Genomic DNA, 54,566 nt, shown 5'->3' on the forward strand with positions numbered 1-54,566 from the left:
GGGACGGCGGCTTCGTGTCACTCAACGGCGTGACGCTGGAAGTCGACGGGATCACCGATACCCGTGACGGCAGCACCGACAAGAACCGCGTGTATGGCGCGGACCTGAACTGGAAGCAGAGCTTCGGGGCGATCGATATCCTGCTGTCGGGCTATTACACCAAAGGCATCGGTTCGGTGGCCTATCTGTTCGACAGTTTCGATGGGGCCGGCAACTCGCGCGACTCCTACGGTGGACTGGCACAGGTGACCTATACGGCCGGCAAGAACAAGTTCGGCGTGAACTACGGTGAATCGCGTCTGGACGACACCGGTTTCGATCAGGACTTCTACCCGAACGCGGTAGCCGACAATGGCGATCCGGTCTGCGTGACCGGCGGCAACTGCCTGTTCAAGGTCAATCGCAAGGTCACGGCCGGCTATTACTACAGCCTGACGCCCAACCTCACGCTGACCACCGAGTACTCGCATGCGATCTCCGAGGACCATGCCAACAACAATATCGATTCCGACAACGTGAACGTCGGCGCGTTCTTCACCTTCTAGTCGCACTATCCCCTGCGACGGCCGGACAGCATCGCTGTCCGGTTTTTTTTTGCCGAGTGCTAGCGGTAAGTGATCGGCCGGCATACGCTAGACATTGATTACGCTGGAAGATTCGGGTGCTCAATGAGGAGGAGCCATGAAAAATAAGAACGTGCTGTTGGGGTTGACCATCGCAGGGCTTTTGACAGGTTGCAGCGCGATGGGGCACGCGCCCGGCGGTGCCGGCGACCCGCCGGCCTATGTGAATATCGCGCGCACGTCGGAGATGAGCGTGCAGCTCGTACCACAGATCGATACGGCCGCAGCGCCGAACGAGCATCCAGCAGCGTTCCAGCCCGCCCAGCTTGAAGCCCTGCTGAAGTCCCTGCGCGTGGTCGACGAGCAGGGCAACGAGGTCACGCTGGCCTCACCGTCGCGATTGGCGCAGCTGGCTTCCGACATGTCGAAGGGTTTCGTGCGGGCCGGGTCCCGGCAGGATGTGGCTTTCGCGGTGTTTCGGCGTTCCGGCGGATCGGTGTTCACTGCGTCGCGAAAAGTCACATCGGGGCGGGCCTTCTATCGGGATGAAACGCTCAACCTGATCTTCGGAGAGTTCGACGCCGAGTTCAGCGAATTTCGCGATCTGAATATTTCGCCGTTGAAGAACGGCAGTCGGCTGGGAACCGACGGAGTCGATACCAGCCGACTGGTGGCCTCCGCCAGCTGGCATCGGCATGGTGATCGTGCGGACTGGATCGAGCTGCCGGCCACGCCAGCCGCTATCGAAGCGGCCGCGGCCGCGGCGCCAACCGCGATCGAGTCCAGTTCCAGCGGCGCGGCACAACCGCTGCAGTACGGACCGGCCGCTTCGAGCCGACGTGCTGTGCCTCCGCCGGCCGAGCCCCAGGGCGCGGTGTCCGGCGCAAGCGCAAGCCCGAGCCCCGCGGCCGATGGGCCGAGCCGCCCCGCCGCGGCACCGCCGGCTGTCACTCCGCCGCCGCGATTGGGGACATCGTCGTCGGCGGCCGGCGGTGACGATTGGAGCCGGATCGAGGAGCGTCTGACGCAGCTCAAGCGCCTGCGGGACAAGAATCTGATCAGCGCCGAGGACTATCAAAGCAAGAAGGATGCACTTCTCGAACAGTTGCCATGACCATTCAATGAAGCGTTTGGGACAATGTGTCCTGCGACTGGGACATTTTCCCGTCCTGCCCCGGCCCGCGAAACGCGGAAGTTCGTTTCGCGGGCCGCGCGACGATGCGGAATATGCTTCCGCTTCTATGAACAATAATAATATCAAGGGCTTGACCTTTTCCTGATCGGAGCGCAATGCGCCGTGATCGGCCCTTCAATCGCTGGCATCGATCTTGCGATGGTGCTCTCAGCCCACAGAAGAGGCTGGGGGCGAAGGCCTTTCAAGAATCAGGAGGAGACAATGAAGACCAATTCCGTACGCGGATGGCGTCGGGGTCTGTTGGGGCTCGGCGTGCTTGCTCTGGCCGGAGCCGGCACGGCATCGGCCGCCGGCGTGAGCTGGGACCAGATCAACTCGGACCAGCAATCCACCGACAACGTGCTCACCGTCGGCATGGGCACACAGATGCAGCGGTTTTCGCCGCTCAAGCAACTCAATACCGACAACGTCAAGAATCTGTATCCGGCCTGGTCGTTCTCGTTCGGCGGCGAGAAGCAACGCGGTCAGGAAAGCCAGCCGTTGGTCTATGACGGCAAGATGTTCGTGACCGGCTCGTATTCGCGGGCCTGGGCGATCGACGTCAAGACCGGCGAGGAAATCTGGCAGTACGAGCAGCGACTGCCCGAGGGCATCATGCCGTGCTGTGACGTGGTCAACCGCGGCGGCGCGCTGTACGACAACCTGTTCATATTCGGCACGCTCGACGCCAAACTGGTCGCGCTCGATCAGGAAACCGGCGACGTTGTCTGGAGCGAAGAGATCGCCGATTACAAGGACGGGTACTCCTATACGGCGGCGCCGTTGATCGTCGACGACATGGTGGTCACCGGCGTCTCCGGTGGCGAGTTCGGCGTGATGGGGCGTGTCGAGGCGCGTGACGCCAAGACCGGCAAGATGGTCTGGAGTCGTCCCACCGTCGAAGGCAACATGGGCTATCTCTGGAAAGACGGCAAGAAGACCGAGAACGGCATCAGCGGCACCCGCAACGCCAGTTGGCCTGGCGACATGTACAAGCACGGCGGCGCGGCGACCTGGCTTGGCGGCACCTACGATCCGGAGACGAACCTGATCTATATCGGCGCGGGCAACCCGTCGCCCTGGAACGCGCACATGCGTCCAGGCGACAACCTGTTCTCGTCGTCGATCGTCGCGATCCATCCCGATACCGGCAAGATCGCCTGGCACTATCAGAAAACACCGCATGATGCCTGGGACTATGACGGTACCAACATGTGCGTGCCGTTCGACGCCGAGGGCAAGAAATTCTGTGCCTCGGCCGACCGCAACGGCTTCTTCTACGTGCTCGATCGAACCAACGGCAAACTCAAGAGCGCCGAGAAGTTCGTCAGCAAGGTCAACTGGGCCGACAAGATCGACCTGAAGACCGGCCGGCCGGTCGAAACGGGCAACCGCCCGGGCGATCCGTCGAAATCAGAGGGCAAGAAGGGCGAATCCGTGTTCGTCGCGCCGTCGTTCCTGGGGGCCAAGAACTGGATGCCGATGTCCTACAACCCCGGCACCGGGCTGTTCTATATCCCGACCAACGAATGGGGCATGGATATCTGGAACGAACCCATTACCTACAAGGCCGGTGCCGCCTATCTGGGAGCGGGTTTCAATATTCAGCCGCTCTACGAGGACTATATCGGCGCGGTCCGTGCAATGGACCCGATGACCGGCAAGATCAAGTGGGAAGCCAAGAACAACGCGCCGCTGTGGAGTGGCACGATGACCACCGCCGGCAACCTCGTGTTCTACGGTACGCCCGAGGGTTATCTGAAGGCGCTGGATGCCAACACCGGCGAAGAGCTGTGGAAGTTCCAGACCGGCTCCGGCGTGGTCGGCCAGCCGATCACCTGGGAGCAGGACGGCGTGCAGTATGTCGCCGTGACCTCCGGTTGGGGGGGTGCGGTGCCTTTGTGGGGCGGTGAAGTCGCCAAGCGCGTCAAGCTGCTCAACCAGGGCGGCAGCGTCTGGGTTTTCCGGATTCCGGAAGGCCTGGCGAGCAAGTAACGGCCGCTCGACGGCACCCACGCGGGCCGGCCATCGGGTCGGCCCGCTTTCACTGACACCAACCGAAGCCCGTGAATGAATACAACCCATAATGTTCGGGCATCTGCCCGCGTATTGTTCGGTGTGCTGAGCCTGGCCGGATCCGGCCTTGTCTTCGCGCACGGCAACGTCACGCCGCAGCCGGTGGCCACCGATGGCCTCAAGCCGATCCCCGAGGGCCAATGGCTGACCGTCAACCCCTATCGCGGCGACCGGCATGCGATCGAGATCGGTGCCTCGGCCTTCAACGAAAACTGTGCCCGCTGTCACGGCCTGGAAGCCATCTCCGGTGGCATCGCGCCGGACCTGCGCGAGCTCGGTCCCGAGTACGACGAATACTTCATCGAGCATGTGCGCAACGGCGTGCAACGCAATGGCATGACCTACATGCCCAGGTTCGAGGGGGTGCTCAGCCAGGAGGCGATGTGGGCCATCCGTTCGTATATCGATAAGCGCTACTACGAATACAACGACAAGAATCTCGACGATCTGTACGAGCAGGCCAACGCGTCGGGCTCGTAACGGACATGCAGCCCGCGCGAGCGGGACGAACAGGAGGAGTGACATGACCCAGTTTCTGAATGCCGCCGCCGTGGCAATGGTGGCCGGTCTGTTCTGGCTGTCCGGGCCGGCGCTGGCTCAGCACGGGGGTGGGGAAGGCGACGTCGATCACAGCGCGCTGCCGGACATCCCCGACGGACAGTGGCTGGACAGCAACCCGTACCGCGGTTCCAAGAAAGCCATGGAGATCGGCAAAGCCGCCTACGATGGCAATTGCGCCCGCTGTCACGGTATCGACATGATCTCGGGCGGGATCGCCCCGGATCTGCGCGAACTCGGACCCGAATACGATGAGTACTTTCTGGGACATATCCGCAACGGCGTGCAGCGCAACGGCATGACCTATATGCCTGCGTTCGAGGGTGTCCTCGACCAGAAGACAATGTGGGCCATCCGTTCGTATATCGACCAGCGCCATTACGAGTACAAGGACAAGGATCTCGACGCGCTCTACAAGCAGTGGGACGACAAGCACGGCGACGATTCGTCTGCTGACCAGGCGCCCGACGATCACAGCGCAAAGGCCTCCGAGGCCGGTCCGTCCACGGCGTCCGCCACAGCGCGTTCGGTGCGCGTGGCCCGCTCCGGCGACGACATGCCCGATCGTCTTCAGGCGATCCAGCGCAACGGCTCGATCGAGATCGCGGTGTACCGAGCCTTCCCTCCATGGTCATACCAGCCGGACAGCGGTGCTTTCACGGGCATCGATGTCGATATCGGTCAGGCGCTGGCCGAGCAGCTCGGCGTCAAGCTCAACGTCCGTGCCTTCACTCCCGACGAGACCATGGGCGACGATATCCGTAACCAGGTGTGGAAAGGCCATTATCTCGGCGGCGGAACCGCCGATGCCATGCTGCATGTCGGCATGGCCCCGGCGTTCCAGGCCGACAACGATCAGGCGACCTTTCTGGCGCCGTACTACGACGAGACCATGGGCTTTGCCTACGACGCAGAGCGCCTGGGCGAAGACGTCGACAGTCCGCTGGCATTGGCCGGCAAGAAGGTCGGCGTACAGCTGGACTCGCTCGGCGACTATTTTCTGACCTCGGCCTATCAGGGCCGGCTGCGTGACGATGTGGAGCATTTCGACTCCGTGCCCGATGCCATGCGGGCGCTCAACAGTGGCGAGGTCGCCGCAGTGATGGCGCCGGTGGGTGAGCTCTCCGGCGCGGCACGGATGCTCGATGAACAACGCGTCAAGATCCGCACCACGCCGCTGTCGGGCATGTACCAGACCAGCTGGGATGTGGGCGTGGCGATCAAGGCCGGCAATCCGGAGCTGGCGGGGGCGATCCGCCAGGCCATGCAGACACTGCGCGACCAGGGCAAGATCGAGGCGATCTTCAAGCAATATGGCGTGCCCTATCGCGCGCCGACCGCCGAGTCGTCGGCCACCACGGGCGCGTAGCCGGTCGTGTCTCGGTATGGGTGGACGATTGCCCTGGGGGCACTGCTGGCCGCACTGGCCATACCGGCCCTGGCGGCTCGTTCCCTGGTGGTCTCGTTGATACCGGCCCAGGGCCCTGAAGTGGCCGTGGCCGACCTGCGTCTGGAAGATAGCGGCGCGTATCGACTGATCTATCGCAGTGCTCCGTTCACGCCGCATTTTCTATCCATGCGGCCGTTCGAGTGCTTGAACGCGGCGCCCAGACTGCAATGCCACCTGCCGTATCCGTATGCCAAGGGGCATCGGGTGTCCGCGGATGACCTCGCCGACCTGAGCTACGACCTGCTGTTTCTAGTCAAACAGGCGGGCGAGTACGGCGTGGACTTCTGGAATGGCCGCTACTACCGTCTGTCGTGGGAGGGCGATACCATCGTAGGTCAGGCGATGGCGGCTGACATGAATATTCTTGCCTCACGACCGCCGGCCGGGAACGACCGACCGCTCAAGCCAGTGGATCTGATCGATATCGCGGCTTCGGACACGCCGTACCCGAGGCTTCGGATCGCGCCGCTACCGAAGGAGTTGCCATGAAGCGGGCTTTCGTCATCTGGATCGTGCTGACGCTGTGTGCGCCGACGATCGCGGTCGCCGCCGATGTGCCTGCCGATCCGCTGGATTCGTCGCAATGGGTCTATATGGCCCGCAAGTTCTTCAAGGACCAGCCCGTGGTGTTCGACGAGCGCGTGCGCGTCGCGGCACCGGCCTATGCCGAGGACTCGCTGCATACGCCGGTCCAGATCAGCGCGCCGGGTCTCGAGGGGGTCGAACACGTGCTGGTTTTTGCCGACATGAGTCCGATTACCCGCGTCCTGGACTACTATCCGCTCCAGGCGGATCCGTCGATCGGGTTTTCGTTCAAGATCCAGCAGGCCACCCCGATCCGTGCGGCCATGCGTACCCGCGATGGTATCTGGCATGTCGGTGGTGTCTGGATCGATGCCCAGGGCGGGGGCTGTACCGCACCCAGTGTGGCCAGTGCCAATCCGATCTGGGAAACACGGCTGGGCGAGACCACTGCTCGCCTGTGGCCGGTCCGTGACGGTAGCCGGCGGCTGAAGTTCCGGATCGTTCACCCGATGGATACCGGTCTGGCCGCAGGTATCCCGGAATTCTTCATTTCGCAGATCGAACTCCTGGGTGCGGACGGTCAGCCCCTGGCTCGGCTCAAGCCCTACGAGCCGGTATCCGAAAACCCGGTGTTCACGCTCGATCTGGACGCCGCGGGGCCGGTCACGCTCGTCGGCCGTGACAACAACGGCAACCGCTTCCAGGCCCGCGTGGCCGAACCGTCCTCATGATCGCGCTCGCGAAACGTCTGCGATGGCGTGTCCTGGTCGGACTGGGCATGGTCTTGTGCCATAGCGCCGCCGCATTCGCCGCCGACTACTACGATCTGCACCCGCAGCAGATCGCCGCGGACACCTACGTGTTCTACGGTGCGCAGGAGAATTTCAGCTTCGACAATCACGGCGCAATCGCCAATACGGGCTTCATCGTCACCGATGCGGGTGTGATTGTCATCGATACCGGGCCGTCGCGCCTCTACGGCCGGGCGATGCGCGCTGCGATCGCCAGAGTTACCGATCGGCCGATCGCACAGGTCTATATCACCCACGCGCATCCGGATCACTTTCTCGGCAACAACGCCTTCGAGGACGTGCCGATCGCCACGCTGGCCGGCACCATCGATCAGATCAAGCGTATCGGCCCGGATCTGGCCAGTAATCTGTACAACCTCGTCGGGCCGGCGATGCGGGGCACGACCGCGCGCGCGCCGGATCAGGTCGTGGCCGATGGCGATACGGTGGTGTTCGGCCGGCATCGATTGTCGTTGATCGGCATGCGTGGCCATACCGGTGCGGATCTGATGGTCCTGGATCGCACGACCGGCGTGTTGTTCGCGGGCGATATCGCCTTCTACCAGCGCGCCGCGACGACGCCGAATGCCGATATCGCACGCTGGGAGCAGAGCTTGGCTGCGGCCGAGCAGCTCGACTTCAGGTATCTCGTGCCCGGCCATGGGCCGGTCACCGAAGATGGCGCGCCGCTGTTGCAGACCGCGGCCTACCTGAATTGGCTGGTTTCGCATTTCGAAGCCGCTGCCGCGGTCGGCCGTAGCGAGGCCGAAGTGCTATACGATCGGCTGCCGCCGCGATGGGCCCGACTGGCGGTCGAGCCCAGTGAATACCAGCGCTCGGTATCGCATCTCTATCCAGCGATCGAGCAACGGTCGCTGTCGGCGCCGCGTGCCGAGGGCGGCGCCGCGGCCGGTAGCTGAATCAGCATCACGCCACCGGCCCCGCAGGCGGCGGTTTCAAATCGCGTCGGCGACCCAGCGCTCGGGTGCGGAGCCGGTTGTGCTGCGGTGGGACGGCCGCATGGCCGGGCCCACGCGCCATCACCTCGGCCCGTGCAGTAGTTTCATGCTCAGATGACCACCGGTGATGACCCGAGCCGAGTTGGTAACTTTTTCGTCGCGCTCGAGCCGTACGAGACCGGTGCCCGGGCAGTACCATTCGCGCTGGACGATGGGCACGTCCGAAGGCAGAAACCCTACGCCCGCGCCAAGATGGAACGACGTCTGGCCGACCACGGCGATACAGCCGGTGAAATGCCCGGCCGGCACATCGACGTCGACGTCGGTGGCGTCCACCCGATAATCCAGGGTGATCGTGTTGCCGGGCGCATGCTCCGTGATGAACGTGCGAGCCCGGCCAAGCATGAAGGTATGCGCGGGTTCGGTCCAGGTGGCGCCGCCCACGGCGGGCAGGGCGAGGATCTTGACCGGCGGCTGGTCCATGATGGGGTAGTGCGTGGTCACCGATTTCCGCGCGACCCGATAATAGCCATCGTCGCGGCGGGTGACATAGAACCGTTCGCCGCTGTCGTTGCGACGAATGACGATGTCCGGTTCGCCGGCGAAGTCGCCGACGCTGACATTGCTCATCACCCGGGTGCTGGTCTGCATGGGCTCGCCCATGGGCTTGAGTTCCACGCGGTAGGTCCATTCCAGGCCGGGCGCGAGCGGGTAAAGTGCTTTGGGGTCCACATCGGCGCCGCAGGCCGTCAACCCGGCCGCCGCCGTCACTGCCAGTGCCAGAGTGCGTAGGCCGGTCATGCTCATTTCTCCGGAAGGCTGGGTTCGGGCACGTCGTGCAGGTTGATCTGCTGATGGTCGGGCGCGAACGCCGACGGATTGCTCGTGCGCAGCGTGCCGTCGGTGGAGGTGACATCGCCCATCTGCAGCTGGCCGTTGCGCATCGCGTCCCGGGCGCGCTCGACCCGGGTATGCAGATCGCGGTTGTAGGGCAGCGCAAAGGCCCGCGGAATACCCAGGGGCTCGTCGTCGACGATGGGCGTCACCCACAGATAGATCTGGCCGGGCCGCCCCAGATTCTCGTCGGGCTCGAGCACGGAGGAGGCGTTGAGCAGAAAATGCGGCGGCAGGGCGCCGCGGGTTGGCCAGCCGCGCAGATCCTGCAGAGACTGCCAGGTGACGAAATACAGCGCGCTGACCAGCACGATACACGCCAGGCGGATCCACAGCGGCCAACCGCTGCGGATATTGAGCGCGAGCACGAGCACGCCGAGTGCGACATAGGCGCCGCCCAGCAGCCACAGGGTCTGATTCATTGCCGATCCTCGTTCATTGTTGTCTCGGTGGCATTGCGATCGTCATTCGACGATGGACGTCTGAAGTGTGTTCACGTTGGAGACCGAGCCATCGCCGTTGACGGTGAATCGCACCGCGGTCTTTTCCTGATTGGGATAGTCGAGCGTGGTCGTGCCCTTGTAGACGACTTCCAGTCGCGGGTTGACTCGGGTGACCGCGACATCGACCTCCACCGGCTGTCCGGTCTCGGAGGCGTAGTACTGCAGGTTGACGATGTATTCGCCCGGCGCGCGGCCGCGTACGGTCACCACCTCCTGGTTCAGCTCGTTGGTAATGCGGTTTCCATCGACGATCATCTCGTCGTTGATCAGGCCGCGATCGTCGCGATCGAGGTTCATCAGGCCGGCTTCCGGATGCAGGTACCAGACCTTGTCGCCGCTCGGACCTTTCACCCACAGATCGATATCGTCCGGCCGACCGGGCTCCCAGGTGGCGGTGACGATATATTCGGCCTTGGCCGGAATATCGCCCTGCTTGGTCGGCGGGTTGAGAAAGAACACCGCGATCAGAAACATGAACGTGAAGCCGAGCAGGGCGTTGAACAGCAGATCCGTGAACGGATCCGTGTCGCTGTGGCGGCGCGTGCGGCGAAAAGCCATGGCCGGTCAGTGGCCGCGCGTGCCGAACGGGTGTTGCTGGGCGAAGATCACGATGCGTGTCTGCAGCCGGTCGGCAGCCCGGTCGAGCAGCAGATAGTGCAGGCTCAACACCATGCTCGTGGCCAGACCGACAAGGGTGGTGTAGAGCGCAACACGCATGCCCTGGCTCATGCCGACCAGCAGCTGCTGGATGGCGGCCACGTCGAAAGACTGCGTACTGTCGACGGTGGCGAGCATCACGATGAAGCCGATCACCGTGCCCAGAAGACCGAGCTTGATCAACAGGCCACAGATGAACCAGCCCATTTCATGACTGCCGGCTAGGCGCTCGCCGAGCACGTCGACCAGCGTATCCGGCGGTTCGCCGCCGCGATGGGCATGTACGTGCAGCAGCGACGCGAGATAGGCCCCGGCCGCGCTGTCGGGCTGTGCATGATCGCCGATTCGCACACGGTCGTCGCCGTCCAGGCGCAGGCTATCGCCGCCTCGAGTGGCGATGACGATCGCATCGAACCGCGCGGCCTCGCGTGACAACCAGGCGCTGCGTATGCCGCAGTAGGCCCAGGTGACCACGAAAATGAGCGCGATCAGCAGGCTCACGCGCGTACTGTCACCGGCGATCAGTGCGCTGACCACATGGTACTGCTGGGCAACCCATAGCCCGAACAACAGCACGCCGGTGATAATCAGCCACTGCTGGAATACATGATAGGACGCCGTGCCCGGCGCACGCGCCTTGAAGCGGGTCAGCGAGACCGCCATGACTTGCTCCTCCGGTAGGCCGTCGCCGGCGTACCTGTTCGTGTATCGCGCCGGCCTTCTGGGCGGGCCGGTTCGCTGTTGTTGTCTTACGTGCCCGGCGGCAGTCGGATCCGCCACCGAGCGTCCGCGTGTTCAGCCGAAGCTGTCGTGCACCATGTTCTGATACCAGGACCGCGCGTATTCGGATTCGGCCTGCCGGGTTGCGGCATCGGCCGCCAGAGCCGAAATGCCCCCGGCCTGCTGGATCGCTGCGATGCTATCGCCGTTCAAGGCATAGACCTCGGTCACGCTGATGCCGTAGTCGGGCGCGACCAGGCTGTAGCAGGCGTTGATCATCTGTGTATCGGCGGGCGTCTCGCCGGCCAGTTCGGCCGCCAGTGCGAACGCACAGATCTTGGCCTGCATGTTTGCCGCATAGGCGGACTTGGGCATGGGTTCGGCATGGGTCGCGTCGCCGATCACATGAATTCCGTCGTGGCCGGGCACCGAAAAGTCGTGTGCCGCTACCGGCACCCAGCCGGCTGTATCGGTCAGTCCGGCATCGGCGGCCAATCGGCCGGCGCGCTGCGGCGGAATGATATTGAGTACGTCGGCGGCCACTTCGTCTCCGCCGGCGGTCGTCACCCGGCGTGCGTCGACGTCCACGGCCACGACACGGGCGCCGTCGCGTCGGCCGCGCCATTCGACGCGGTCCGGATAGCGCGCATCCCAGCCGATCCGGAACAGCGGCTCCTTGGAGAAATGATCCTTTGCATCGAGCAGCAGGACGCGTGCGTTCGGCTTGTGCCGGGAGGCAAACCAGGCGATCAGGCTGGCTCGCTCGTAGGGCCCCGGCGGACAGCGATACGGATTGTCGGGCACGGTGATGACCACCTGGCCGTCGTCCGGCATGCGGCGCAGCTGATCGTGCAGCAGACCGATCTGGTATGCGCCGCCGGGCCAGGCATGTGGTACACGGTCGACCGCCTCGGGGCCATAGCCCTCGATCACCTGCCAGTCGAAGCCGATCCCCGGCGCGATCACCAGCCGGTCGCCGCCGATACGCCGACCGTCGGCCAGGCGAGCTTCCCGCCGTGTCGTATCCACGCCGTCGATCTCGGCATGCACGACTTGTACGCCGGCCGCCGTCAGCGCGGCGTGGGTCTGGGTGATGCGCTCGACCGGGTTGAGGCCGCACACCACGGTGTTGCAGAACGGCCCGGTGACAAAACGCTGCTGGCGATCGATGAGCGTGATGTCGATCGAGGGCGCCAAACGTCGCAATGCCAGCGCGCAGCTGGCCCCGGCGAAACCGCCGCCGGCGATGACGACCTGCGGCCGCGGTGCACTCCGTACGATCGGTGCCACGCCGGTCGCGGCCAGCGCCGTAGCGCCGGTCAGGCCACGCAGCAGCGCGCGTCGACGTTCATCGACCCGGCGTATCACGGGCTTCGTCATGGCTTGTCTCGCGGCCTGTCTGCTGCGCGAAATAGGCGGCCAGAGCGGCCGTACGGGCATCGTCGTAGCCGGGGGCGATACGATTCATGATCGTGCCCCGGCCTTGCTTGAATGCCTGCATGCGCTGGATGAACACGTGGGTATCCATGCCCGCCAGCGAGGGGATGGCGCCTGTGCTGCGGCCGTCGGTTCCGTGACAGGCTGTACAGGCCGCGGCGGTCTGGGCGATCGGCGCGTCCGCGCTCATTGCCGCCCACGGGGTCGCCGCAATTCCTAGTGCAACAAACTGTAGTAGGCAACGGTTCATCATCCGTCAAGCTACCCCGGCTACCGGCGCGCGGCAAGCGTCGGTTCAACCCCGGCACAGCGCGCCTGCGGCGCAGTTGCCGGGTGCTGCAATGCAGCGAGGGTGCGACAGGGCATGTCCGCGATCCGCCGGACTTGCGCAAGACCACGATTGGCGTGCAATTTATTCACTTGCGCGGTGTCCGAGACAATGGACTGGCCCGTTCGGGAGATCATCCCGTGTGCGCCGAGTCACCGCGCAGGATAATTACAAATGGCCGCGCGCTGGATCGCCGGCCCGACGCGACCTGGACGTTCGCCGCGACAAGCGCGTTCCGGGCAGGAGAGAGCATGACCCGACCGAGCCGATCCGGTATCCGGCTGCTGTATGCGCTGGCGCTGGCCTGTGTGCTGCTGCTGAGTGCGTGTTCGGGCGACGACGAAACGTCCGGCACGCGGCTGCGGGTGGGCGTGCTCGAATACGGCACGGTCAACTGGGAAATGGACGTCATCCAGCGCCGTCAGCTGGCTGCCAAGCACGGCATCGAGCTGGAAATCGTGCCGCTGGCCTCCGAGAACGCGCTGGCCGTGGCACTGCAGGGTGACCGGGTCGATCTGATCGTCTCGGACTGGCTGTGGGTGGCCCACCAGCGAACCCAGAATCGCGATTATCAGTTCGTGCCGTATTCGCTTGCAGTGGGCGCGGTGATGGTCAATCCGGGCTCGGGCGTGCAGACGCTCGCCGATCTGAACGGTCGCAAGCTGGGCGTGGCCGGCGGCCCGGTCGACAAGACCTGGCTGCTGCTCCAGGCGTACGCGCGCAAGACTGCGAACGAGGATCTGGCCGAAGCCGTCGAGCCGACGTATGCCGCGCCGCCGATGATCAACCGTCTGCTGCTCGACGGCGAGCTGCCGGCCGCCATCAATTTCTGGCATTACAACGCGCGGCTGTCCGCGCTCGGTATGAAGCCGCTGCTCACCGTCAAGCAGATGCTCGCCGGGCTTGGGGTGGACACGGTGCCGCCACTGCTGGGCTGGGTGTTTTCCGAATCCTGGGCAGCCGACCATCGCGACGCGCTGCAGGGATTTTTCGCGGCCAGCATGGAAGCCAAACAGGTGCTGGTCGATTCGGACGAGGCCTGGGCGCCGTTGCGCGACAAGATCAAGCCGGAAAGTGATGCGGTGTTCGCCGCCATTCGCGACGGCTACCGGGCGGGTGTGCTGCATCATTACGGCGCCGCCGAGATAGCGGCCGCCGGTCAGCTGTTCGATATCCTCGCTCAGCAGAGTGGACGCGAGGTCACCGGTCAGGCTGACTCGCTGTCGCCGGATGTGTTCTGGGATGGCTTTCGCCTGCCATGAATCGTCGCTGGCTGGTAAGAGCCGGCTCCCTGGTCGGGCTGGTCGTGCTCTGGCAGATCGTGGCATGGATCGCCGCCAGCGATGTGCTCCCGACGCCGTGGGCAGTGCTGTTGAGTCTGGTATCACACACCCTTTCCGGGGATCTGCCCTATCATCTGTCGATCACGCTGGCCCGCGTGGCCGTCGCCTTCGTGCTGGCCATGGCCATCGGTACGGCGATCGGCGTGGTCATGGGGCGCTATCGTCAGCTCGATCTGATGTTCGACGGCGCGCTGGTGCTCGGTCTGAACATTCCCGCGCTGGTGACGATCATCCTCTGTTATCTGTGGTTCGGTCTGAACGATGTGGCGGCGGTGGTCGCGGTCGCAATCAACAAGATTCCGGTGGTTGTAGTCATGGTGCGCGAAGGCGCCCGCGCGGTCGATCCGAAACTGCTGGCGGTGGCCCAGGCCTATCGCGTGCCGCGGAGGGTGACGCTGCGGCGGGTGTTTCTGCCCCAGCTGTATCCGTATCTGATGGCGGCCGCGCGCAGCGGCCTATCGCTGATCTGGAAGATCGTGCTCGTGGTAGAACTGCTCGGGCGCAGCAATGGGGTCGGTTTCCAGCTGCATCTGTTCTATCAATTCTTCGATATCACCAGCATTCTGGCCTACACGCTGGCCTTTGCCGGGGTCGTGCTGCTCATCGAAGCGCTGCTGATGCGGCCGCTGGAAGAACGACTCACGCGGTGGCGATCATGAGCGTTGAATCACCTAACGGCGTGTCGCCTGTCACCGACGGGTTGCATATCGTCATCCGGGAGAAGCGTTTCGGCCGGACGCCGGTGATCGGGCCGGTCGATTTTCAGGCCGCGGCCGGCGAGTTCGTGGCCGTGGTGGGGCCATCGGGCGCCGGCAAGAGCACGTTGCTGAGCCTGGTCGCCGGCCTGGACGACGACTACGACGGCGAGATCACCTGGAACGGCGAGCCGCTGTCCACGCCGGGTCGTTCGCCGGCGCGGCTGGGCATGATGTTTCAAGAGCCCAGGCTCATGCCCTGGCTCAGCGCGCTGGACAATGTCCGGTTGGTGGAGTCCGGCCGCCGTGCCGGCGAACCGGGCTTTATCTCCCGAGCTGTGGAACTGCTCGAAGAAGTGGGTCTCGGCCAGGCGCTGGACGTCTGGCCGAATCATCTGTCCGGGGGCATGCAGCGACGGGTTGCGCTGGCTCGTGCGTTCACGGTCGAACCGCGTCTGCTGCTCATGGACGAGCCGTTCGTATCCCTGGACATGCCCACCGGCAACCGCCTTCGCCAATCGCTGCTGGGACTGTGCGAGCGCCACCGGCCGCTGGTGCTGTTCGTCACCCATGATTTGCGCGAAGCGCTGGCGCTGGCCGATCGCATTCTGTTCATGGGCGACACGCCGGCGCGTGTCATGCTCGACTATCGGGTCGACATACCGCGCAATCGCAACCTCGAAAGCGCCGAGGTTGCACAGGCCCAGCAGGCGCTTTTGGGACGTTATCCCGACCTGCTGTCAGGCATACTTCAGGACAGGCCCGACGAGGCGGCCTGCGATTATAACGAGGACAACCGATGAGCGACGCGCAATCCCCGGCGGTGGCGCTGTCGGTCGACCGGGTCAGCAAATCCTATGGCAGCCTGAAGGCACTGGACGAGCTGTCGTTGACCGTGCCCAGGGGCGAGTTCGTGGCACTGCTGGGCCCCAACGGCGCCGGCAAGAGCACTCTGTTTCAGCTGCTGACCGGGTTGTTCGTGCCCGATACCGGCGAAATCGAGGTGGCTGGCCACGACATGCGCCGCGATGCCCGCGCAGCCCTGGCCAAGCTGGGCGTGGTCTTCCAACAGCCCACGCTCGACCTGGACCTTTCGGTCATCGCCAACCTGCGTTTTCATGCTCGACTGCACGGCATGGGCCGAAGCGCGCGTACGCGTATCGACGATGAGCTTGCGCGTATCGGTCAGGCCGAGCGGGCACGGGATCCGGCGCGTGCGCTGTCCGGCGGCAACCGGCGCAAGATCGAGCTTGCGCGGGCGCTGCTGCACGAGCCGTCGCTGCTGCTCATGGATGAGCCCACGGTAGGGCTCGATCCGGGCTCGCGCGAACTGCTGCTGGATTATGTTCACCAACTGTGTCGCGAACGCGGCATGGGCGTGCTCTGGGCGACCCATCTGGTCGATGAAGCCGAACGCGCCCACCGGGTGATCGTGCTTCACAAGGGCCGGCGCATCGCGGTGGATACGCCGCGCGCGCTATGCGAACAGACCGATACGACATCGCTGGGCGAGGCCTTTCTGGCTCTGACCGGCGAAGCACCACGAAAAAAAGAGGAGACCGTCTGATGCGAGTCCGTACATTGCTGCCCGGCCTGGCGGTGGCCGCCGGGCTTTTGACCAGTCCGGCCCTTTGGGCGGCCGGCACGGGCCATGTGTTCGTCTCCAGCGAGGACGACGATATCGTGACCGTGTTCGACGGCAAGACCATGGAGCCGGTCGGCCGGATCAAGACCGAGGAAAGGCCGCGCTGGCTGGCGTTTTCGCCCGATCATACGAAACTCTATGTCGCGGCCGGCGACGGCGATGCCATCGACATCATCGACGTTGCGCAGATGAAGGTCACCGGCCGCATACCCGATATCGATGACCCGGAGATCTTCGCCATCGGTGCCTCGGGCGAGCGTCTGTATATCTCCAACGAGGACGACGCCCAGTTCACCATCTACGATCTGGGCTCGAAAAAGGTGATCGCGCGTATCGATGTCGGTCAGGAGCCGGAGGGCGTGCTCGCGACCCCGGATGGCAAGACCGCCTATGTCACCTCGGAAGTGGCCAACATGGTCCATCGGGTCGATCTGGCCTCCCACGAGATCGTGGCCAACATCGTGGTCGGCAACCGGCCGCGCCGTTTTGCTCTGACCGAGGACGGCAAGCATCTGTGGGTGACCAACGAGCTGTCGGGCTCGGTGAGCATCATCGACACCGATACCAATAAGGTTGTCGACACGATCAAGTTCGAGCCAAAGGGTTTCCGCGCCGAGGACGTCACACCCGTAGGCATCGCGCTGTCCAAGGATGGCAAGCAGGCGTTTGTGACGCTCGGCCGGGCCAACCATGTCGCGTTCGTCGACACCGCAAGCCACGAGGTCGAAGACTATGTCCTGGTCGGTGCGCGCGCGTGGGGCGTGGCGCAATCCAACGATGGCAAGCAGCTGTACGTGACCAACGGCTTGTCCGATGATCTGTCGATCGTCGATATCGCGGACAAGAAACAGCTGCGCTCGATTCCGGCCGGCCGGCGCCCGCATAGTGTGGTCGTGGACACCGAGGCTGGCGGCTCATGAGCGGCCGGCGCGCACGCAACGACCTCGTCGCGCGCCTGTGTCGGCCGGTCTGGTGGTTGTTGATAGCGGGCATGGCGACGCTCCCGGTCCATGCGCAGGACAGTTTGCCCGAGGCCGGGTCGGCTGCGCCCTCGGCGGCTGCCCAGGCGACGCCGGAGTCGGCCGGGCCCAGACCTTTTGCGTTCGGCTATATCGGTTGGGACGATGATCCGCGCTATTCGGAGGCACGGACCGACCAGCGCTTCCAGGGCGAGCCCTGGGGGCGCCCATTGGCCGGCGCCGAGGTCGCGCTCGACGAGTCGAAGTTCCCCGGCATCGCCGCGGGGGTGAAATTCTCGCTGGACGATCAGCTGGTGGCCAACACCAGCGCCGCGATCGCCGCAATCAAGCGGATGCAGACCCAGGGCACGCATTTCGTGTTGCTCGACCTGCCGGCCGGAACGGTCGCGCGAATCGCCGACGAGTTCGACGATCAGGATCTGACGTTTTTCAACGTCGCCGCCAGCGACGACCGCCTGCGAGGCGCGCATTGCCGGGCCGATCTGCTGCACACCATTCCCAGCGATGCCATGCGTAACGATGCGCTGGCCCAGTATCTGGTCTCGCGGCAGTGGAGCCGCGTGCTGGTGCTGCGCGGCCCCGAACCGGCCGACGCGGTGGTCGCACGTTCGTTTGCCCGCTCGGCCAAGCGCTTCGGGCTCGATATCGTGGCCACGCGCGACTTCATTCTGGGTAACAACCCGCGCGAACGCGAACAGAACAATCCGAAGTTGATCACTTCGGGTGTGGATTACGACGTGGTCTATATCGCCGACACGCAGGGCGAGTTCTCGCGCTCGGCCAATTTCGCAGTCCAGCATCCTCGCCCGGTCGTCGGCGCTGCCGGACTGGTCGCCGAAGCCTGGCACTGGTCGTGGAACAAGCACGGTGCCCGCCAGCTCAACAACCGCCTCGAGCGCAAGGCCGACCGGCCGATGACCGGCTACGACTGGGCGGCCTGGGCGGCGGTCAAGGCGATCGTCGCCGGCGTGCAGCGTACCGGCTCGACCGATTACGCCGCGCTGCGGCGATACATTCTCAGCGATCAGATCGATCTCGACGGCTTCAAGGGCTTTCGCATGGCCTTTCGCGATTTCAACGGCCAGCTCGGCCAGCCGATGCTGCTGTCCACGGGCAACTGGGTGGTGGCGGTTGCGCCACTGGAGGGTTTTCTCGACCCGAAGAACTACCTGAACACCCTGGGCATGGATGCGCGCGAGAGCGCTTGCCGTGCGGCTTTCGGGCACGACTCATGAGCAAGGAGCGCTGTCATGGCACGCGCTAGTCATATCGGTCAAGCACTGCTGGCGGTCTCCTCGCGCGAGACGGTGAAGTTCCTGCATCAGCGGGGCCGACTGGCATCGGCCGTGGTTCGTCCGAGCCTGTGGCTGTTGATCTTTGCCGCCGGCTTCAAGAACGTTTTCGGTATCTCGGTGCTACCGCCCTACGACAGCTATATCGAATACCAGGTCTACGTCGTGCCGGGGCTGCTGGGCATGGTGCTTCTATTCAACGGCATGCAATCGTCGCTGGCCATGGTCTACGATCGCGAAATGGGTCTGATGCGGCTGCTGCTGACCGCACCGCTGCCGCGTTCGGTGCTGCTGGCTTGCAAGCTGGCCGCCGGTACGTTCCTGTCGGTGTTGCAGGCCTATGCGTTCCTGATCGTTTGTGCGTTGTTCGGCGTCGATCTGCCGTGGTGGCCCGGTCTGTTGACCGTTCTGCCGGCCTTGATGCTGACCGGGCTGATGCTGGGCGCACTCGGATTGTTGCTGTCGGTCTATATCAAGCAGCTCGAGAATTTCGCCGGCACCATGAATTTCGTGATCTTTCCGATGTTCTTTCTCTCTCCGGCGCTCTACCCGCTGTGGAAGCTCAAGGAGTCCGGGGCTCAGGTCATCTACCAGCTCTCCAGGATCAATCCATTCACCCATGGGGTGGAACTGGTGAGATTCGCCTTCTATGGTCAGATCAACTGGGTCGCGGCGGCCGTGGTCTCCGGCTCGCTGGTGGTGTTCTTTGCCATTGCGGTCTGGGGTTACGACCCGCAGCGGGGTCTGGTGCGGCGCAAGCGCCAGGGCGGTTGAATCGGGACGCCCGTGCGTCCGCTGTGCGGGCACGTGCGGGTCGCTTTCCGTGTTGATCTGTCCGACCCCGCCGGCAAGTACACGTCGGGCGCAACGAAAAGCCCGTGCGAGCTAGCGCACGGGCTGGCAACATGGCTGGGCGTTTGTTCGTCCGGGCCGTCGGTCAGGTTCCGCTGTCCGGCGAGCCGGACGCCGCGGCGCCGCCATCGACTTCTTCAGACGGTTCGTGCCCGATCTGCCACGTCTCGACCGACAACTCGATGATGTCGCCGGTAACGGCATCCACCTCGACCTTGAGCTCGTTGTCCTGGCCGTCCTGGGCCACGTCGATCTCGTAGGTGGGCGAGCCGTCGGACTCGATTTCGTATTCGACTTCGACGATCTCGCCACCGAAACGGTCGATCACTGTCTGGCGTGCCTGCGCTTCGGTGATCTTAGCCTGCCGGGCAAACGCCTCGTCCTGGGGCGAGTCGGCCTCGGTTTCCAGCTCGTAGATATCGCCGGTGCGGGCGTTGCACATCAACTCCCATTCGGTGTCATCGTTATCGCGGATTTCGATCTCGTAGGTTGGTGCGCCCGCCGGGCTCACGCTCAAAAATTCAACCTTCACGATATCGCCCTGACGCACGCTACGAGCGGATTCGATGCACTGCTCGAGCGGCACCAGGTCCGCGTTCTGTTTAGCGATCGCCGGTGCAGTAATCGCCATCATGGCCAGACTCGATACAGCGGCCAGTTGGCTCAATCGGTCGTTTATCATGGTGTGGGTTGCCTCCTTGGTTTTATGCAGAACCTATGTATCTCGTCGCGCTTCGGCCAGGACTGGCCGCGTGGCGATTCGAGCGTGTGAACAAGAAGCAGGCGACTCCATCGATGACTCCAAGAGGGAGAGTCGAACCATCGAAAGGCCGCCTGCGGAGGAGACTCGTGAAAACGGTTGCGCGCTAGAGCTCGATACGAACGCCGCCCCAGATACCGAACGGGGCGCCCGGCCCGATGAAACGATTAGCGTCCTCGTAGCGATCGCCTTCGAGGACCTCGTCGGATTCGCCGTACAGGCCGAACGTCTCGTAATCGGAGTCCAGCAGGTTGTTGACGCGCACGAAGGTCGTAATGCGATCGGTCCAGGCGTAGGAGGCGTTCGCGTTGACGATCGCGTAGCCGCTGATGTCTTCGTTGTCGGTGTTCGACTCGTCGCCTCGATAGATCTGATCGCCGTTGCCGACCACCTGCACGCCCAGCTTGAGCTTGTCAGTGGCCAGCCAGTCGACGCCCACGTTGAACAGGTGCTCCGGGATCAACGGAATACGATCACCTGATTCGACCTGCTGGGTCGGGTCGTCGCCGGGGGCGGCGTCCTCGTCGGCCAGCGGATGGTTCGGCGAGTTGGTCACGAACGGATCGCGGAATTCCGCGTTGAGATAGGTGTAGTTCGCCGACAGCAGGAAGCGTTCCAGAAACTGCCAGTCCACGCCCAGCTCGATGCCCTGGCGACGGGTCTTGCCGACGTTGTCGAAATAGCCCTCGAAGCGAGATTCGGCGGCAATGAACAGGATATCGTCCTGGTTGTCGGAGCGGAACGCCGAGGCACGCCAGTGCAGCGTGCCGGACCCGCCGCGAAGACCCAGCTCGTAGGTGGTGGTCACGACCTGATCCAGGGGCGGATCGTCCACGAAGCCGTTGGGCAGGCGACAGGGCGCATCCGGATTCGCACAGGTCAGCTCGACCGGCGAGGGGGCACGTGAGGATTGCGAGATGCTGCCGAACGTAGTCAGGTGATCGTTGATCTCGTAGGTCAGGCCGCCGGCCAGATTCAGGCGCTTGAACTCGTGATCGCCGCTGAGGCTCAGATCGGCCCCGTCATCGTCGTCCCCGCCTTCGAAGTTCACCTCCGGGCTGGTGTCGTGCAGGGAGATAGCGGTACGGTTGTAGCGGCCGGCGATAGTGCCTTCCAGCCGGTCGGTGATCGGCACGCGCTGGAGGAAGAACAGGCTGGCCGTACTGTTGCGGGCATTGACGCCGGTCAACGATTCACCGGAAATGATGCCGCTGCCTACGGTGCCGCGGTCGTCGGTCAGACGCGCCAGCTCGGTCTGCTGAAAGAACTGGCTGCTGCCGTAGTCGATACTCGCGCCCACGATGAGATCGCCGCCCAGAACGCCGTCCTGGCGCCCCTGTACGTTCAGGCCGAAACCATCCTCCTTGGTCTGCGAGGTGTTCTGGGTGCCGCCGAGCACGTTCGGCCCGACCGCGACCGCGTTGCCGTTGGCGTCAAAGATGATTTCTTCTTCGCCGCCGCCTTCCTCGGTCTCACACAGCAGCCCGGCGTTACCAGCCTCTTCACAGGCACCGAATTCCGATCCGTCGCCATTGAAGGTGTTGATTTCGTTACGGCGGTAGTAGGCACCCCAGGCAAGCGTGAAATCCTCGGTGACGTCCTCGGTGCCCCGCAGGTTGAACATCACCATGTCCGGCTTGGTCTCGTCCGGGTAGGTGAACACCGAATCCCGACCTTCGGCATCGGCCAGCTCGCGCGGGATCGCACCGTTGCCCCGCAGCGTGTTGTCGGCCGCGGTGATCGAGAAGTCCAGCGTGCCGTTTTCGGTGAGCGTGGAAAACTGCGTGAACAGCTGGGTGACGTCCGAATCGGAGAAGTCGCGCCAGCCGTCTTCGGACATGCCCTGGGCGGCGAAATACCAGCCGGTCTCGCCGTCGTTGCCACCGGCCTGAAAATAACCGCCGAAGCGTCCGAAGCTGCCGCCGAACAGCTCCAGTTCGCGCCCCTGGTAAGTAAAGCCGGTCTTGGTCCTGACCGAGACCGCGCCGCCCAGCGTGTTCTGACCGAACACCGGATTGGAACCGGGAATCAGATCGATGGAATCGATGGCAACCTGAGGTATCAGATCCCAGTTGACGGTATCGCCGAACGGTTCGTTGATCCGTACTCCGTCCTGGTAGATGGACAAGCCCTGGGGCAGACCCAGCAACGGCGACGCGGTATAGCCGCGATAGTTCAGGTCCGGCTGGAACGGGTTATTGACAGCGTCGTTGACATGCACGCTGCCCAGTTCGTCACGCAGGAACTCGTTGATGTTGAGCGTCTCGGATCGACGGATATCGTCCGCGTTCGCGCTCTGTACGTTGGCCGGGTATCGATCGGCATCGACGTCGCTGCCGGAAAACGGCGTGGCGCCGATCACTTCGATGCCGCCGAGCGCGGAATCCTGAGCCCAGGCCCCGGTACTGATCACAACGCCAGTGACAAGGCACAGGCCCCCTTTGATATCCATCGCTCCCCCTTATTTATTTAGTATTCGCCACGATCGTCATCGAGTGTCCGCCGTTCGATCAGCGGTATTCAATGGGAAAAATTCCCGTTTTATGCCGGCCGGTTGTCCCGGGGGATACGAGCCAATACACATGTTCCGCGCCCGGGTCGGCTGATCAGCTCGAAGCGCCCGTTCATCAGCGCGATGCGCTCGGCCATGCCCGACAGTCCCAAGCCGCGGTGACGCGCCGTCGTATCGAAGCCGCGTCCGTCGTCGCGTATTTCAGCCTCGACCCGCACGTCATCGGTGTGCAGGCGTACTGTGATCTGCCGGGCCTGCGCATGGCGCAGGGCGTTGGTCAGCGCCTCCTGGATCAGCCGGAAGACGTGGATCGCCACCGTCGGGGCGAGATCGTCGTCGTTGCCCTGGCATTCGAACTCGATATGAATATCCGGCCGGCTTCGATGCCAGCGGGCGATATGATCCTCCAGCGCGGCCATCAGACCGAGTTCGTCGAGCCCCGGCGGGCGCAGCCGGCGCATCATCTGCCGCGCCTGGTCGTAGATATGTGCCGCCACCTCGGCGATCGCCTCGGCCGACTCGGCCACACCGGCGGGCAAGCGATCGCCGCGTGCCAGAATGCCAGCGGCGTCGGCGCGTATGGCGGTGAGACTCTGGCCGAGCTCGTCGTGCAGTTCACGGGCGAGATTGCGTCGTTCGTCTTCCTGGATACGCAACGAATGATCGCGCAGGCGATGGTTTTCTCGGCGCGCATCGGCCAGCGTTGCGGCCATGTGATTGAACTGGCGGGCGATGCCGTCGAACTCCGGGAGCGAGAACGCCGGCAGCCGGGTCTCGTAGTCGCCATGCTCGATCTGCTGGAGCGCGGCATCGATCCGGCGTACGGGGACCATGGCGCGGCCCATCAGGACATAGGCGATCGCCACGATCGCAAGATAGAAGATCAGCAGCAGCGCGAGCAGGCCGCGGGTGTCGTGCCATGTTTCGTCGATCTCGTCGTCGGGGTCGGCCAGAATACGGATCTGCAGATCGTGCGCGACCTCGATGCGTCGCTCGGGCAGCGACGCCGGACGGGTCAGGGCCGCGAACCAGGCCGGCGCACGCAGGGCGGGCTTGGACGGGCAGGCCGGGGCCGACGAGCCCGGCGACACCAAGGACAGACACAGATGCCGAAGATGGCCGATCCGTTCCAGGCGTCGAGCGGCGACCAGACTGGCTTCGCCGTCGGCCAGGCTGGCCTCGACGATATCCGATGCCAGCGTCACACTCGAATGCATTTCGTCGGCGATGGCTTCATGCGCATTGGCCACGATCATCCAGCCGGCTGCCAGAAGCACACCGGCGGCCAGCAGAGATACCGAAATCATCAATCGCTGGCGAAGGCGCAGACGCTTGTCCATGCGAGCCGGCCGCTTTGGTCAGAGTGCGACCACGCCGGTGCGTATGGCCAGCCGGGTCAGATCGGCTGTGCCGCTCGCGCCCAGCTTGGTCCGCAGTCGGGTCGTGTGATTCGCGACCGTCTTGGGGCTGAGAAACAGCTCCTCGGCAATGGCATTCACGCTCGCACCGGAAGCCAGCAATCGGAAGATCTCGAATTCGCGTGACGACAGGCAGGCCAGAGGATTGGCGGCGTCGGGGCCGGCCTCGTCGGCCAGTTCGGCGTCGATATAGCGTTGTCCGGTGGCCACCGCTCGCACGGCGTTCACGAGTACCTCGGACACCGCACGCTTGCTGATATAGCCGGTCGCCCCCGCGGTCAGCGCGCGGCGGACGAATATCTGTTCTTCGTGTACGGAGAACACGAGTACACGCACGCCCGGGTAGCGCGAGAGAATACGCTTTGTCGCCTCGATACCGCTCATGCCCGGCAGCGACAGGTCCATCACGATGACGTGGATATCCAGGTCCCGGCACGCCGCGTAGGCGCGTTCGCCGCTGTCGGCTTCACCGACCACCTGGATATCGTCTGCGAGCTTGAGCAGCCGGCCATAGCCGGCCCGTACGACGGCGTGGTCATCGACCAGAAGCACGCGGATGGGCGTGGTCTGCATGAAGTCCTCCTGGTGCCGGCGGTGGATCGGCTCGGTCGGATGCCGTGACGATTGGCTATGGACGCCTCGGCTTCGATCATCGTGACCCACGACAATAGCGCATGCCAAAGCCGGCGTGCGTGCCGACCGGCAGCCCACCCAAAAGAGCCGGCTACCGCATGACGGCAGCCGGCTCGTGTCGGGTACGGTCGCTATCGACCGCGCCGTTGGCCTACAACGATACCGTCACGGTCTTGGTTTCGGTGTAGTTGTTGAGCACCTGTGCGCCCATTTCCCGACCCCAGCCGGACTGCTTGAATCCGCCGAACGGCAGGGCCGCATCGAAGATGTTGTAGCAGTTGACCCAGACCGTGCCGGCGCGCAGCTTGTTGGCCAGCTTGTGAGCACGACCGATATCCTGCGTCCACACGCCGGATGCCAGCCCGAAGACCGTATCGTTGGCGCGCTTGATCAATTCGGCGTCCAGGTCCGAGAACCGGGTCGCGGTGACGACCGGACCGAAGATCTCTTCCTGATAGACCTTCATGTCGTCCTTGACGTCAACGAGCACCGTCGGCTTGACGAAATAGCCGTCGCCGTCTCCCTTCTCGCCGCCCGCCGCTGCGCGGGCACCCTGGCTCTTGCCGGATTCGAGATACCCCGTCACGCGGTCGAACTGGGTACGCGAGACCAGCGGCCCCATCTGGGTTTCCGGATCCAGGCCCGGGCCCAGCTTGATGTTGCGAGCGAACTCGGACACACCCTCGACCACCTCATCGTAGATCTTGTCGTGTACGAAAAGCCGCGAACCGGCGGCACAGCACTGGCCATGATTGAAGAAGATGGCGTTGGCCGCCCCCGGAATCGCCTTTTCCAGGTCGGCGTCGTCGAGGATGATGTTCGGCGACTTGCCGCCCAGTTCCAGCGACACTTTCTTGAGGTTGCCCTTGGCGGCGTCGACGATCAGACGGCCGACTTCGGTGGACCCGGTGAAGGCGATCTTATCGACCATCGGGTGTGCGGCAAGCGGGGCACCGGCCTCTTCGCCGAAACCGGTGATGATGTTGACGACACCGTCCGGTACGCCAGCCTCCTGCATGATCTCGGCCAACTTGAGACCTGACAACGGCGTCTCTTCGGCCAGTTTCATGACGATGGTGTTACCGGTCGCCAGCGCCGGTGCCAGCTTCCAGGCTGCCATCAGCAGCGGGAAATTCCAGGGGATGATCTGGCCACACACGCCCACCGGCTCGCGCCGGGTATAGGCATGCCATTCGGCGCCGGGCGCGTACGGCACGGTCGGACTGATCAACTCGCCGTTGAGCTTGGTCGCCCAGCCCGCCATATAACGAAACATCTCGGCGGCCAGCGGTACATCGGCGGCACGTGCAATCGAGATCGGCTTGCCGTTGTCCAGCGACTCGAGCTGCGCCAGTTCTTCCTGATAATGCATGATCAGGTCGCCGATCTTCCAGACGATCTGCTGGCGCTCGGCGGGAGACATGCGGGTCCAGGGCCCGTCGTCGAATGCCTTGCGGGCGGCCTTCACCGCCTTGTCGACGTCGGCCTTGCCGGCCGACTGGGCATGCGCGACGACCTGATCGTTGGATGGATTGTAGACATCGAACGTTTCGCCCGACTCGGCGGCGACCCACTGGCCGCCGATGAGCATCTTGCGCGGCGTGTCGATGAATTGCTTGACGCTGGGTTCCAGCGCGACTTCAGAAGCGGCTACTGCACACATGAGTTGTTGACTCCTCCGATTCGTTTAACAAAACACGCACGCGCTCACGCTCGTCGTGTTGTCGTCGTTGTCGAGCCACCGCATACCCCTTGGAGCGCGGTGCCTGTCGTGTCTCAACGCAAGGATCAGGCCACGCGCCACGGCGCTCGTTCTACCGTGTTTTTTGGTTGTTATCCGTCCGGATCACAGTGTCACTGTCACGGAACTGGCGCAACCGTGTTGCATCGCTGCGTCGGCGCCTGTCCGGACCAGTTGTGCGCGGTGTGCAAACCTGCTACAAAAATCCAAAGGTTCGTATGCCCGCCTCTTAAGCGGGACGGCCCAGAAAAAGAAAAAATGACGGAGCGGCTCGACCGCACCGCATCAGGAGGAGACACCATGGCTACGGTAGTTGCGCCGCAGCGCTCTGCGGGATCGGTGCGTGCGGGGAGCCATACCGCCGATCTGATTGCAGGCTCCTGGGATCGCTGCATCCACGATTATGGGCTGGATCCGGCTCAGATCGAGCTGGACGTGGTGTCTGCCAGCACGCTCAGCGCGCATCGCGACGAGCTGGGCGAGGTCGTGAGCATCGCCCGTGCGGAAATGGAGAATCTGGCCGCACAGATCGCCGGTTCCGGCTATGCGCTCCTGCTGACCGATGCCCACGGCGTAATTCTCTACAATCGAGTCGAACAATCGCTGCGTGGCAGTTTCCGAGCGGCCGGGCTGTGGGACGGGGCCGATTGGAGCGAGGGCCGACAGGGCACCAACGGGATCGGCACCTGTATCTTCGAGCATCGGCCGGTCATCGTGCACTGCGGCGACCATTTCGCTTCGAGAAACAGTGCACTGAGCTGCTCGGCTTCGCCAATTCGCAACCCACAGGGAGATCTGCTGGCGGTGCTGGATGCGTCGTCTGTTCAGTGCGAGGGCAACCGCGCCGGCCAGACACACACCATGGCACTGGTGAACATGTCGGCGCGCCTGATCGAGAAATGCGTGTTTCTCAACGCGAACGCGAACTACCGCATCCTTCGTTTCCATAGCCGTCCGGAATTCGTGAGTCTGATCCACGACGGCATGATCGCGGTCGATGAAGGCGGACGGATCCTGGCGGTCGATGACGGGGCGGCCTGTCAGCTGGGCTTTGACGAACGCACGCCGCTGATCGGCCGCGACATCGGTGAAGTGTTCGATATCGATGCCGACATCCTCGCCGATCGGGCCAGCGACAGCGGGCAGACGGTCTGGCCGATGCACGAACAGCAGCGTGGCCGACGCTATTTCGCCAGTGTGCGACGCCCGGCCGAGCCAGGCCGCCCGGGCCGTGTGACAGTCGCACGCAGCGACGACTCGGCGCTGCGCGTAAGCGCGGCCCGCCGCCATCAGGCACGCGGGTTCGCCGATCTGGCCGGCAGCGATCCGACCATGGCCTACAACGTGCGCTGTGCGCGACGTGTGGCCGATCGTCAGGTCCAGATCATGCTGCGGGGCGAAACCGGCACGGGCAAGGAGATCTTCGCGCGCGCCATTCATTCGGCCAGCCGACGGTCGGCCTCACCGTTCGTGGCGGTCAACTGTGCCGCTATCCCCGAGTCGTTGATCGAGTCGGAGCTGTTCGGCTACAAATCGGGCGCGTTTACCGGCGCACGCCGCGACGGCATGCGCGGCCGTATTCTGCAGTCGTCCGGCGGCACGCTGTTCCTCGACGAGATCGGCGACATGCCGGTGGAATTGCAGACCCGTCTTCTGCGCGTACTCGAAGAACGGGAAGTCGTTCCGCTGGGCAGCGAAACGCCGATCGCGGTGGATCTCAACGTCATTTCGGCGACGCATGCGGATCTGATGGCGCGGGTCGAGGCGGGCAGCTTTCGCGAGGATCTGTACTACCGGCTCAATGGTATTACCTTGACGCTGCCGGCGGTGCGTGAACGCAGCGACCGGCAATCGCTGCTGCGTTCGGTCGTGTCGCTCGAGCACGACGGCGATGTGGCGGTCAAGATCGAGGAGGACGCGCTCGAGGCGCTGGTGCGCTATCCGTGGCCGGGTAATATCCGGCAGATGCGCAACGTCATGCGGACCGCGCTGGCGCTGTGCGACGACCTGACCATCGGCCTGGCGGATCTGCCTGCCGAAATCACCCGGACGGTGGGAGGGCATGAGCCCAGAGCCGGTTACCAGGGCGGGGGTGCAGTGACCGCGGCCGGGCCGTTGGAATGTGCCGAGCGTGCGGCATTGCTGGCCGCGCTTGACGACAACCGCTGGAACATCAGCCATACCGCGGCCCAGCTCGACATGAGCCGGAACACGCTCTACCGCAAGATGAAGAAACACGACATCCCGCCTTCGCGCCAGCGCTAGTTCATCGGCCGCGGAGCGGGTCCGCCGGTGAGGTGAGCGGTCGAACGACTGGCACGACTCCTGCCTAGGTTCCAGGATTCGAACGACAGTCAGCAGGGGCAGGAATGTATATCAGGGTTCTGGGATCGGCCGCGGGCGGCGGCTTTCCGCAATGGAACACCAACGTCGGCCTGAACCGGGCTTTCCACGAGGGCGCGACCCGAGCTCGCGCCCGTACCCAGTCGTCGATCGCGGTCAGCGCCGATGGCGAACGCTGGTTGCTGGTCAACGCGTCGCCCGATGTCCGGCAGCAGATTCTGGATTTCCCCGCGCTGCGCCCGGCGCCGGAAACACGCGGTACCGGTATCGGCGCCGTGCTGCTCATGGACAGCCAGATCGATCACGCCACCGGGCTGATCATTCTGCGCGAGGGCGATACGCTGCCCGTCTGGTCGACGCGCCCCGTCTACGAAGACCTCACTACCGGTCTGCCGCTGTTCAACGTGCTCTCACACTACTGTGGCGTGGACTGGCACGAGATCGATACCGCGGCCGATCATTTCGCAATCGACGGCGTACCGGGGCTGTCGTTTCGTGCGGTCGAGCTGTCCTCGGCCGCGCCGCCGTATTCGCCGCACCGGGGCGACCCGCATCCCGGCGACAACATTGGCCTGGTCGTGACCGACGACGCCACCGGCGGCACGCTGTTCTATGCGCCCGGCCTCGGCGCGCCGGACGACACCATCGCCGCCGTCGCAAGGCAATCGGATTGCCTGCTCGTGGACGGCACCTTCTTCACCGAAACCGAGATGATCGACCAGGGCGTGGGCGTGAAACCTGCGGCAGCGATGGGCCATCTGCCGCAGTCCGGCGAAAACGGCATGCTCGCCTGGCTGGCGAACTTTCCCGACAAGCGCCGGGTGCTCATCCATATCAACAACACCAATCCCATCCTCGACCCGGACTCGCCGGAGCGTGCCACGGTCGAAAACGCCGGGGTGGAAGTCGCCTATGACGGTATGGAAATAAAGCTATGAGCGTTGCCAACGACGGTCAAAAGCCCTGGTCGCGTGACGAATTCGAAGCCCGCCTTCGGGCCAGGGGCGCGCGCTATCACATCCATCATCCCTACCACCGGATGATGCACGAAGGTCGCTGCACGCCGGATCAGATTCGTGGCTGGGTGCTCAACCGCTACTACTACCAGGTCTGTATTCCCATCAAGGATGCCAACGTGCTCGCCAACTGCCCGGACCCGGCCGCTCGCCAGCTCTGGGTTCAGCGCATCATCGACCACGACGGCGCGCCGGGCGAAACCGGCGGCATCGAAGCCTGGCTGATGCTGGCCGAAGCCACCGGCCTGGATCGCGCGCGCGTCGCCAACCTCACTGACCTGCTGCCGGGCGTGCGTTTCGCCGTCGATGCCTATGTAAACTTCGCCCGGCGCGCGTCCTGGCAGGAAGCCGCCTGCTCGTCGCTCACCGAACTGTTCGCGCCGGAAATCCATCAGCAACGCCTGACCGGCTGGCCCGATCACTACCCGTGGATCGATGATTCCGGCCTGAGCTACTTCCGCAAGCGTCTGTCGGAAGCACGGCGCGATGTCGAACACGGCCTGCGGGTCACGCTGGGCCATTTCACCACCCGCGCCGAGCAGGAATACGCGCTATCGATTCTGCAGTTCAAGCTCGACGTGCTCTGGAGCATGCTCGATGCCATGTGGATGGCTTATGTCGAAGACCGGCCGCCGTATCACAGCTGCCCGGAGCCGCAGACATGAGCGCCGGTGCCCCCGTTTCCGATAGCGCCGTGCCACAGATCACCCGTGGCCACCGCCTGCAGTTCGAACCGGCCCAGGACTGCCACGTCCTGCTCTACCCGGAAGGCATGATCACGCTCAACGACAGCGCGGCCGAAATCCTGCAGCGCTGCGATGGCCAGCGGTCCGTACAGGCGATCTGCAACGATCTGTCGGCCGCATTCGACGGGGCCGATGTTACGGCCGATGTGCACGCGTTCCTGAAGCTGGCAGCATCGCACGGCTGGATCGTGTTCGATCAGACGTAGCGCCCGAAGATCAGTGGTGGAGTTCTGTCGCGAAAACGTCCGTACGGCGGCTGGCTGAACGTGGCTTTCCGACCTGCGCAGCACAAGGCTGTTGGCGCACATCGTGAGTGTGTCTGTTATCGCTATGCGAAGACTCTTTTGCTGAACAGGATATCCACGCGATAAACATGCGCAGGGTAAGCAAGAATCTCGTTCATCCGTTCATTGTCGCGAAAAATATCGCCGCCACCGCCGGCCACGTGCGCGTCGCGTCCGGTAATGTTCGGAAACGCTTCAAAGATGCCAAATGTCGTCGGCGAATAACGCACGCCGTACCAGGGGCCCGTACCGGGTTCATCCAGCACGCAACCGTAGATGTCCTTCAGCATTAGAAGCACCTCGTCTTCTTTGCCCGGTTTGGCCTCGATATGGATATAGAACGCTTTCGGGCCATCCGCGCCGTTCTCGCCGGTTACGGCCACGCCGCGATGTGGCCGGTCATTCGAGCCAGCGTCGGGATAGGGATTGGGGCCCGGCGAGGTCGAGAGGTCTTCGTCGCGCGTTGATGGGGGTGTGGCTTTCGACATGGCTCGTAATCCTTCGCTGCTCACAGCATTTGGTTGAGGTTTTCCAGATTACGAGCCTCCAGCGTTGGCACAATTGCTAAAAGCGACACCGCCTTTTACTTTGTGCAAGTGCGCGGACTCCCTCCAATTCAATCGCTTGATGCATTCATCAGCGTCGTGCGTCTGGGCAGTCTTGCGGCGGCCAGCCAGGAATTACATCTCTCGGTTCCGGCGCTGAGCCGTCGTATCGCTCGGTTGGAAGCGGATTTGGGGATCAGTCTGTTCGAGCGTCGTCCCCGAGGGCTGGTGCTCACGCCCGCTGGCGAGTCCTACCACGCCAAGATAGTGCCTGCGCTTAAGCTATTGCACGTCGCGCATGCGGGCATTTCGAAAGAACGCCGACACATCGTCAGACTGACCACGATTCCGGCCTTCGCGAACCGTTGGCTGTTACCCCGATTGCATCGCTTTTCAGCGATGCATCCCGAGATTGAAGTGGACGTCATCGCTTCGACGTCGCTCGAGCGGCTGGATGATCAGGACCTGGATTTAGCCATCCGCCTGGCCCGGCACGATACGATGCCCGAGCCGCCGCTCCTCCCCATTCATGTTTCCCCCGTTTGGAGTCCGGCGCGGATTACGGGGCCGTCTCTGCCTTCGGACGTTTTGGATCATGTGCTGCTTGATCCCGACCATCGACCGGAGTTCTGGCGGGAGTGGCTTGCTGCGTATCAGCTTGAGCAGCACGTCATTCAGAGGCGCCCGGTCGATCCCCTGTTGCTGTACGAGTTAACGGCTAGCGGCGCGGGCATTGGAATCGGTCTTGACCCGCTGGTGACCGATCTAATCGATCAAGGGCGCTTGGCAACCATGAGCGCTTACCGCGTGCGTTCGACCCGCAGCTTTCATTTGGTGCAAAAACCTGACTCCGGGTTAGCCGCGCGTCGTTTAGCCGCCTGGCTACGGGAAGAGGCGGTGTCGCGATCAAGGCCCTCGCCATCTGACTGAAAGAAGACGCTCATAGCGCCTGGCCAAATACTGAGTCTGCAATTTATAAAAGCTGACAGGGTTTGTGGATCGGCGCTGCCGTTCACGCTACCTGGTAGCTGGCAACGCTTAATTCGGGCCGTTTTGCCGGTGCAGCCGCTTCGAATTCTTGGGATTGCGAAACACGATCGGCTGGGCGGTGGGCGCTTCGACAGGCTGTGCGTTCGCGCGCTCGACGGCGTCGGTCACAAGATGGTGCTCGGGCGATTTCGCACACACGGGATCGGTGGCGTACATGTCGCCGGTGAGCATATAGGCCTGGCAGCGGCAGCCGCCGTAGTCCTTGGTTTTTTCCGAGCAGCTGCGACAGGGTTCTTTCATCCAGTCGTAGCCGCGGAAATGATTGAAGGCGGGGGATTCGGCCCAGATCCACTCGATGTCGTGATCGACCACGTTCGGAAATTCCAGGCCGGGTAGCTGGCGCGCGGCATGGCAGGGCAGGGCCACGCCGTCCGGGGCGACGGTGAGGAAGATATCGCCCCAGCCGCTCATGCAGGCCTTGGGCCGGTCTTCGTAGTAGTCCGGCACCACGAAATACAGCTTCATCGCGCCGCCGCGCTCGCGGTATTCGGTGGTGACCCGTTCGGCATGTTCAAGCTGTTCGCGGGTGGGCATGAGCGCGTCGCGGTTGTGCCAGGCCCAGCCGTAGTACTGGGTGTTGGCCAGTTCTACATAGTCGGCGTCGAGCGCTTCGGCCATGGCGATGATCTCTTCGATATCGTCGATGTTCTTTCGGTGCAGCACGATGTTGAGCACCATCGGATAACCGTGGCGCTTGATCGAGCGGGCCATGTCCTTCTTCTTCTCGAAGCTGTCGGTGCCGCCGAGGAAATTGTTCATTTCGGCGTTGCTGGCCTGGAAGCTGATCTGGATATGATCGAGCCCGGCCTCGGCCAGACGGGCGACCCGGTCATCGTCCATGCCGATGCCGGAAGTGATCAGATTGGAGTAGAAACCCAGCCGCCGGCCTTCGGCCACGATCTCTTCGAGGTCCTGCCGGACCAGCGGCTCACCGCCGGACAGGCCCAACTGGGCCGCCCCCATCGCGCGGGCCTGGCGCAGAACTTTCTTCCAGTCTTCGGTGCCGATCTCGCGACCGATCCGGGCCATTTCGGTGGGATTGCTGCAATACGGACACTGCAACGGACAGGCGTAGGTCAGCTCGGCCAGCAACCAGAGCGGTCGGGCCGGGGTAACGCCATCGTGTCGCGTGGGCAGATCCATGGTATTGCTACTGACAGCTGGACGGACTGAGCGAAAAAGAAAGGGGCATGTAGCCCCTTTCTCCGACATCACAACCGATAATCAGCGGTTGTTGACGTACATCGTGATTTCGAAACCCAGACGCAGGTCATGGGCCTTCGGGGTGGTCCACTGTTTCATAGCCTATCTCCTTGGTTGATATTCTGAATGGGCTAGTGAAAGGTTGCACGCACCGTGCCAGACGCCGACCGTTCAGCGAATGCGGTTAACTCGTTGATAATTCGATCACTCGCGCGCCTTCTCGGCAGGTTGGCGGTCGGAGAGCGGGTTATCGGCGGCTAGTGGCGCTTATTGGCCAGCCAGTTCGGCCACTATTGGCCAATCTCATACTGCCGTTCGCCGTCCAATGGGGCGCCTCGAACTGTTCGAGGCGCGCCGCGTGCAAACGCCATCGCGTGAAACCGCAACAGGCCCTAGACTCCGGGAATGCCTTTTTCCCGCACGCATTCGCTCAAGAGCCTGATCCGGCGCTACCAGCTGGCGTTTCTGCTTATCCTGACCGCCGCGGCTGGCCTGGGCGGGTTGTGGTCGATCTTCTGGCAGTCCGGCTATCAGAGTTCGCTGCGTCTCAATGGCCTGCTGATCGAGGCACAGGCCGTACGGGGGGATCTGTATCGCCAGATCAAGGCGCTGGACGAAACCAAGGGCGCGGGCCCAGGCGACGACTACTGGCAACGGCTGTATCGTATCGACGAGCATTTCTATCGCATGCGCCATTTTGCCGATACAGCGGCCGAACGGGACACGATCGCACGCATGGAGGCGGCCTACGGGCTGCTGCTGGCTGCAATGAACCGGGTTGTCACCAACCCTGCCGATCCGAATGCGCGCGAAACAACGCTGGGTCCGTGGCAGGCCGGCGATTTCGAGACTGCCTACAGCGAGCTTACCGCCCAGGTGGCCGCCCAGCGTAACGCGCTGTCTCAGCGGATGCAGTTATGGAACCGGCTGGCGCCGTGGCTGGCCTGGTTGCCGCTGGCGCTCGGCGTCGCGGTGGCCATCTGGCTCAACCGACGTTTCGTGCGCGGGTTCGTGCGCCCCCTGGAGCAATTGGTCGCCGACACCGCCGCACTGGGCCGCGGCCAGTTGTCCTACCGGCTGACCCGACGTGGTGTGGATGAAGTAGCCCAGCTCGCCACCACGATCAACGCCATGGCCGCCGAACTGGAGCACAACCGCCAGGCACTGGTCGAGCGCGAACGCCAGGCCGCACTCGGGGCACTGGTTCCGGTGATCGCCCACAACATCCGCAATCCGCTGGCGGGTATCCGCGCCAATGCACAGATGCTCGATCGCCACGCCACCATCGAGGATATCGAGGAGACCGGTGAAGACATCATCGATGCAGCCGATCGACTCGAACGCTGGTTGGGCGCGCTGCTGGCCTATCTTCACCCGCTGCAGTTGACCCGTGAGCCGCACGCCCTGGACACGATCGTGGATGCCGCGGTAGCCGCCCTCGGCGCTCGCGTGTCGGCACACGCGGTACGCCTCAGACGCACCCGGTCGAATGCACAGGTCGCTGTCGATGCGCCGCTGCTCGAACAGGCATTGCACGGGCTGATCGCCAATGCGCTCGAAGCTTCACCCGAAGGCGCCGTGCTCGGGCTGGAAACCGACGTCGTCGACGAGTGCGTGCAGTTGCTGATCGAAGATCAGGGGCCGGGCATGGCCACGACGGTGGATCTGCACGCCGAAGCGCCCATGGCCAGCACCAAGCGCCGCGGCACCGGACTTGGCATTCCCTTCGCGTTCAAGATCATCAAGGCCCACGACGGCGAGCTCGCCTTCGAATCGATGAGCGAGGGTGGAACGCGTGTGCGTGTACGACTGCCCGCATGGAAGACGACATGAAAGACGTGCCGCATATCCTGGTGCTTGAGGATGAGCGAGCGCTCGCACGGGCTATCGACCGGCGTCTGCGCCGCGATGGCTATACGGTAGCCGTTTGCGAGAATCTCGCCAATGCGCGCCTGGCCGCGGGTCGGCGCCGGCCGGATCTGGCCGTGCTGGATCTGCGACTGCCCGATGGTGATGGGCTGGCCTTTCTGGAATGGCTGCGCGCCGACATCGTCGATGCGCCCGCGATCGTGATGACCGCCTTCGGCGAGCTCGACGACGCGATCGCGGCCATGCGTCTCGGCGCGGTGGATTTCCTCAAAAAGCCGCTCGATCTGGACGCGCTGTCGCGTATCGCCAGCGATGCCCTGCAGCCTGAGAGCCCGGTTTCATCCTCTGCGGCGTCGGGCGCCGAGTCGCCGGTCGGGCCGACGATCGTCGGCGAAAGCCCCGAGATGGTGGCCTTGCGGCGGCAGATCGAGCGCATCGCCGCGCTCGGCGCCGGGGAGGCACCGCCCAACGTACTCATCGTAGGCGAGACCGGAACGGGCAAGGACCTGCTCGCGCGCTATCTGCATGCGCAGTCGCCGCGCGCGGCCGCCGAGTTCGTCCAGGTCGACTGTGCCGCGTTGCCCCGCGATCTGATCGAGGCCGAGCTGTTCGGCCACGAAAAAGGCGCGTTCACCAACGCGCATCGTGCCCGGCGCGGGTTGCTGGCCGCCGCTGGTCAGGGCTCGGCGTTTCTCAACGAAATCGGCGAGTTGCCGCTTGCCCTGCAGGCCAAACTTTTGAACGCCCTGGAATCACGTACCGTGCGCGAAATCGGTAGCGATACCGAGCGTCCCATCGACGCGTGGTTCATCGCCGCGACACATCGTGATCTGGCCGAGATGATGGCGGCCGGCGATTTTCGCCAGGATCTGTATTACCGGTTGAATGTTCTGACCCTGCATGTGCCGCCGCTGCGCGAGCGAGGCGAGGACGTGATCGCGCTCGCTCGTCATTTCGTGGCGAGTATCGCTGTCCGCTATGACCGGGCTGTCCCGACCTTGACCGCCGATGCCGAGCAAGCGCTCAGACGTCACGACTGGCCGGGCAACGTGCGGGAATTGCGGCATGTACTGGAACGGGCGGTGCTCGTGCATGCCGATACGCGGATCGAGAGCACGCATCTGGGTATCGAGCGACGTGATCGCAGGCTGCCGGCGGTCGACACCGCGTCCATGAAGTCGGCCCCTGTCACGACGCTGGCCGACAGCGAACGCGAATTGATCCGACAAACACTGGCGGCTACCGGTGACAATGTGTCCGAGACTGCGCGACGACTCGGGCTGAGCCGTGGCGCGCTGCGTTATCGGCTGGACAAGTACGATATCGAGGCCGGACGCTGACCGCCAGCGGCCGGGACGGCGACTTAAAAGAGAATTAGTCACCAGTCGGCGCAGAAAGCGCGAATAATACGGCCAATTTTGCGGAACGAACTTCCGCCGTACGGACTGTTTCGCGCAAATAATTGAAATTATTCGTTTTGCAAATTGTGGGCAGGCGATGCATTCGTTCGCTGTTTGCATCGCGATTTTCGCTGTGTGTAGCGTGCAGTTTCGTACAACAATAAGCAGAGAATGATTATGAAAAAGCTGCTACTAGGTCTCTTTGTCGCGCTGAGCGTCGTTGCGACTGCCGCCCTTGCGGCGGTCAACGTCAATACGGCCGACGCCGACCAGCTCGCCCAGTTGTCGGGTATCGGACCGGCTAAAGCCAGCGCGATCGTCGAGGATCGTCAGGAAAACGGTGACTACGCCAAACTCGATGAACTGACCCGCGTCAGTGGAATCGGCAGCAAGACCGTCGACAGCCTGCGCGACGAGGCGACGGTGGGGGGCGATTGATCGGGTCGGCAGGCGCCGAAACCCCTCAGGAGAGCCCGCGATCGCGGGCTCTTTTCGTTTCAGGCATAGGCATACGGGCCGCCTTTTTCCAGTGCGCGCTGGTAAGCCGGCCGTTGATGAATACGTTCCAGGAATGCCTTGATCCGGGGGCAGCGGCTCTCCAGCCCGCGTCGGCTCGCTGCAGCCTCCAGGGGGAAGCTCATCATGATGTCGGCTGCGCTGAACTGGTTGCCGACAAACCATTCGTGCTGGCGCAGCTCGTTCTCCATGAAGTCGAGATGCAGATCGAGCTGCGGCCTTATGAACTGCTTCTTGACGTTCGCCGAGATGGCCTTGGCGATCGGCTTGATCAGGAAAGGCGATTTCTTTTCGACGGTGTCGAAGACCAGATGCAGCAGCAACGGCGGCATGGCGGATCCTTCGGCATAGTGCAGCCAGTAGTCATACTGGAGTCGCTCGTCGCTGCCGCGCTCGGGCGCCAGACGACCACCGCCGTGGCGTTCGACGATGTAGTCCACGATCAGCCCGGTTTCGGCGACCGTGCGCTGGTCATCGGTGATCACGGGAGATTTGCCCAGCGGATGCACCTGGCGCAGGGCATCCGGTGCGAGCATGGTCTTGGGATCACGCCGGTAGTGCCGGATCTCGTACTCCAGCCCAAGCTCCTCGAGCAGCCAGAGCACACGCTGCGAGCGCGAGTCCTCCAGATGGTGAACTGTAATCATCGCCTGTCTCCCGGTGCGTTGAGCGTGGCCAACGATACGTCAATGAACGATGTGTTTCAGCCGCGGGCACGTCGGCCGGACCCGGGCCCGGGGGTGGTCGGCGCCGGCCAGACATTGCGTATGGCCTGCCGGCCTGTTTCGGGAAAACCGGCGGCAAATCGCAGGCGGGCATGGCGGCCCGCGCCCTTGCATTCGATCTCGCCCTGCTCGATGGCGTGCAGTGACACGATATCTCGTACCGCGGCAATGAAGCGCGGCGGGGCGTTGCCCGTGACTACACGGACTTCGCCGTCATCGATACGCAATTTGTAGAGCAGTCGGAATCTTGCGAGCACTAGACGTTTTCGTCGGGCCGGTTTGATGTCACAGTTTGCGTATGAGCCGTGATACCCGCAAGCCAGCCCCGTCGTTCGAGCCCGCCGCGGTGCGCGTCGACAAATGGTTGTGGGCTGCGCGTTTTTTCAAGACACGCAGCCTCGCCTCGACGGCTGTCAAGGGCGGCAAGATCGAAGTCGATGGTCACAATGCCAAGCCTAGTACGTCAGTGCGCCCCGGCCAGCGGCTGAACGTCACCAAGGGCGAGGACCGTTTCGAAATCGATATTCAGGCGGTATCCGACAAGCGCGGCCCCGCATCCCAGGCGCAGACGCTCTATGTCGAGACCCCGGCCAGCGTCAAACGACGTGGCGAACAGGCCGAGCAAAGGCGTGCGGCGCGTATTTCAATGCCGCACTCGACTCATCGGCCGGACAAGAAGCAGCGTCGTCAGCTTCGCCGGTTCAAGGAAGGCCAGTAGCCGGCCTGCCCGACTATCGACAACGCGGCGGTAGATAGGCCTCGGGTACCCCATCGCCAGAGGGCGCCGTGCAGTGCCAGCGGATCGTTGCGCCGGATACATCGGCCTGAAGATACAAGCGGCGATTGTCGAGCACGCCGCCGTCGAACTTGATGCGGATACCCGGGTGGTCGGCGTTGTTGTTCCACCAGATGCGTTTGACATAGGTGCCGCTGGCCGCACCGGCCTCGCCGGTGTAATCCACGCCCAGTTCGTCGAGCACCAGGTTCCAGGTATTGTTTTCCACGGCTGGCAGCCCGCCGTGCAGGGAGACATATTCGATCACGGCGCGGCGCAGTGGCTGCGCGAGGATCAAGCCTTCGCTGACCTTGGCTCGAGCGACATAGGCACGATAGGCCGGAATCGCCAGCGCGGCGAGTACACCGACGATCGCCACCACGATCATCAGCTCGATGAGGGTGAAACCAGGCTCGCAACGTCCGGCGGGCCGGTACGGCGAACGGTGGGTCGCGCATTTCATGAGCGCCTCCCAACTCTTTTTGTTATGGCCTTTTTTGTCGCCTGCCCGGCGCTTTGTTGTCAACCCGTCCGGTCGGCCGCTGGCCGGCTGCGTTCGGGCCGCTATAATCCGTGCCGAGCGCGGCCGAGCTCGCGCCTGAAAATATTGTCAGAATATCAAGGGGGTAAGGGATGCCAGATCGAACATACAGGGTCCGACGCGTCGGCATGGTCACGGCCATGACCGTCACGCTGATCGGCACTACCGCCTGTGGCGTGGTGCTCTACCCGGAACGCAAGGGCCAGATCGAAGGACGGATCGACCCAGCGATCGCGATACTGGATGCGGTCGGACTGCTGTTTTTCATCGTGCCGGGCGTGATCGCCTTCGCCGTGGATTTCGCCACCGGGGCGATCTATCTGCCGGGCGGCTCAGGCTATACGACCCTGGACATGGACGACGCCCGGGTCATTCGCCTGGATCCGAAGCACATGAGCGCGCCGGACATCGAGCGCGCCATTCGTGAGCAGACCGGTCAGCGGCTGTCACTGGGCGATCCTGCAGTGCTGGGCCGGCGACCCGCCGGCACCCTGTGGCGGCCGCTGTCCGAGGTTCTCGCCCCTCGCCAGTATGCCGAACTGACCGGCCGGGTCATGCAGGCACGCCGCTAGCCATCGTGTGTCGCTACCCCGGCGGGCGCGGCGCCCGGCCGCGGTGTTGCGGTCACGCAGATCAGATCCCGGGCAGGCTCGGCAAGCGAGTCATCAGGCAGAGCATGCCGCCCCCGACGGACGCGACACCGGCGGCACTGGCAGCCACCAGCCAACCGAGTCGACGCCCACCGAGGGTGTAGGCCAGAAAGCTCTTGAACAGCACGCTGCTGATCGCGGCGACGACCAGCGCGCGAGCGGCGGTATCGATCGGCACACCCGAATGGCTGAGCTGAGCTACCGACAGGGTCACGGCAGTCAGGTCGCCCATGGCTGCGACCGCTGCGATAGCGAACACGCCGGCATCGCCGACCAGGCGGTGCGCGGCCGCACTGGCCACGGTGATGACGATCAGCAGCACGGCAAAGCGCAGCGTGTCCTTGAGTCGAAAGGGCGGGCCCATGCGCCGCGGGGCGCGCAGATGGGCGGTGTCGAGACGCAGATGCAGCAGCAGCGCCGATAACAGGCCGACGGTCATCATCACAAGCAACGGCGCCATCGCGCTACGCGCCAGGGCAGGGCTGGCCACCGAAGCCACCGCGAGCATGCGCGGCATGCCCATCGCCTGGGCCAGCACAACCCCCACGGCCAGCAGCGAATCCATGCCGCTGGTGCGTCTGGACAGACGGGCGAAATGGAGAGTCAAGGCGGTCGAAGAGGCCATGCCGCCGAACACCCCGGTGGTCAGTATCCCACGGGCGTGGCCGAGCAGGCGCACTGCGAAGTGGCCGGCGAACGAGATCGCTGCCACCAGCACGACCAAGGTCCATAGCCGATAGGGGTTGAGCGTGTCCCACGGGCCGACGCCGTGATCGGGCATCAGCGGCAACACCAGCACCGAGATCATCAGCAGCTTGAGGGCGGCAATCAGCTCGTCGCGATCGAGGCGCTCGATCCAGCGGTGCAGTTCGGGCTTGAGACCGAGCAGGGTGGCGGTGACGACCGCGCCCGCGGCAGCCAGCGCGGGCGAGCCGAGCGTGGCCATCGCTGCCAGCGCGTAGGTGGTGAACGCCGCCATCTCGCTGGTGATTCCGTATTCGCCGCGTTCGCGGGAGGACACCAGGTGCGCAGAGATGAGAATGGCCGCAACGGCCAGCAAGCCCATGCCAAGTACAATCGCGCCGAGCGTGAGTGCCAGATGGCCGGTGACGCCGCCGGCCACGCCGATGATCGCAAAAGTGCGCAGCCCGGCCACGCGCTGGCCGCTGTCGGCCTGCCGTTGTTGCCAGCCGCGCTCCAGGCCTACCAGAAGGCCGATCGCCAGTGCGACGCCCAGGTTTCGGAACAGAATGAGTGTGGTGTCGGTATCCATCGGCGATCTGTCGACGTCCTGCGATCGTAGATAGTAAGCCAAGTCCTGTGCGTGGCATGCCGTGATGCCGGTAGTCGCCGACGACCGAAAACGGCACGATAGCGACGATTCTCCCAGTCGAGAGCGCGCATGTCCCATACCGATTGTCTTCAGGTCAGCCGCGACGACGGGCTGGCCGCCGTACGCCTCAACCGTCCCGAAAAGCACAACGGCATGAACCTCGCGATGCTGGACGCGGTTAACGACGCCGCGCGATCGCTGTCGCGGGATCGTCAAGTGCGGGCCGTGGTCGTCGAGGGCGCCGGGCCGTCGTTTTGTGCCGGGCTGGATTTCAAGTCCGTGTTCGACTCGCCGCTGGCCGCGGCGCCGGCCGTGGCCGAACTATGGCGGCCCTATGCCAACCGCTTTCAGCGCTGGAGCCTGAGCTGGCGCGAGATCGGCGCGCCGGTGGTAGCCGCGATTCATGGCAACTGCTTTGGCGCCGGCATGCAACTGGCCCTCGGAGCCGACGTGCGCATTGCCTCGCCTGACGCGAGGCTGTCGATCATGGAAGCCAAATGGGGGCTGATACCGGACATGGGCGGTGCCGTGCTTTTGCGTGAACTGGTGTCCATCGATATCGCCAAACAGCTGGTCATGAGCGCCGAGGTGATCGACGGCCGCGAAGCGCATCGGCTCGGCCTGGTGACCCATCTCGCCGACGACCCGCAGGCACACGCGCGCGAAATCGCTGGCCGGATGAGCCACTATTCGCCCGATGCCGTCGCCGCCGGTAAATTCCTGCTCCAGGACGCCTGGCTGGCAGACGACAAGACCGCGGCCGCCGCCGAACGGCGATGGCAGCGGCGCTTGATCGGACGGCGCAATCAGCGGATCAGCATGGCTCGCAACGCCGATGCGCCGGATACGGCCTTCGCTGGGCGTCGAATCAAGTACCGAGGCTGATCGAGGCGCGGTTCGCTCGATCGGCCGACGCGCGGCATCATGTACCGCAATCGGCGACGCCGCGGTGCGCGGCCGGTGTTGAAACGTCACGGGGGCCGGTCAGGCCACGGGCGTGGGGGTGTCGAGTTGTGACTGGCCTATGGGTCCACGCCGAATACCGGCAGATGGCCCAGCGAGACGATCTCATGCCAGTTTTCGCGCTCGCCCTCGGTCAGTATCGCTGCCTCGGCAGCCACCACCGCGCCGGCCCGGTCGGTGATCGCGCGCATGGCCTGCAGCGTCGAGCCGGAGCTGATCACGTCGTCGACGAGCACGATCGCCGCGCCGTCCATGATGTGGCGGTCTTTGGCATCCAGATACAGCGTCTGCGGCGTGCCGGTGGTGATCGACAGCGTCTCGGCCGAGAGCGCGTCGCCCATATAGGGTTTGTAGTTCTTGCGCAGGACGACATAAGGCTTGCCGGTGGCCACCGACAGCGCATGAACCAAGGGTATGGATTTGGCCTCGGCCGTGACCAGCACGGCATAGTCCAGCGAGCTCAGCTTCGCGGCCAGCGCCCGCGCGGCGGTTTCGACCAGCTCGGTATCGCCGAGCACGTTGAGCACGGCGATGCGTACCCCCGGGGCGACTTCGAACAACGGCAGCTTGCGCTCGAGCCCCGCGATCTCCATTGGATGAGTGGCCTGACAGTCTTTCATCGGCGAACAGCGTGTGCTGGCAAACGCGCATTGTGCCTCAAGGGGCGGGCTGGCTCGACCGGACCCTGCCGATCGGCCGTCGACGATGATAGATTGCCGGTCTGGCCGTGACTCGGTCGTTGTCGAACCTATTGCCAAGGAGAAACCATGCAGACCCGTGCCGCCGTGCTGCGAGAGATGACCTCGTCGCGTCCTTTCGATGAATCCCGTCCGCTGTCGATCGAAACCTTCGAGCTGGATCCGCCGGGCGCGGGCGAGGTGATGCTCAAGATCCATGCCGCGGGGCTATGCCATTCGGACCTGTCGAGCATCAACGGGAACCGGCCGCGTCCGACCCCCATGGTGCTGGGTCACGAAGCCGCGGGCGAAGTCATCGAAGTCGGCGAGGGCGTCGAGGACTTCGCGGTCGGCGATCATGTGGTGTGCTCGTTCGTGCCCAGCTGCGGTCACTGTCGGTACTGCGCCGACGGACGCGCGGCCCTGTGCACGCCGGGTGCGGCGGCCAACAACGAAGGCACGCTGCTGTCGGGCGAGCGTCGGCTCAGCGAGAACGGCCAGGACGTGCATCATCATCTCGGCATATCCGGTTTCGCCGAGTATGCCGTCGTGCGTCGGGAGTCGCTGGTCAAGATCGACCCGGCCCTGGATTACGAGATCGCCGCGGTGTTCGGCTGTGCCGTGCTCACCGGCGTGGGGGCGATGATCCATACGGCGAAGCTGCAGCTCGGCCAGACCGTGCTGGTGGTCGGCCTGGGCGGCGTGGGTCTGGCCGCCGTGCTCGGCGCCATCGCCGGCGGGGCGTCGCAGGTCATCGCCGCGGACATCGACGACGACAAACTCGCCAAGGCGGTGGAAATGGGGGCGACCGCCACGGTCAACACCCGAGACGACGATGCGCTCGAGCAGGTACAGAAGCTCAGCGGCGGTGGCGTGGACGTCGCCGCCGAGTTCGCCGGGGTGCAGGCAGCGCTCGAGTTCGCCTTCGCGGCGACCGGCAAGGGCGGCAAAACGGTCACTGCCGGCCTTCAGCATCCAGATGCGCGCATGCAGCTCAACGCCCTGCAGCTGGTCGCCCAGGAGCGCACGTTGATGGGCTCGTATCTGGGCGGGCATGTGCCCAAACTGGATATACCCGAGTACATCGCGCTCTATCAGGCGGGCCGCCTGCCGGTCGACAGACTGCTGACTCACCGGCTGACGCTGGACGAGATCAATCTGGGCTTCGAACGACTGGCCGCCGGTCAGGCCATTCGCCAGGTCATCGTCTTCTGACATTTGCGCCTGGCGCGCCGTCGTCATCGGAACGCGCCTGTTCGTGGGCGATCGGATCGTCGGCACCGGCTCGGCGTCAGTTTGGGTTCAGTCCGTACGGGTTAGCGTTCTGGTGCGACAAATTGCCGCATATCGTATGCTGGTCCGTGCAAACCGGGCCGTGTACGAACGCACTGTTTGTCAACGACATGGCAATCGGTGCATGATGCATACGAACAACGATCGAAGGAGATCCTGATGTTGAAAAAATCTTTGGTTTTCATGCTGTTTGCCGTTCTGTCGGCGTCGGCCTTCGCGGTTCAGGCCAAGACCGTCGAGATCGAAGGCAAGAACAGCCTGCGGTTCAGCGAAGAGGCGATCAGCGCCAAGCCGGGTGAGGAGATCACGATTAAACTCACCAACAACAGCAAGCTGCCGGCCGCAGCGATGGCCCACAACTGGGTGCTGCTCAAGGCCGATGCGGATGCTCAGAAGATCGACGAAGCGGCTGCCAAAGCCAAGTCCAACGACTACATTCCGTCGGATATGAGCGATCAGATCATCGCCCATACCGGTCTCGTCGGCGGTGGCGAGTCGGACACGGTCACCTTTAAGGCGCCGACCGAGCCGGGTGAGTACACCTATATCTGCACCTTCCCGGGCCATTTCGCCGCGGGCATGAAGGGCACGCTGACGGTCAAGTAGCCGTTCGGCTATCCGGCGGGCGAGTCATCGCCTGCCCGGCATACCGGGCCTCGTCGGATTGCGGCGGGGCCTTTTTTCATTGTGCCGACGATGGGCGACTTGATTTGGATCCGGTCAGCGCCACCTCCTGTGATGTATTGCTCGTGCAACGACAAGGATCTTTCATGTCTTTCGAAAAACTTCTCTCACCGGTGACTTTCGGCGCAGTCGAGCTGCCCAACCGGGTGATCATGGCGCCGCTGACCCGCTCGCGCACGCCCGATCAGGTACCCGGGCCCATGCAGCAGACATATTATGCCCAGCGCGCCGGGGCCGGTCTGATCATTTCCGAGGCCACCAACATCTCCGAAGGCGCGCGCGGATATGTCTACACGCCGAGCATATTCACCGACGAACAGGAAGCCGGCTGGAAGGGCGTGGTCGACGCGGTCCACGATGCCGGCGGACGCATGTGTCTGCAGTTGTGGCATGTCGGACGTGTCGGTCACGAAATGGTTCATCCGGACGGCCGCAAGCCGGTCGCTCCCTCGGCGATCCGTGGAGAGGGCGCCCAGAGCTTCGTGGAGTTCGAGGACGGCTCCAACGGGCTCCAGGATTCCAGCACGCCGCGTGCGCTGGAAACAAAGGAGATTCCTGATGTGGTCGACGAGTATCGTCAGGCAGCTATTCGGGCCAAGCGAGCCGGCTTCGACCTGGTCGAGGTGCATGCGGCCAACGCGTATCTGCTACAGCAGTTCATGGCGACCGGATCGAACACGCGCACCGACGCCTACGGTGGCTCGATCGAGAATCGCGCGCGTCTGCCGCTCGAGGTGGTCGATGCCGTCTGCGAAGTCATGGGCGCCGATCGCGTGGGCATCCGTCTGTCGCCGTTCATCGAAATCTTCGGGCTGACGGACGACGAACCCAAGGCGATGGCGTTCTACATGGCAGAGCAGCTCAACGAGCGCGGCCTGGCGTATCTGCACGTCAACGAACCGGACTGGGCCGGCGGCGATATCAAGCTCACTGACGAATTCCGGCATGCGATCCGCGAGCGCTTTTGCGATGGCGCACTGATTTTCTGTGGTCACTACACCGCCGAGCGGGCCGAAGCGCTGATCGAAAACGGCTACGGCGACGGCGCCGCCTTCGGACGGCCGTATATCGCCAATCCGGATCTGGTCGAGCGGTTCCGTCAGAACGCGGAGTTGAACAAGCCGGACGAGTCCACCTACTACGGCGGCGACGAGACCGGTTATACCGACTACCCGACGCTGGCAGAACAGAAAGCCTGACGCGCGAAAACCGCAGTGCCTTGAAAAGCCGGCGACGTCGTTCGCCGGCTTTTCATTAAGGGTGGCCGCGTTTCGCCGAATGATTCGATTGCACGGCCCGGCCGGTCAGCCCGGCGATCGGAACCGGCGTGAAAATGTCAGGCCGACACTGGACGCGCGCCGTTCGACCGGGCGATCAGCGGCCAGCGAACTCGCGGCCCTCAGTCTGCGAAGAAGCTCGCCTTGCCGTCGGCGAACGACCAGTCGATATCGTCGTTTTCGACGATCGTCATCATCACGTTGTGCGGGTCGATGCCCGGATCGCGTTTGAGATTGTCTGTGCAACGGGCGTAGAAAGCCTTCTTCTGGGCGTCACTCTTACCGGAACGCATGACCAGCGACATCATCACCCGGTCGCCACGGCGTGTTTGCAGCTGCAAGGCGTGTTCGGGATGTTCGGTGATCACTTGATAGCGATCGTCGGCCGGGAAATCGAGCTGCGAGATTGCGGCTTCGTTGACGCCGTCGGCTACGGCACGGGCATAGTCCGCGCCCTTGCCTTCGAGAATGGCGATATTGACCAATGGCATGGCAACTCCTGGTTTGAGGGGATAGCGCGCCCGTTATCAGAGCACGAAGTACAACGTAAGCGGAATGACGGCCAGCGCAATCACATGGCCGACCGCCACAATAGCGGCCACGCGCTGTGGTGCGATATCAAACTGCTCGGCCAGCATGTAGTTGAGCACAGCCGGTGGCAAGGCGCCGAAGACGATCAGCAGGGCGCCCAGCGGCGCCGGAGGCTGCGTCAGCCATACCCAGGGAATGGCGATTGCCAGACCGGTGGCCGGGCAGGCCAGACCGCCCCAGAATCCCGCGGCCCACTGACCCGACGCACCGTCGGCCAGGCGTACGCCCAGGGCCACCAGCATCAGCGGGATCGATACATCGCCGAGCATACGGATGCCGGGCTCGATGATCGCCGGCGCATGCCAGTCCATGATCATGCACACCACGCCTGCGGCGGTGGCGACCAGCATCGGATTGGTCGCCAGACGCTTGATATGGATCGAATCACCCAGCAGCCACAGCCCGACGGTGAATTGCACCAGGTTCTCGGTGACCAGCAGCACGACCGCCAAAGGCAGCGCATCGTCGCCGAACGCCAGTACGCCGAGCGGCAGGCCGAGATTGCCGCAGTTGTTGAACATGGCCGGGCCAACATAGACAGCCGTATCGCGACCGGTTGCGCGAGCCCAGACCCAGGCCAGCAACCCGGACCCGAGCACGATCACCAGCGCGCCGAGCGCCGCCAGTACGAAGTCATCGCCGCCGCCCGAACGCTCGGTGAGCGCATGGAAGATGAGCGCCGGCGTGAAAATCGCGATATTCAAGCGATTGGCATCGCGCAGATCGGTCGGGCGCGCACGGCCATACACATAGGCCAAGGCAATGACGCCGAACACCGGCAGGGTGATCTCGAGAATACGGACGAGCACGGGGACTTCCTGGACGACACGGGCGAGCGAAGCGCGGCAGTTTAGCTGCACAACACAACTTTCTGCCATCCATACGCCCGGCGTATCCGTATACTCGGCGGTCGATCCCAAGACTGGAGACCGCAATGTTCATCGCCATGAACCGATTCAAGATCAAACCGGGCCACGAAGAGGAATTCCTCGACATCTGGCGTGGCCGGGATACCCATCTCCAGGAGGTGCCGGGGTTCAAGCGCTTCAATCTGCTACAGGGCGAAACCACCGAGGCGCATACGTTGTTCGCCTCGCATTCGCTCTGGGAATCGCGCGACGCGTTCGAGGCCTGGACGCGCTCCGAGGCCTTTCGCAAGGCCCACGCAAACGCCGGATCGCGCAAGGAGATCTATCTAGGCCCGCCGCAGTTCGAGGGTTTCGACGTAAAGCTCTAGACGGTACGACCTGTCTATAGCGCCTTGTTCTCAGCGCGAGCCGCGCGCATGCCCGGCCGTGATCTCCGGCGGCGGCCCGCCGGGCCGGCGCCGCAGAAAGCGGGCGAAGCGGGGCAGGCCGGTGACGGTGAACCCGCTATAGCGGAAGGTGATCCACGACCCGATCGCTGGCGGATCGGCGCGTTGTTCGTCGGTAAAGCCGCTGCCGATCGCGAATTCGCGCCCGTCGGGCATACGCACCTCCAGCGAGCCCATCAGCCCGGCGAGCCGCCCGTTGCCCGGGTTGATGCCGATCACGCGCGCTTCGGCGTCCGTGAACGGCTTGAGCTTGAGCAGATCGTCGCTGCGTCCCGGTCGGTAGTCGGCCGTGCCGCGATGGAGTATGAGCCCTTCGCCGCCGCGCTCCAGCACGCGATGAAGTGCGGCCTCGAGGGCCCGCGTATCGGCGACATGGAATTGCTCGATGGCACGTACCCAGGGCTGATCGATCGAAGCGACCGCGGCGTCGATCGCCGGCACACGTCGATCGAAGTCGCCAGCGTGTGCCGGTAGATCGAAGACTCGATAGGTCACCTGGCGCCAGGCCGTGTCGTCAGCCTCCTGCGAGCGCACGATGCCCGACACGCGCGCGAATTCGCCGTACCCGGTCCAGAGTTCGCCGTCGAGCGGTGTGTCTGGCCACCCGGCGGTAAACCAGGCGGGCACGGCGATCACCGTGCCGCCGCGGGTAAGCAGACGCCCGCCGTCCCAGTAGCCGCGTACGCCGTCAAATTTTTCGCTGACCCAGTAGTCGTCCAGATCGACGCCCGGCGCGTAGGCCTCGGCCAGTGTCACGGCGGGCGGCTGGACCGCACCAGCGGCCTGCGCGACCAGACACAGCCAGACCAGGATGAAGGCGTATCGGATGCCCCTGTGGGCGCCGCTTTTATCGTTATTCCACATGCCACTACCCCCAGTCCGAGCCTAACGTGCCATGTGCTCGGCTGCATCCCGGGCAGGTCGTCGAAAGCCGCCGCGACCGCGGCGGCCAGTGCGGATCGATTCCGACGCAGGCGGTCCTGCACGCGCGATTACTGCCGAGCCGGCCGGTTACAATCCGCGCTTGTGCTCATCGACCCACGCGCCGCATATGCCTATCGAAATGGCCGGTCACGGCCGCTTTGACTATCGCGCCATCCATGATCGCCCGGCTTTCGACTGGCCGGATGGCAAACGGTTGGCGGTCTATATCGGTCTGAACTTCGAACACTTCCATTTCGGCAAGGGCTACGGGGCCGCGCTGGCCGACGGGCGACGCGAACCGGACGTGCTCAACTACGCATGGCGGGATTACGGCAACCGCGTCGGCGCCTGGCGCCTGCTGGACCTGTTCGCGGCGCTCGAGTTTCCCGTGGGGCTGATCGTCAATTCCGGCATGATCGATCACTGTCCCGAGCTGATTCACGCCTACCGAAACCGGCTCGACTGCGAGCTGATTGCCCATGGCCGGACCAACAGCGAGTCGCAGAACGAATTCGACGAGGCCGATGAGGCGGCCTTGATCGCCGAATCACGCGATCGATTAAGCGAAGCCTTCCGGGAGCGCCCGGCGGGTTGGCTGGGGCCGTGGATTGCCCAGAGTCACATCACCCCGGATCTGCTGGCCGAAGCCGGTTTTGCTTATCATCTTGATTGGGCGCATGACGATCAGCCGACCTGGATGGCGACCCGCGGTGCGCCCGGGCAGATTCTGTCGGTGCCCTATCCGCAGGAGATCAACGATATTCCGTCGATCGTCGCGCACCATATCGACTATCGCGAGTTCAGCGCGCGTATCGTCGACCAGTTCGATGAAATGTATGAGCAGTCGTGCCAGCAGTCGCTGGTGATGGGCATCGCCCTGCATCCCTACATCATGGGTCAGCCGTTCCGGCTGCGGGCGCTGCGCCGTGCGCTTGCGCATATTGCAGCCCATCGGGACGATATCTGGCTGACCACGCCGGGCGCGATCGCGGCCCACTACATGCGTTGTGTCCCGCACGGATGAGCGGCGTCCGCGCGTCGTCCGCCGGCCGGATTACGCGTGCGGTGCGGTCTCGCGCCCTGCCAGGCGACGGTCGTAGGCATAGGTGATCGCCCACATCACCATGCCGGCACAGGACAGCCCTACACCGACCAGCCCGGTCGAGCCCAGTCCGTAGCCCATCGCCAGCACGCTGCCGGCCAGCAGTGGCCCGAGCGCGTTGGCCGCGTTGAAGGCCACGTGGTTGAGCGCGGCTGCAAGGTTCTGCGCGTCGCCAGCCACATCCATCAGTCGGGTCTGGAGTATGGCCGCCATGGCCACGCTCATGCCGATACAGAACACGTCCAGGGTGATCGCCCAAACGTGCGGTGCGGCGAGCGGGAATGCCGCCAGCGATATCGCCGACCAGACCAGTGTGGCCCCGGCCGTGGGCATCTGCGCGCGGTCGGCGAACTTTGGTACCACGATATTGCCCACGGTCATGCCGATGCCGAACACCGAGACCACCAACGGTATCCAGACATCGGCTAGTCCGGTGACCTGCGACAGCGTGGTGGTCAGATAGGTGTAGACCGAAAAGATGCCGCCGAAACCGATGGCGCCAATCGACAGCGTCAGCCATACGTTCGGCCGCAGCAGAGCGCCGAGTTCGCGTTTCGGGTGCGCGCCGCTGGCTGCGGACTCGAACGGGGCATAGACGCTCACCAGCGCCGCGGCCAGCAGCGCGATCGCGGTGACCGCCCAGTAGCCCCAGCGCCAGCCGACGATCCCGCCCAGCCAGGTGGCCGCCGGCACGCCGACGATGGTCGCCAGGGTCAGCCCGAGCATCACGTAGCCGACCGCCTGGGTGCGTCGATGCGGCGCGACGACAGAGGCGGCGACCAGCGATGCCAGGCCGAAATAGGCGCCGTGCGGCAGGCCCGACAGGAACCTGAACAGCAGCATCCAGCCATAGTCGGGTGCAAGCGCGCTCAGACCGTTGCCCAGTGCGAAGGTGATCATCAGGCCGATCAGCAGCGGCTTGCGCGGCAGACGGGCGGCGATCACCGTAATCAGCGGAGCGCCTACCACTACGCCCAGCGCATAAGCGCTGATCAGATGGCTGGCAGTGGACTCGTCGATAGCCAGCCCGCGCATGATATTGGGCAGCAGGCTCATCGTTGCGAATTCGGTGGTGCCGATGGCAAAACCACCGGTGGCCAGTGCCAGGAAGATGGGCACCGGATTACGTATTTGGGCCATGGGTGATCGCCGTACGGCAGGACGCGAAGCGCGATAACCTGCGCTCTTGATCCACGTAAGTCAAAAGTATGATTGCGCGACGCCAAAGGCCTGTGGTTCTCGTCAGGTTGCGGCTTCGCCCTGCCGGGCGGCAGCCGCCGGTATATGCAGGGGGCAGGCTGACGGGCCACCGTCCTATTCGACGCCCAGCACCATGAACAGTCGGGGAAAAGGCAATACGAGCGTGCCGTCGTCAAGCACCGGATAGGCCGCCGCGAGTCGACGCCGGTAGGCTTCGAGGAAGGCGTCCCGGTCATCGGCGCCCAGCGGCGCCAGATAAGGCCTCAGCCCCGAGCCCTTGAACCATTCGACCACGCCGTCGACGCCGTCGGCGATCAGATGGTGATAGGTCGTGCGCCATACATCGAGGCTGGCTACGTGAGGCTTGAGCCGGGCGACGTACCAGCTTGGCGTATGGCGCGGCGCGCGCAGCGGGCTCGTGGTGAGTTCCAGCGGCGCCCACCGGGGTTCGGCGGCCACTTCACGCATCAGCGCGTGAGCGGGTTCGTCGAGGTTGTCGGGCATCTGGATCGCGAGTCGTCCGCCGGGCGCCAGCGTGGTCAAAAGCCGTTTGAACAAACGGTGATGCTCGCCCAGCCAGTGGAGCGAGGCGTTGGCAAAGACCAGATCGAAGCGTTGCGTCGGCCGCCAGTCGGCGATGTCGATCTGATCGAACGTCAGTCGGGGCAAGCGTTCGCGGGCGGCGGTGAGCATGTCGGAGGAGCGATCGATACCGATAATCTCCGCCTCGGGATAGTGCTGTCGCAGCAGCTGGGTGGAATTGCCCGGACCGCAGCCCAGATCGGCGATACGGTGGACGCCGTGGACGGGCAGCCGGGCGAGCAGATCGTGGATCGGCTGGTTGCGCTCGGCTTCGAACTTCACATACTGCTTCGACGACCAGTCCATCGTCCCTCCTTTGGAACAAGCGCCAGTCATTTTATGGGGTCGGACGGGGTGGGCGCGCACCCTGTGCCGTGGGCGATCAGCGCGGATTCACGGTCCCGTCGAGACGAAGATGTGCCACCATCGGATCGTCGCTGTTGGCCACGATCTCGGCGTGGGCGATCACGAAGGCCCGGCCGGTGATCGTGTTCTTGACCACGTCCACGCCGCCGACCTGGGCACCGATCCGTTCGCATTTGGTGAATTCGCCGATGAAACGCGTGTTGCGGAGCGAGATCGTTTCGAGACGGTCGCCGGGCGAGATGCGATTTTCATAGTTCATCAGGGCCAGGCGCGCCGAGGTGCCGGTGCCGGTAGTGCTGCGACAGATCACGCCCGGGTGCACGTAGGTCGCCGAGCGCGACCGGCAGAAGCCGGGTTCGACTTCCTCGACGGGCCCCATGAAATGCAAAAACGGCAGCGGACCGACATCGCCCAGGCTGTAGTGTTGAAAGGGCATACGCGAGCGAATCGCCTCGACGATGGCATGCGCGGTTTCGGCAAGCTGTCGTTCTTCGGCAGCCACCAGCTCGAAGCCGAGTTCGGCAGCGTCGACCAGCGCATAGAAGCCGCCGCTGTAAGCCACGCTGTAGGTGACATCGCCCAGAATCGGCACGTGCACGGTGGCGCGGTAGGTATCGATATAACTGGGCAGACCTTCGCAGGTGACGGACTCGACCACGCCGTCAGTCACTTGGGCAGTGATCTCCACCAGCCCGGCGGGTGCTTCGAGCATGAAGCGCTGCGTGCCTTCGCGTTTTTCCACGAGACCCGTCTCGAGCACCGCGGTGGCGGTGCAGAGCGTATTCGAACCCGAATAGATCGGATAGCCCATCACCTCCATGATGATATAGCCGGCTGCCGCGCGCGGGTCGGTGGCCGGTACCAGCAGGTCGACCGACATCTCGGGAATGCCGTTGGGCTCTTCGAGCAGCAGCCGGCGCAGGTCGTCGGCGTGGTCGCGCAGGTATTCCATCTGTGCGCGCACGGTCGCACCGGGCAGCGGCGCCACGCCGCCGGTGACGATCCGGCTGACATCGCCACCCGCATGGGTGTCCAAGAGGGTGAGCGCATGCTGACGGCTCATGCGCGAGCCACGCATGCAAACGGCGCACCGTGCTGCGCCCACTGTGCGTCGGGCACGACCACGATCTTGCCGAGATAGTCGCTGCCACGGTTCATGAAGTAACGCTCGCATTCGTGCAGCTCGGACAGCCGGAAGGTGGCGTGCAGCACCGGCTTGAGCGTGCCGGCACGAATCCATTCGACCAGCTGCTCGGCTTCGGCCCGGGTGCCGTGGGACACGCCGAAGATCTGTACCTGATACAGATAGATCACCGTCCACATGATCTCGGAGACGTTGGCCGCGCTGGCCCCGGCGATGGACAGGCGCGGGTAGGTGCTGCGCTGGCGCATGTCGAAGGTCATGGTCTCTATGAGGCGATGGGTCATGTCACCGCCGACCAGGTCCATTACGGCGTCGATCGGCCGGCCGCCGGTCAGTGCGCGTATCCGATCGGTGAAGCCGTTCATGTCGGTGCGATCGAACACCGCCTCGGCGCCGAGGGCGGTCAATGCATCGGTCTTGTCGCGCCGGCTCAAGGCGTAGGGGATCGCGCCGACGATACGACACAGCTGGATCAGCGCGGTGCCTACACCGCCGCTGGCGCCGGTCACCAGAACGCGTTCGCCGGCGCTCACTCCGGCCGCCGTCATCATGTGATACGCGGTTTGATAGGAGCACATTCCCATTGCCGCGAGTTCTGCATCGGCCAGGTCGGGATTGTCGACCGCATGAAACTGATCGCACGGAACCACGACATATTCGGCGAAGCCGCCGTCGGCACCGTGGCCGTAATAGTCGGGCGTGAGATTCAGATCGCGTCGTGTGCCGGCATAGATATTGAAGTCCAGCAGCCCGCGTTCTCCGATACGCGCGGTGTCCACGTCGTCGCCGATCGCTACGATACGACCGACGATGTCCGCCCCCTGTATACGCGGGAAGGTGAGCGTGGTCTCGCCGCCGATCGCGAACGACGTCACGTCGGCCTTGTCGCGCGTGGGGTAGAGTCCTTCGCGCGCTTTCCGATCGGTGTTGTTCTTGGCTGTGGCGG

The 54,566-nt window shown here is 64.1% G+C and carries 57 protein-coding genes (2 of these 57 cut by a window edge); 31 read left to right on the forward strand and 26 right to left on the reverse strand.

Features of this window, described 5'->3' with window-relative positions; genetic code table 11:
- The 8 genes from T31B1_RS11705 to T31B1_RS11740 all read left to right on the forward strand — a co-directional run.
- On the forward strand, nt 1-545 hold the end of the coding sequence (locus T31B1_RS11705) for a porin (RefSeq protein WP_353249687.1). Its footprint begins 769 nt before the window's first position; only the last 545 of its 1,314 coding nucleotides appear in the window; its start codon lies beyond the left edge, outside the window; its stop codon occupies nt 543-545.
- Nucleotides 546-681: 136 nt separating this feature from the next.
- Entirely contained in the window at nt 682-1,677 is a 996-nt protein-coding gene (locus T31B1_RS11710; protein WP_353249688.1) for a hypothetical protein, read from the forward strand.
- Nucleotides 1,678-1,959: 282 nt separating this feature from the next.
- The gene (locus T31B1_RS11715) at nt 1,960-3,732 is read left to right on the forward strand and encodes a PQQ-dependent methanol/ethanol family dehydrogenase (RefSeq protein WP_353249689.1); all 1,773 of its coding nucleotides are present in this window, start codon (nt 1,960-1,962) and stop codon (nt 3,730-3,732) included.
- A 75-nt stretch (nt 3,733-3,807) separates the two neighbouring features.
- Entirely contained in the window at nt 3,808-4,293 is a 486-nt protein-coding gene (pedF, locus tag T31B1_RS11720; RefSeq protein WP_353249690.1) for a cytochrome c-550 PedF, read from the forward strand.
- Nucleotides 4,294-4,336: 43 nt separating this feature from the next.
- Complete coding sequence (gene pedF / locus T31B1_RS11725) at nt 4,337-5,740, forward strand: cytochrome c-550 PedF (RefSeq protein ID WP_353249691.1); 1,404 nt, start codon at nt 4,337-4,339, stop codon at nt 5,738-5,740.
- Nucleotides 5,741-5,746: 6 nt separating this feature from the next.
- Entirely contained in the window at nt 5,747-6,310 is a 564-nt protein-coding gene (locus T31B1_RS11730) for a hypothetical protein (RefSeq protein WP_353249692.1), read from the forward strand.
- A complete protein-coding gene (locus tag T31B1_RS11735) occupies nt 6,307-7,077 on the forward strand; it encodes a quinoprotein dehydrogenase-associated SoxYZ-like carrier (protein ID WP_353249693.1) in 771 nt (256 codons plus the stop codon). Before T31B1_RS11730 ends, T31B1_RS11735 begins: the two co-directional genes overlap by 4 nt.
- Nucleotides 7,074-8,057, forward strand: a complete 984-nt coding sequence (locus T31B1_RS11740) for a quinoprotein relay system zinc metallohydrolase 1 (RefSeq protein ID WP_353249694.1) — start codon at nt 7,074-7,076, stop codon at nt 8,055-8,057. Before T31B1_RS11735 ends, T31B1_RS11740 begins: the two co-directional genes overlap by 4 nt.
- Nucleotides 8,058-8,177: 120 nt before the next feature.
- Here T31B1_RS11740 and T31B1_RS11745 read toward each other — a convergent pair whose 3' ends face one another.
- The 6 genes from T31B1_RS11745 to T31B1_RS11770 form a co-directional block, all read right to left on the reverse strand.
- Complete coding sequence (locus tag T31B1_RS11745) at nt 8,178-8,897, reverse strand: hypothetical protein (RefSeq protein WP_353249695.1); 720 nt, start codon at nt 8,895-8,897, stop codon at nt 8,178-8,180.
- Between the two features lie 2 nt (nt 8,898-8,899).
- Nucleotides 8,900-9,412 carry a hypothetical protein gene (locus tag T31B1_RS11750; RefSeq protein ID WP_353249696.1) on the reverse strand — a complete coding sequence of 171 codons (513 nt, stop codon included), beginning with the start codon at nt 9,410-9,412 and terminating at the stop codon, nt 8,900-8,902.
- A gap of 42 nt (nt 9,413-9,454) precedes the next feature.
- Entirely contained in the window at nt 9,455-10,051 is a 597-nt protein-coding gene (locus tag T31B1_RS11755) for a hypothetical protein (RefSeq protein ID WP_353249697.1), read from the reverse strand.
- Between the two features lie 6 nt (nt 10,052-10,057).
- Complete coding sequence (locus tag T31B1_RS11760; RefSeq protein WP_353249698.1) at nt 10,058-10,813, reverse strand: MotA/TolQ/ExbB proton channel family protein; 756 nt, start codon at nt 10,811-10,813, stop codon at nt 10,058-10,060.
- 132 nt (nt 10,814-10,945) lie between these two features.
- The gene (locus T31B1_RS11765; RefSeq protein ID WP_353249699.1) at nt 10,946-12,250 is read right to left on the reverse strand and encodes an FCSD flavin-binding domain-containing protein; all 1,305 of its coding nucleotides are present in this window, start codon (nt 12,248-12,250) and stop codon (nt 10,946-10,948) included.
- Entirely contained in the window at nt 12,219-12,497 is a 279-nt protein-coding gene (locus T31B1_RS11770; RefSeq protein WP_353249700.1) for a c-type cytochrome, read from the reverse strand. Before T31B1_RS11770 ends, T31B1_RS11765 begins: the two co-directional genes overlap by 32 nt.
- A gap of 389 nt (nt 12,498-12,886) precedes the next feature.
- Here T31B1_RS11770 and T31B1_RS11775 point away from each other — a divergent pair, with 389 nt between their 5' ends.
- Genes T31B1_RS11775 through T31B1_RS11805 form a run of 7 tightly spaced genes read left to right on the forward strand, consistent with a single transcriptional unit; the run spans nt 12,887 to nt 19,364 of the window.
- The gene (locus T31B1_RS11775; protein WP_353249701.1) at nt 12,887-13,897 is read left to right on the forward strand and encodes an ABC transporter substrate-binding protein; all 1,011 of its coding nucleotides are present in this window, start codon (nt 12,887-12,889) and stop codon (nt 13,895-13,897) included.
- Nucleotides 13,894-14,637, forward strand: a complete 744-nt coding sequence (locus T31B1_RS11780) for an ABC transporter permease (protein WP_353249702.1) — start codon at nt 13,894-13,896, stop codon at nt 14,635-14,637. Before T31B1_RS11775 ends, T31B1_RS11780 begins: the two co-directional genes overlap by 4 nt.
- Nucleotides 14,634-15,476: an ABC transporter ATP-binding protein gene (locus T31B1_RS11785; protein WP_353249703.1), complete on the forward strand. Its 843-nt coding sequence runs from the start codon at nt 14,634-14,636 to the stop codon at nt 15,474-15,476. Before T31B1_RS11780 ends, T31B1_RS11785 begins: the two co-directional genes overlap by 4 nt.
- A complete protein-coding gene (locus tag T31B1_RS11790) occupies nt 15,473-16,240 on the forward strand; it encodes a lanthanide ABC transporter ATP-binding protein PedB/LutE (RefSeq protein ID WP_353249704.1) in 768 nt (255 codons plus the stop codon). Before T31B1_RS11785 ends, T31B1_RS11790 begins: the two co-directional genes overlap by 4 nt.
- The gene (locus tag T31B1_RS11795; protein ID WP_353249705.1) at nt 16,240-17,238 is read left to right on the forward strand and encodes a PQQ-dependent catabolism-associated beta-propeller protein; all 999 of its coding nucleotides are present in this window, start codon (nt 16,240-16,242) and stop codon (nt 17,236-17,238) included. Before T31B1_RS11790 ends, T31B1_RS11795 begins: the two co-directional genes overlap by 1 nt.
- Nucleotides 17,235-18,533, forward strand: coding sequence for a lanthanide ABC transporter ABC transporter substrate-binding protein PedA1 (locus T31B1_RS11800; protein WP_353249706.1), 1,299 nt, complete (start codon nt 17,235-17,237; stop codon nt 18,531-18,533). The genes T31B1_RS11795 and T31B1_RS11800 overlap by 4 nt, the downstream gene beginning before the upstream one ends.
- A 15-nt stretch (nt 18,534-18,548) precedes the next feature.
- The gene (locus T31B1_RS11805; protein ID WP_353249707.1) at nt 18,549-19,364 is read left to right on the forward strand and encodes a lanthanide ABC transporter permease protein PedC; all 816 of its coding nucleotides are present in this window, start codon (nt 18,549-18,551) and stop codon (nt 19,362-19,364) included.
- 163 nt (nt 19,365-19,527) lie between these two features.
- Here T31B1_RS11805 and T31B1_RS11810 read toward each other — a convergent pair whose 3' ends face one another.
- The 5 genes from T31B1_RS11810 to T31B1_RS11830 all read right to left on the reverse strand — a co-directional run bounded on the left by T31B1_RS11810 (nt 19,528) and on the right by T31B1_RS11830 (nt 26,428).
- The gene (locus tag T31B1_RS11810) at nt 19,528-20,124 is read right to left on the reverse strand and encodes a PepSY domain-containing protein (protein ID WP_353249708.1); all 597 of its coding nucleotides are present in this window, start codon (nt 20,122-20,124) and stop codon (nt 19,528-19,530) included.
- A gap of 184 nt (nt 20,125-20,308) precedes the next feature.
- The gene (locus tag T31B1_RS11815; protein ID WP_353249709.1) at nt 20,309-22,654 is read right to left on the reverse strand and encodes a TonB-dependent receptor; all 2,346 of its coding nucleotides are present in this window, start codon (nt 22,652-22,654) and stop codon (nt 20,309-20,311) included.
- Between the two features lie 89 nt (nt 22,655-22,743).
- Nucleotides 22,744-24,054, reverse strand: a complete 1,311-nt coding sequence (locus tag T31B1_RS11820) for an ATP-binding protein (protein ID WP_353249710.1) — start codon at nt 24,052-24,054, stop codon at nt 22,744-22,746.
- A gap of 18 nt (nt 24,055-24,072) precedes the next feature.
- A complete protein-coding gene (locus tag T31B1_RS11825) occupies nt 24,073-24,705 on the reverse strand; it encodes a response regulator (protein WP_353249711.1) in 633 nt (210 codons plus the stop codon).
- Nucleotides 24,706-24,916: 211 nt separating this feature from the next.
- Nucleotides 24,917-26,428: an aldehyde dehydrogenase family protein gene (locus tag T31B1_RS11830; RefSeq protein WP_353249712.1), complete on the reverse strand. Its 1,512-nt coding sequence runs from the start codon at nt 26,426-26,428 to the stop codon at nt 24,917-24,919.
- A 378-nt stretch (nt 26,429-26,806) separates the two neighbouring features.
- Between T31B1_RS11830 and T31B1_RS11835 the strand changes: the two genes are divergently transcribed.
- From T31B1_RS11835 to pqqD, 4 genes are all read left to right on the forward strand, one after another.
- Nucleotides 26,807-28,771, forward strand: coding sequence for a sigma-54-dependent Fis family transcriptional regulator (locus T31B1_RS11835; RefSeq protein ID WP_353249713.1), 1,965 nt, complete (start codon nt 26,807-26,809; stop codon nt 28,769-28,771).
- Between the two features lie 104 nt (nt 28,772-28,875).
- A complete protein-coding gene (gene pqqB / locus T31B1_RS11840; RefSeq protein WP_353249714.1) occupies nt 28,876-29,787 on the forward strand; it encodes a pyrroloquinoline quinone biosynthesis protein PqqB in 912 nt (303 codons plus the stop codon).
- Nucleotides 29,784-30,530 carry a pyrroloquinoline-quinone synthase PqqC gene (pqqC, locus tag T31B1_RS11845; RefSeq protein WP_353249715.1) on the forward strand — a complete coding sequence of 249 codons (747 nt, stop codon included), beginning with the start codon at nt 29,784-29,786 and terminating at the stop codon, nt 30,528-30,530. Before pqqB ends, pqqC begins: the two co-directional genes overlap by 4 nt.
- Entirely contained in the window at nt 30,527-30,817 is a 291-nt protein-coding gene (gene pqqD / locus T31B1_RS11850) for a pyrroloquinoline quinone biosynthesis peptide chaperone PqqD (protein ID WP_353249716.1), read from the forward strand. Before pqqC ends, pqqD begins: the two co-directional genes overlap by 4 nt.
- Nucleotides 30,818-30,939: 122 nt before the next feature.
- Here the strand turns inward: pqqD and T31B1_RS11855 are convergent, their stop codons facing one another.
- Nucleotides 30,940-31,383, reverse strand: coding sequence for a putative quinol monooxygenase (locus T31B1_RS11855; RefSeq protein WP_353249717.1), 444 nt, complete (start codon nt 31,381-31,383; stop codon nt 30,940-30,942).
- Nucleotides 31,384-31,416: 33 nt separating this feature from the next.
- Between T31B1_RS11855 and T31B1_RS11860 the strand changes: the two genes are divergently transcribed.
- Entirely contained in the window at nt 31,417-32,370 is a 954-nt protein-coding gene (locus T31B1_RS11860; protein WP_353249718.1) for a LysR family transcriptional regulator, read from the forward strand.
- A 108-nt stretch (nt 32,371-32,478) separates the two neighbouring features.
- Here the strand turns inward: T31B1_RS11860 and pqqE are convergent, their stop codons facing one another.
- Together pqqE and pqqA are read right to left on the reverse strand one after the other, a co-directional pair.
- A complete protein-coding gene (gene pqqE, locus T31B1_RS11865; RefSeq protein WP_353249719.1) occupies nt 32,479-33,633 on the reverse strand; it encodes a pyrroloquinoline quinone biosynthesis protein PqqE in 1,155 nt (384 codons plus the stop codon).
- 81 nt (nt 33,634-33,714) lie between these two features.
- Nucleotides 33,715-33,792, reverse strand: a complete 78-nt coding sequence (gene pqqA, locus T31B1_RS11870) for a pyrroloquinoline quinone precursor peptide PqqA (protein ID WP_209059483.1) — start codon at nt 33,790-33,792, stop codon at nt 33,715-33,717.
- Between the two features lie 306 nt (nt 33,793-34,098).
- On the opposite strand from pqqA, the gene T31B1_RS11875 reads away from it, so the two are divergent.
- The 3 genes from T31B1_RS11875 to T31B1_RS11885 all read left to right on the forward strand — a co-directional run bounded on the left by T31B1_RS11875 (nt 34,099) and on the right by T31B1_RS11885 (nt 37,400).
- A complete protein-coding gene (locus tag T31B1_RS11875; protein ID WP_353249720.1) occupies nt 34,099-35,526 on the forward strand; it encodes a sensor histidine kinase in 1,428 nt (475 codons plus the stop codon).
- Nucleotides 35,523-36,902: a sigma-54-dependent transcriptional regulator gene (locus tag T31B1_RS11880; RefSeq protein WP_353249721.1), complete on the forward strand. Its 1,380-nt coding sequence runs from the start codon at nt 35,523-35,525 to the stop codon at nt 36,900-36,902. Before T31B1_RS11875 ends, T31B1_RS11880 begins: the two co-directional genes overlap by 4 nt.
- A 237-nt stretch (nt 36,903-37,139) precedes the next feature.
- Entirely contained in the window at nt 37,140-37,400 is a 261-nt protein-coding gene (locus T31B1_RS11885) for a ComEA family DNA-binding protein (RefSeq protein WP_353249722.1), read from the forward strand.
- Between the two features lie 59 nt (nt 37,401-37,459).
- On the opposite strand, the gene T31B1_RS11890 is transcribed toward T31B1_RS11885, so the two are convergent.
- Both T31B1_RS11890 and T31B1_RS11895 read right to left on the reverse strand, forming a co-directional pair.
- Nucleotides 37,460-38,125, reverse strand: a complete 666-nt coding sequence (locus tag T31B1_RS11890; RefSeq protein WP_353249723.1) for a glutathione S-transferase — start codon at nt 38,123-38,125, stop codon at nt 37,460-37,462.
- Nucleotides 38,126-38,181: 56 nt separating this feature from the next.
- Nucleotides 38,182-38,460, reverse strand: coding sequence for a DUF3634 family protein (locus tag T31B1_RS11895; RefSeq protein WP_353249724.1), 279 nt, complete (start codon nt 38,458-38,460; stop codon nt 38,182-38,184).
- Between the two features lie 41 nt (nt 38,461-38,501).
- Here T31B1_RS11895 and T31B1_RS11900 point away from each other — a divergent pair, with 41 nt between their 5' ends.
- Nucleotides 38,502-38,921, forward strand: a complete 420-nt coding sequence (locus T31B1_RS11900) for an RNA-binding S4 domain-containing protein (protein WP_353249725.1) — start codon at nt 38,502-38,504, stop codon at nt 38,919-38,921.
- Nucleotides 38,922-38,934: 13 nt separating this feature from the next.
- Here the strand turns inward: T31B1_RS11900 and T31B1_RS11905 are convergent, their stop codons facing one another.
- Entirely contained in the window at nt 38,935-39,441 is a 507-nt protein-coding gene (locus T31B1_RS11905; RefSeq protein WP_353249726.1) for a pilin, read from the reverse strand.
- Between the two features lie 218 nt (nt 39,442-39,659).
- Here T31B1_RS11905 and T31B1_RS11910 point away from each other — a divergent pair, with 218 nt between their 5' ends.
- Nucleotides 39,660-40,091 (forward strand): polyribonucleotide nucleotidyltransferase, encoded by a 432-nt coding sequence (locus tag T31B1_RS11910; RefSeq protein ID WP_353249727.1) that lies wholly within the window; start codon nt 39,660-39,662, stop codon nt 40,089-40,091.
- Nucleotides 40,092-40,152: 61 nt separating this feature from the next.
- On the opposite strand, the gene T31B1_RS11915 is transcribed toward T31B1_RS11910, so the two are convergent.
- Nucleotides 40,153-41,442, reverse strand: a complete 1,290-nt coding sequence (locus tag T31B1_RS11915) for an MgtC/SapB family protein (RefSeq protein WP_353249728.1) — start codon at nt 41,440-41,442, stop codon at nt 40,153-40,155.
- Nucleotides 41,443-41,571: 129 nt separating this feature from the next.
- On the opposite strand from T31B1_RS11915, the gene T31B1_RS11920 reads away from it, so the two are divergent.
- Nucleotides 41,572-42,387, forward strand: a complete 816-nt coding sequence (locus tag T31B1_RS11920; RefSeq protein ID WP_353249729.1) for a crotonase/enoyl-CoA hydratase family protein — start codon at nt 41,572-41,574, stop codon at nt 42,385-42,387.
- A gap of 137 nt (nt 42,388-42,524) precedes the next feature.
- Here the strand turns inward: T31B1_RS11920 and T31B1_RS11925 are convergent, their stop codons facing one another.
- Nucleotides 42,525-43,085, reverse strand: coding sequence for a phosphoribosyltransferase family protein (locus T31B1_RS11925; protein WP_353249730.1), 561 nt, complete (start codon nt 43,083-43,085; stop codon nt 42,525-42,527).
- A gap of 147 nt (nt 43,086-43,232) precedes the next feature.
- Here T31B1_RS11925 and T31B1_RS11930 point away from each other — a divergent pair, with 147 nt between their 5' ends.
- The 3 genes from T31B1_RS11930 to T31B1_RS11940 all read left to right on the forward strand — a co-directional run bounded on the left by T31B1_RS11930 (nt 43,233) and on the right by T31B1_RS11940 (nt 46,318).
- Nucleotides 43,233-44,357 carry a zinc-dependent alcohol dehydrogenase family protein gene (locus T31B1_RS11930; RefSeq protein WP_353249731.1) on the forward strand — a complete coding sequence of 375 codons (1,125 nt, stop codon included), beginning with the start codon at nt 43,233-43,235 and terminating at the stop codon, nt 44,355-44,357.
- Nucleotides 44,358-44,594: 237 nt separating this feature from the next.
- Nucleotides 44,595-45,041, forward strand: coding sequence for a plastocyanin/azurin family copper-binding protein (locus tag T31B1_RS11935; RefSeq protein ID WP_353249732.1), 447 nt, complete (start codon nt 44,595-44,597; stop codon nt 45,039-45,041).
- A 164-nt stretch (nt 45,042-45,205) separates the two neighbouring features.
- On the forward strand, nt 45,206-46,318 hold the full coding sequence (locus T31B1_RS11940) for an alkene reductase (protein WP_353249733.1): 1,113 nt from the start codon (nt 45,206-45,208) through the stop codon (nt 46,316-46,318).
- A gap of 200 nt (nt 46,319-46,518) precedes the next feature.
- On the opposite strand, the gene T31B1_RS11945 is transcribed toward T31B1_RS11940, so the two are convergent.
- Entirely contained in the window at nt 46,519-46,887 is a 369-nt protein-coding gene (locus tag T31B1_RS11945) for a tautomerase family protein (protein ID WP_353249734.1), read from the reverse strand.
- 36 nt (nt 46,888-46,923) lie between these two features.
- Nucleotides 46,924-47,796, reverse strand: a complete 873-nt coding sequence (locus tag T31B1_RS11950) for an AEC family transporter (RefSeq protein WP_353249735.1) — start codon at nt 47,794-47,796, stop codon at nt 46,924-46,926.
- A 125-nt stretch (nt 47,797-47,921) separates the two neighbouring features.
- Here T31B1_RS11950 and hmuQ point away from each other — a divergent pair, with 125 nt between their 5' ends.
- The gene (gene hmuQ, locus T31B1_RS11955) at nt 47,922-48,224 is read left to right on the forward strand and encodes a heme-degrading protein HmuQ (RefSeq protein ID WP_353249736.1); all 303 of its coding nucleotides are present in this window, start codon (nt 47,922-47,924) and stop codon (nt 48,222-48,224) included.
- A 30-nt stretch (nt 48,225-48,254) separates the two neighbouring features.
- On the opposite strand, the gene T31B1_RS11960 is transcribed toward hmuQ, so the two are convergent.
- Nucleotides 48,255-49,166, reverse strand: a complete 912-nt coding sequence (locus T31B1_RS11960; protein ID WP_353249737.1) for a DNA ligase — start codon at nt 49,164-49,166, stop codon at nt 48,255-48,257.
- A gap of 187 nt (nt 49,167-49,353) precedes the next feature.
- On the opposite strand from T31B1_RS11960, the gene T31B1_RS11965 reads away from it, so the two are divergent.
- Nucleotides 49,354-50,250, forward strand: a complete 897-nt coding sequence (locus T31B1_RS11965) for a polysaccharide deacetylase family protein (protein ID WP_353249738.1) — start codon at nt 49,354-49,356, stop codon at nt 50,248-50,250.
- Nucleotides 50,251-50,280: 30 nt separating this feature from the next.
- On the opposite strand, the gene T31B1_RS11970 is transcribed toward T31B1_RS11965, so the two are convergent.
- From T31B1_RS11970 to T31B1_RS11985, 4 genes are all read right to left on the reverse strand, one after another.
- On the reverse strand, nt 50,281-51,468 hold the full coding sequence (locus T31B1_RS11970; protein WP_353249739.1) for an MFS transporter: 1,188 nt from the start codon (nt 51,466-51,468) through the stop codon (nt 50,281-50,283).
- Nucleotides 51,469-51,642: 174 nt separating this feature from the next.
- The gene (gene tam, locus T31B1_RS11975) at nt 51,643-52,416 is read right to left on the reverse strand and encodes a trans-aconitate 2-methyltransferase (RefSeq protein ID WP_353249740.1); all 774 of its coding nucleotides are present in this window, start codon (nt 52,414-52,416) and stop codon (nt 51,643-51,645) included.
- Between the two features lie 76 nt (nt 52,417-52,492).
- Complete coding sequence (locus T31B1_RS11980; RefSeq protein WP_353249741.1) at nt 52,493-53,539, reverse strand: proline racemase family protein; 1,047 nt, start codon at nt 53,537-53,539, stop codon at nt 52,493-52,495.
- Nucleotides 53,536-54,566, reverse strand: partial view of a zinc-binding dehydrogenase gene (locus T31B1_RS11985; protein WP_353249742.1) — the 3' portion only. The gene runs 133 nt beyond the window's last position; 1,031 of the gene's 1,164 nt are visible here — the last part of the coding sequence; its start codon lies off the right edge, out of view — the gene reads right to left on this strand; its stop codon occupies nt 53,536-53,538. The genes T31B1_RS11980 and T31B1_RS11985 overlap by 4 nt, the downstream gene beginning before the upstream one ends.

The organism is Salinisphaera sp. T31B1 (assembly GCF_040361275.1).
In the GTDB taxonomy this organism is placed as follows: Bacteria; Pseudomonadota; Gammaproteobacteria; order Nevskiales; family Salinisphaeraceae; genus Salinisphaera.

What these genes read in the sequence shown, in the direction of transcription:
- T31B1_RS11925 (WP_353249730.1), bottom strand. Translation starts at nt 43,085, where the DNA reads ATGAAAGACTGTCAGGCCACTCATCCAATGGAGATCGCGGGGCTCGAG.
- T31B1_RS11795 (WP_353249705.1), top strand. Translation starts at nt 16,240, where the DNA reads ATGCGAGTCCGTACATTGCTGCCCGGCCTGGCGGTGGCCGCCGGGCTT.
- T31B1_RS11915 (WP_353249728.1), bottom strand. Translation starts at nt 41,442, where the DNA reads ATGGATACCGACACCACACTCATTCTGTTCCGAAACCTGGGCGTCGCA.
- T31B1_RS11980 (WP_353249741.1), bottom strand. Translation starts at nt 53,539, where the DNA reads ATGAGCCGTCAGCATGCGCTCACCCTCTTGGACACCCATGCGGGTGGC.
- T31B1_RS11805 (WP_353249707.1), top strand. Translation starts at nt 18,549, where the DNA reads ATGGCACGCGCTAGTCATATCGGTCAAGCACTGCTGGCGGTCTCCTCG.
- T31B1_RS11735 (WP_353249693.1), top strand. Translation starts at nt 6,307, where the DNA reads ATGAAGCGGGCTTTCGTCATCTGGATCGTGCTGACGCTGTGTGCGCCG.
- T31B1_RS11890 (WP_353249723.1), bottom strand. Translation starts at nt 38,125, where the DNA reads ATGATTACAGTTCACCATCTGGAGGACTCGCGCTCGCAGCGTGTGCTC.
- T31B1_RS11770 (WP_353249700.1), bottom strand. Translation starts at nt 12,497, where the DNA reads ATGAGCGCGGACGCGCCGATCGCCCAGACCGCCGCGGCCTGTACAGCC.
- pqqD (WP_353249716.1), top strand. Translation starts at nt 30,527, where the DNA reads ATGAGCGCCGGTGCCCCCGTTTCCGATAGCGCCGTGCCACAGATCACC.
- T31B1_RS11825 (WP_353249711.1), bottom strand. Translation starts at nt 24,705, where the DNA reads ATGCAGACCACGCCCATCCGCGTGCTTCTGGTCGATGACCACGCCGTC.
- pqqB (WP_353249714.1), top strand. Translation starts at nt 28,876, where the DNA reads ATGTATATCAGGGTTCTGGGATCGGCCGCGGGCGGCGGCTTTCCGCAA.
- T31B1_RS11715 (WP_353249689.1), top strand. Translation starts at nt 1,960, where the DNA reads ATGAAGACCAATTCCGTACGCGGATGGCGTCGGGGTCTGTTGGGGCTC.
- T31B1_RS11885 (WP_353249722.1), top strand. Translation starts at nt 37,140, where the DNA reads ATGAAAAAGCTGCTACTAGGTCTCTTTGTCGCGCTGAGCGTCGTTGCG.
- T31B1_RS11945 (WP_353249734.1), bottom strand. Translation starts at nt 46,887, where the DNA reads ATGCCATTGGTCAATATCGCCATTCTCGAAGGCAAGGGCGCGGACTAT.
- pqqE (WP_353249719.1), bottom strand. Translation starts at nt 33,633, where the DNA reads ATGGATCTGCCCACGCGACACGATGGCGTTACCCCGGCCCGACCGCTC.
- T31B1_RS11905 (WP_353249726.1), bottom strand. Translation starts at nt 39,441, where the DNA reads ATGAAATGCGCGACCCACCGTTCGCCGTACCGGCCCGCCGGACGTTGC.
- T31B1_RS11710 (WP_353249688.1), top strand. Translation starts at nt 682, where the DNA reads ATGAAAAATAAGAACGTGCTGTTGGGGTTGACCATCGCAGGGCTTTTG.
- T31B1_RS11880 (WP_353249721.1), top strand. Translation starts at nt 35,523, where the DNA reads ATGAAAGACGTGCCGCATATCCTGGTGCTTGAGGATGAGCGAGCGCTC.
- T31B1_RS11780 (WP_353249702.1), top strand. Translation starts at nt 13,894, where the DNA reads ATGAATCGTCGCTGGCTGGTAAGAGCCGGCTCCCTGGTCGGGCTGGTC.
- hmuQ (WP_353249736.1), top strand. Translation starts at nt 47,922, where the DNA reads ATGTTCATCGCCATGAACCGATTCAAGATCAAACCGGGCCACGAAGAG.
- T31B1_RS11815 (WP_353249709.1), bottom strand. Translation starts at nt 22,654, where the DNA reads ATGGATATCAAAGGGGGCCTGTGCCTTGTCACTGGCGTTGTGATCAGT.
- T31B1_RS11810 (WP_353249708.1), bottom strand. Translation starts at nt 20,124, where the DNA reads ATGATAAACGACCGATTGAGCCAACTGGCCGCTGTATCGAGTCTGGCC.
- T31B1_RS11750 (WP_353249696.1), bottom strand. Translation starts at nt 9,412, where the DNA reads ATGAATCAGACCCTGTGGCTGCTGGGCGGCGCCTATGTCGCACTCGGC.
- T31B1_RS11930 (WP_353249731.1), top strand. Translation starts at nt 43,233, where the DNA reads ATGCAGACCCGTGCCGCCGTGCTGCGAGAGATGACCTCGTCGCGTCCT.
- T31B1_RS11835 (WP_353249713.1), top strand. Translation starts at nt 26,807, where the DNA reads ATGGCTACGGTAGTTGCGCCGCAGCGCTCTGCGGGATCGGTGCGTGCG.
- T31B1_RS11920 (WP_353249729.1), top strand. Translation starts at nt 41,572, where the DNA reads ATGTCCCATACCGATTGTCTTCAGGTCAGCCGCGACGACGGGCTGGCC.
- T31B1_RS11960 (WP_353249737.1), bottom strand. Translation starts at nt 49,166, where the DNA reads ATGTGGAATAACGATAAAAGCGGCGCCCACAGGGGCATCCGATACGCC.
- T31B1_RS11790 (WP_353249704.1), top strand. Translation starts at nt 15,473, where the DNA reads ATGAGCGACGCGCAATCCCCGGCGGTGGCGCTGTCGGTCGACCGGGTC.
- pqqC (WP_353249715.1), top strand. Translation starts at nt 29,784, where the DNA reads ATGAGCGTTGCCAACGACGGTCAAAAGCCCTGGTCGCGTGACGAATTC.
- T31B1_RS11765 (WP_353249699.1), bottom strand. Translation starts at nt 12,250, where the DNA reads ATGACGAAGCCCGTGATACGCCGGGTCGATGAACGTCGACGCGCGCTG.
- T31B1_RS11935 (WP_353249732.1), top strand. Translation starts at nt 44,595, where the DNA reads ATGTTGAAAAAATCTTTGGTTTTCATGCTGTTTGCCGTTCTGTCGGCG.
- T31B1_RS11755 (WP_353249697.1), bottom strand. Translation starts at nt 10,051, where the DNA reads ATGGCTTTTCGCCGCACGCGCCGCCACAGCGACACGGATCCGTTCACG.
- T31B1_RS11775 (WP_353249701.1), top strand. Translation starts at nt 12,887, where the DNA reads ATGACCCGACCGAGCCGATCCGGTATCCGGCTGCTGTATGCGCTGGCG.
- T31B1_RS11855 (WP_353249717.1), bottom strand. Translation starts at nt 31,383, where the DNA reads ATGTCGAAAGCCACACCCCCATCAACGCGCGACGAAGACCTCTCGACC.
- T31B1_RS11900 (WP_353249725.1), top strand. Translation starts at nt 38,502, where the DNA reads ATGAGCCGTGATACCCGCAAGCCAGCCCCGTCGTTCGAGCCCGCCGCG.
- T31B1_RS11965 (WP_353249738.1), top strand. Translation starts at nt 49,354, where the DNA reads ATGCCTATCGAAATGGCCGGTCACGGCCGCTTTGACTATCGCGCCATC.
- T31B1_RS11760 (WP_353249698.1), bottom strand. Translation starts at nt 10,813, where the DNA reads ATGGCGGTCTCGCTGACCCGCTTCAAGGCGCGTGCGCCGGGCACGGCG.
- T31B1_RS11970 (WP_353249739.1), bottom strand. Translation starts at nt 51,468, where the DNA reads ATGGCCCAAATACGTAATCCGGTGCCCATCTTCCTGGCACTGGCCACC.
- T31B1_RS11910 (WP_353249727.1), top strand. Translation starts at nt 39,660, where the DNA reads ATGACCGTCACGCTGATCGGCACTACCGCCTGTGGCGTGGTGCTCTAC.
- pqqA (WP_209059483.1), bottom strand. Translation starts at nt 33,792, where the DNA reads ATGAAACAGTGGACCACCCCGAAGGCCCATGACCTGCGTCTGGGTTTC.
- T31B1_RS11820 (WP_353249710.1), bottom strand. Translation starts at nt 24,054, where the DNA reads ATGGACAAGCGTCTGCGCCTTCGCCAGCGATTGATGATTTCGGTATCT.
- T31B1_RS11875 (WP_353249720.1), top strand. Translation starts at nt 34,099, where the DNA reads ATGCCTTTTTCCCGCACGCATTCGCTCAAGAGCCTGATCCGGCGCTAC.
- pedF (WP_353249690.1), top strand. Translation starts at nt 3,808, where the DNA reads ATGAATACAACCCATAATGTTCGGGCATCTGCCCGCGTATTGTTCGGT.
- T31B1_RS11940 (WP_353249733.1), top strand. Translation starts at nt 45,206, where the DNA reads ATGTCTTTCGAAAAACTTCTCTCACCGGTGACTTTCGGCGCAGTCGAG.
- T31B1_RS11800 (WP_353249706.1), top strand. Translation starts at nt 17,235, where the DNA reads ATGAGCGGCCGGCGCGCACGCAACGACCTCGTCGCGCGCCTGTGTCGG.
- T31B1_RS11785 (WP_353249703.1), top strand. Translation starts at nt 14,634, where the DNA reads ATGAGCGTTGAATCACCTAACGGCGTGTCGCCTGTCACCGACGGGTTG.
- T31B1_RS11830 (WP_353249712.1), bottom strand. Translation starts at nt 26,428, where the DNA reads ATGTGTGCAGTAGCCGCTTCTGAAGTCGCGCTGGAACCCAGCGTCAAG.
- T31B1_RS11740 (WP_353249694.1), top strand. Translation starts at nt 7,074, where the DNA reads ATGATCGCGCTCGCGAAACGTCTGCGATGGCGTGTCCTGGTCGGACTG.
- pedF (WP_353249691.1), top strand. Translation starts at nt 4,337, where the DNA reads ATGACCCAGTTTCTGAATGCCGCCGCCGTGGCAATGGTGGCCGGTCTG.
- tam (WP_353249740.1), bottom strand. Translation starts at nt 52,416, where the DNA reads ATGGACTGGTCGTCGAAGCAGTATGTGAAGTTCGAAGCCGAGCGCAAC.
- T31B1_RS11745 (WP_353249695.1), bottom strand. Translation starts at nt 8,897, where the DNA reads ATGACCGGCCTACGCACTCTGGCACTGGCAGTGACGGCGGCGGCCGGG.